This is a genomic window from Micromonospora sp. L5, assembly GCF_000177655.2.
In the GTDB taxonomy this organism is placed as follows: Bacteria; Actinomycetota; Actinomycetes; order Mycobacteriales; family Micromonosporaceae; genus Micromonospora; species Micromonospora aurantiaca.
In genome coordinates this window covers 4,434,771-4,491,326 of sequence record NC_014815.1, presented here as the reverse complement: position 1 = coordinate 4,491,326, position 56,556 = coordinate 4,434,771, and the positions used below count along the sequence as shown (strand labels likewise).

55 protein-coding genes and 1 pseudogene are annotated in these 56,556 nt (G+C 70.9%); 20 read left to right on the top strand and 36 right to left on the bottom strand.

Annotated features, from left to right (window positions below):
• Positions 1-165 precede the first annotated feature (165 nt).
• From ML5_RS21120 to ML5_RS21115, 3 genes are all read right to left on the bottom strand, one after another.
• Positions 166-822, bottom strand: a complete 657-nt coding sequence (locus ML5_RS21120) for a DUF305 domain-containing protein (protein WP_013476076.1) — start codon at positions 820-822, stop codon at positions 166-168.
• 71 nt (positions 823-893) lie between these two features.
• On the bottom strand, positions 894-1,319 hold the full coding sequence (locus ML5_RS31610; protein WP_083816952.1) for a hypothetical protein: 426 nt from the start codon (positions 1,317-1,319) through the stop codon (positions 894-896).
• 61 nt (positions 1,320-1,380) lie between these two features.
• Entirely contained in the window at positions 1,381-1,833 is a 453-nt protein-coding gene (locus ML5_RS21115; RefSeq protein ID WP_013476075.1) for a DUF2752 domain-containing protein, read from the bottom strand.
• Between the two features lie 382 nt (positions 1,834-2,215).
• Between ML5_RS21115 and ML5_RS21110 the strand changes: the two genes are divergently transcribed.
• From ML5_RS21110 to ML5_RS32570, 3 genes are read left to right on the top strand one after another with little or no spacing between them, the layout of a single operon-like run.
• A complete protein-coding gene (locus ML5_RS21110) occupies positions 2,216-2,884 on the top strand; it encodes an ATP-binding cassette domain-containing protein (protein ID WP_013476074.1) in 669 nt (222 codons plus the stop codon).
• Positions 2,881-3,516, top strand: coding sequence for an ABC transporter permease (locus ML5_RS32575; RefSeq protein ID WP_201766706.1), 636 nt, complete (start codon positions 2,881-2,883; stop codon positions 3,514-3,516). Before ML5_RS21110 ends, ML5_RS32575 begins: the two co-directional genes overlap by 4 nt.
• 6 nt (positions 3,517-3,522) lie before the next feature.
• Positions 3,523-4,449 carry a hypothetical protein gene (locus ML5_RS32570; protein ID WP_201766705.1) on the top strand — a complete coding sequence of 309 codons (927 nt, stop codon included), beginning with the start codon at positions 3,523-3,525 and terminating at the stop codon, positions 4,447-4,449.
• Here ML5_RS32570 and ML5_RS21100 read toward each other — a convergent pair.
• On the bottom strand, positions 4,430-6,598 hold the full coding sequence (locus tag ML5_RS21100) for a heavy metal translocating P-type ATPase (protein ID WP_085983677.1): 2,169 nt from the start codon (positions 6,596-6,598) through the stop codon (positions 4,430-4,432). The two genes, ML5_RS32570 and ML5_RS21100, sit on opposite strands and share 20 nt — an antisense overlap.
• 198 nt (positions 6,599-6,796) lie before the next feature.
• On the opposite strand from ML5_RS21100, the gene ML5_RS21095 reads away from it, so the two are divergent.
• Both ML5_RS21095 and ML5_RS21090 read left to right on the top strand, forming a co-directional pair.
• A complete protein-coding gene (locus ML5_RS21095; RefSeq protein WP_013476072.1) occupies positions 6,797-7,015 on the top strand; it encodes a DUF2933 domain-containing protein in 219 nt (72 codons plus the stop codon).
• Between the two features lie 84 nt (positions 7,016-7,099).
• Positions 7,100-7,318 (top strand): SHOCT domain-containing protein, encoded by a 219-nt coding sequence (locus ML5_RS21090; protein WP_013476071.1) that lies wholly within the window; start codon positions 7,100-7,102, stop codon positions 7,316-7,318.
• Positions 7,319-7,340: 22 nt separating this feature from the next.
• On the opposite strand, the gene ML5_RS21085 is transcribed toward ML5_RS21090, so the two are convergent.
• Together ML5_RS21085 and ML5_RS21080 are read right to left on the bottom strand one after the other, a co-directional pair.
• Positions 7,341-8,456 carry a cell wall metabolism sensor histidine kinase WalK gene (locus ML5_RS21085; protein ID WP_013476070.1) on the bottom strand — a complete coding sequence of 372 codons (1,116 nt, stop codon included), beginning with the start codon at positions 8,454-8,456 and terminating at the stop codon, positions 7,341-7,343.
• Positions 8,453-9,145, bottom strand: coding sequence for a response regulator transcription factor (locus ML5_RS21080; RefSeq protein WP_013476069.1), 693 nt, complete (start codon positions 9,143-9,145; stop codon positions 8,453-8,455). Before ML5_RS21080 ends, ML5_RS21085 begins: the two co-directional genes overlap by 4 nt.
• Positions 9,146-9,297: 152 nt before the next feature.
• On the opposite strand from ML5_RS21080, the gene ML5_RS21075 reads away from it, so the two are divergent.
• Entirely contained in the window at positions 9,298-10,830 is a 1,533-nt protein-coding gene (locus tag ML5_RS21075) for a multicopper oxidase family protein (protein WP_013476068.1), read from the top strand.
• Between the two features lie 79 nt (positions 10,831-10,909).
• On the opposite strand, the gene ML5_RS21070 is transcribed toward ML5_RS21075, so the two are convergent.
• The 10 genes from ML5_RS21070 to ML5_RS21020 form a co-directional block, all read right to left on the bottom strand.
• The gene (locus ML5_RS21070; protein ID WP_013476067.1) at positions 10,910-11,911 is read right to left on the bottom strand and encodes a C40 family peptidase; all 1,002 of its coding nucleotides are present in this window, start codon (positions 11,909-11,911) and stop codon (positions 10,910-10,912) included.
• Between the two features lie 144 nt (positions 11,912-12,055).
• Positions 12,056-13,465 carry an NADH-quinone oxidoreductase subunit N gene (locus ML5_RS21065; protein ID WP_030271518.1) on the bottom strand — a complete coding sequence of 470 codons (1,410 nt, stop codon included), beginning with the start codon at positions 13,463-13,465 and terminating at the stop codon, positions 12,056-12,058.
• 3 nt (positions 13,466-13,468) lie between these two features.
• Positions 13,469-14,959, bottom strand: a complete 1,491-nt coding sequence (locus tag ML5_RS21060; protein WP_013476065.1) for a NuoM family protein — start codon at positions 14,957-14,959, stop codon at positions 13,469-13,471.
• A 4-nt stretch (positions 14,960-14,963) separates the two neighbouring features.
• Positions 14,964-16,904: a proton-conducting transporter membrane subunit gene (locus tag ML5_RS21055; protein WP_013476064.1), complete on the bottom strand. Its 1,941-nt coding sequence runs from the start codon at positions 16,902-16,904 to the stop codon at positions 14,964-14,966.
• The gene (locus ML5_RS21050) at positions 16,901-17,203 is read right to left on the bottom strand and encodes an NADH-quinone oxidoreductase subunit K (RefSeq protein ID WP_013476063.1); all 303 of its coding nucleotides are present in this window, start codon (positions 17,201-17,203) and stop codon (positions 16,901-16,903) included. The genes ML5_RS21055 and ML5_RS21050 overlap by 4 nt, the downstream gene beginning before the upstream one ends.
• Complete coding sequence (locus ML5_RS21045) at positions 17,200-17,763, bottom strand: NADH-quinone oxidoreductase subunit J (RefSeq protein WP_013476062.1); 564 nt, start codon at positions 17,761-17,763, stop codon at positions 17,200-17,202. Before ML5_RS21045 ends, ML5_RS21050 begins: the two co-directional genes overlap by 4 nt.
• Before the next feature lies 1 nt (position 17,764).
• Positions 17,765-18,697 carry a complex I subunit 1 family protein gene (locus ML5_RS21040; protein WP_013476061.1) on the bottom strand — a complete coding sequence of 311 codons (933 nt, stop codon included), beginning with the start codon at positions 18,695-18,697 and terminating at the stop codon, positions 17,765-17,767.
• On the bottom strand, positions 18,690-20,288 hold the full coding sequence (locus tag ML5_RS33295; RefSeq protein ID WP_013476060.1) for a hypothetical protein: 1,599 nt from the start codon (positions 20,286-20,288) through the stop codon (positions 18,690-18,692). The genes ML5_RS21040 and ML5_RS33295 overlap by 8 nt, the downstream gene beginning before the upstream one ends.
• Positions 20,279-20,602, bottom strand: coding sequence for an NADH-quinone oxidoreductase subunit A (locus ML5_RS21025; RefSeq protein ID WP_176739798.1), 324 nt, complete (start codon positions 20,600-20,602; stop codon positions 20,279-20,281). The genes ML5_RS33295 and ML5_RS21025 overlap by 10 nt, the downstream gene beginning before the upstream one ends.
• A 325-nt stretch (positions 20,603-20,927) precedes the next feature.
• The gene (locus ML5_RS21020; RefSeq protein ID WP_236619250.1) at positions 20,928-22,124 is read right to left on the bottom strand and encodes a glycoside hydrolase family 3 N-terminal domain-containing protein; all 1,197 of its coding nucleotides are present in this window, start codon (positions 22,122-22,124) and stop codon (positions 20,928-20,930) included.
• 171 nt (positions 22,125-22,295) lie between these two features.
• On the opposite strand from ML5_RS21020, the gene ML5_RS21015 reads away from it, so the two are divergent.
• Positions 22,296-22,742, top strand: coding sequence for a DUF305 domain-containing protein (locus ML5_RS21015; RefSeq protein WP_013476057.1), 447 nt, complete (start codon positions 22,296-22,298; stop codon positions 22,740-22,742).
• Positions 22,743-22,874: 132 nt separating this feature from the next.
• Here ML5_RS21015 and ML5_RS21010 read toward each other — a convergent pair whose 3' ends face one another.
• From ML5_RS21010 to ML5_RS21000, 3 genes are all read right to left on the bottom strand, one after another.
• Positions 22,875-24,932 carry a heavy metal translocating P-type ATPase gene (locus ML5_RS21010; protein WP_013476056.1) on the bottom strand — a complete coding sequence of 686 codons (2,058 nt, stop codon included), beginning with the start codon at positions 24,930-24,932 and terminating at the stop codon, positions 22,875-22,877.
• 728 nt (positions 24,933-25,660) lie between these two features.
• Positions 25,661-25,936 carry a hypothetical protein gene (locus ML5_RS21005; protein ID WP_047891324.1) on the bottom strand — a complete coding sequence of 92 codons (276 nt, stop codon included), beginning with the start codon at positions 25,934-25,936 and terminating at the stop codon, positions 25,661-25,663.
• Positions 25,933-26,325: a helix-turn-helix transcriptional regulator gene (locus ML5_RS21000; RefSeq protein ID WP_013476054.1), complete on the bottom strand. Its 393-nt coding sequence runs from the start codon at positions 26,323-26,325 to the stop codon at positions 25,933-25,935. The genes ML5_RS21005 and ML5_RS21000 overlap by 4 nt, the downstream gene beginning before the upstream one ends.
• A gap of 98 nt (positions 26,326-26,423) precedes the next feature.
• Between ML5_RS21000 and merA the strand changes: the two genes are divergently transcribed.
• Both merA and ML5_RS20990 read left to right on the top strand, forming a co-directional pair.
• Positions 26,424-27,833: a mercury(II) reductase gene (merA, locus tag ML5_RS20995; protein WP_013476053.1), complete on the top strand. Its 1,410-nt coding sequence runs from the start codon at positions 26,424-26,426 to the stop codon at positions 27,831-27,833.
• Positions 27,834-27,873: 40 nt separating this feature from the next.
• Positions 27,874-28,302 (top strand): hypothetical protein, encoded by a 429-nt coding sequence (locus ML5_RS20990; protein WP_013476052.1) that lies wholly within the window; start codon positions 27,874-27,876, stop codon positions 28,300-28,302.
• 82 nt (positions 28,303-28,384) lie between these two features.
• On the opposite strand, the gene ML5_RS20985 is transcribed toward ML5_RS20990, so the two are convergent.
• The 5 genes from ML5_RS20985 to ML5_RS20965 all read right to left on the bottom strand — a co-directional run bounded on the left by ML5_RS20985 (position 28,385) and on the right by ML5_RS20965 (position 33,136).
• On the bottom strand, positions 28,385-28,999 hold the full coding sequence (locus ML5_RS20985; RefSeq protein WP_013476051.1) for a cation transporter: 615 nt from the start codon (positions 28,997-28,999) through the stop codon (positions 28,385-28,387).
• Positions 28,996-30,966: a cation-translocating P-type ATPase gene (locus tag ML5_RS20980; RefSeq protein WP_013476050.1), complete on the bottom strand. Its 1,971-nt coding sequence runs from the start codon at positions 30,964-30,966 to the stop codon at positions 28,996-28,998. Before ML5_RS20980 ends, ML5_RS20985 begins: the two co-directional genes overlap by 4 nt.
• Positions 30,967-31,054: 88 nt before the next feature.
• The gene (locus ML5_RS20975) at positions 31,055-32,266 is read right to left on the bottom strand and encodes a sodium/hydrogen exchanger (RefSeq protein ID WP_013476049.1); all 1,212 of its coding nucleotides are present in this window, start codon (positions 32,264-32,266) and stop codon (positions 31,055-31,057) included.
• Positions 32,256-32,792, bottom strand: coding sequence for a signal peptidase II (locus ML5_RS20970; RefSeq protein ID WP_013476048.1), 537 nt, complete (start codon positions 32,790-32,792; stop codon positions 32,256-32,258). Before ML5_RS20970 ends, ML5_RS20975 begins: the two co-directional genes overlap by 11 nt.
• On the bottom strand, positions 32,789-33,136 hold the full coding sequence (locus ML5_RS20965; RefSeq protein ID WP_013476047.1) for a helix-turn-helix transcriptional regulator: 348 nt from the start codon (positions 33,134-33,136) through the stop codon (positions 32,789-32,791). The genes ML5_RS20970 and ML5_RS20965 overlap by 4 nt, the downstream gene beginning before the upstream one ends.
• A 304-nt stretch (positions 33,137-33,440) precedes the next feature.
• On the opposite strand from ML5_RS20965, the gene ML5_RS20960 reads away from it, so the two are divergent.
• Entirely contained in the window at positions 33,441-34,802 is a 1,362-nt protein-coding gene (locus ML5_RS20960; protein ID WP_013476046.1) for a hypothetical protein, read from the top strand.
• Positions 34,803-34,865: 63 nt separating this feature from the next.
• On the opposite strand, the gene ML5_RS20955 is transcribed toward ML5_RS20960, so the two are convergent.
• The gene (locus ML5_RS20955) at positions 34,866-35,723 is read right to left on the bottom strand and encodes a hypothetical protein (RefSeq protein WP_013476045.1); all 858 of its coding nucleotides are present in this window, start codon (positions 35,721-35,723) and stop codon (positions 34,866-34,868) included.
• A gap of 365 nt (positions 35,724-36,088) precedes the next feature.
• Between ML5_RS20955 and ML5_RS20950 the strand changes: the two genes are divergently transcribed.
• The 7 genes from ML5_RS20950 to ccsB are packed head-to-tail and all read left to right on the top strand — an operon-like array spanning position 36,089 to position 42,592.
• The gene (locus tag ML5_RS20950) at positions 36,089-37,675 is read left to right on the top strand and encodes a cytochrome c biogenesis protein ResB (RefSeq protein ID WP_143766998.1); all 1,587 of its coding nucleotides are present in this window, start codon (positions 36,089-36,091) and stop codon (positions 37,673-37,675) included.
• Positions 37,672-38,022, top strand: coding sequence for a helix-turn-helix transcriptional regulator (locus ML5_RS20945; protein ID WP_013476043.1), 351 nt, complete (start codon positions 37,672-37,674; stop codon positions 38,020-38,022). Before ML5_RS20950 ends, ML5_RS20945 begins: the two co-directional genes overlap by 4 nt.
• Positions 38,023-38,027: 5 nt before the next feature.
• Complete coding sequence (locus ML5_RS20940) at positions 38,028-38,636, top strand: TlpA disulfide reductase family protein (protein ID WP_030500445.1); 609 nt, start codon at positions 38,028-38,030, stop codon at positions 38,634-38,636.
• Positions 38,629-39,414, top strand: a complete 786-nt coding sequence (locus ML5_RS20935) for a cytochrome c biogenesis CcdA family protein (RefSeq protein ID WP_013476041.1) — start codon at positions 38,629-38,631, stop codon at positions 39,412-39,414. Before ML5_RS20940 ends, ML5_RS20935 begins: the two co-directional genes overlap by 8 nt.
• On the top strand, positions 39,411-41,078 hold the full coding sequence (lnt, locus tag ML5_RS20930) for an apolipoprotein N-acyltransferase (protein ID WP_013476040.1): 1,668 nt from the start codon (positions 39,411-39,413) through the stop codon (positions 41,076-41,078). Before ML5_RS20935 ends, lnt begins: the two co-directional genes overlap by 4 nt.
• Entirely contained in the window at positions 41,075-41,536 is a 462-nt protein-coding gene (locus ML5_RS20925; RefSeq protein WP_013476039.1) for a DUF2752 domain-containing protein, read from the top strand. Before lnt ends, ML5_RS20925 begins: the two co-directional genes overlap by 4 nt.
• Positions 41,537-41,593: 57 nt before the next feature.
• Entirely contained in the window at positions 41,594-42,592 is a 999-nt protein-coding gene (gene ccsB, locus ML5_RS20920; protein WP_013476038.1) for a c-type cytochrome biogenesis protein CcsB, read from the top strand.
• 196 nt (positions 42,593-42,788) lie between these two features.
• Here ccsB and ML5_RS20915 read toward each other — a convergent pair whose 3' ends face one another.
• Together ML5_RS20915 and ML5_RS20910 are read right to left on the bottom strand one after the other, a co-directional pair.
• Complete coding sequence (locus ML5_RS20915) at positions 42,789-43,472, bottom strand: helix-turn-helix transcriptional regulator (protein WP_013476036.1); 684 nt, start codon at positions 43,470-43,472, stop codon at positions 42,789-42,791.
• A gap of 140 nt (positions 43,473-43,612) precedes the next feature.
• Complete coding sequence (locus ML5_RS20910; protein WP_013476035.1) at positions 43,613-45,133, bottom strand: MFS transporter; 1,521 nt, start codon at positions 45,131-45,133, stop codon at positions 43,613-43,615.
• 134 nt (positions 45,134-45,267) lie between these two features.
• Between ML5_RS20910 and ML5_RS20905 the strand changes: the two genes are divergently transcribed.
• The gene (locus tag ML5_RS20905; RefSeq protein WP_114920892.1) at positions 45,268-47,655 is read left to right on the top strand and encodes an MMPL family transporter; all 2,388 of its coding nucleotides are present in this window, start codon (positions 45,268-45,270) and stop codon (positions 47,653-47,655) included.
• Positions 47,656-47,937: 282 nt separating this feature from the next.
• Here ML5_RS20905 and ML5_RS20900 read toward each other — a convergent pair whose 3' ends face one another.
• From ML5_RS20900 to ML5_RS20880, 5 genes are all read right to left on the bottom strand, one after another.
• Positions 47,938-48,159: a hypothetical protein gene (locus tag ML5_RS20900; protein ID WP_049800110.1), complete on the bottom strand. Its 222-nt coding sequence runs from the start codon at positions 48,157-48,159 to the stop codon at positions 47,938-47,940.
• 86 nt (positions 48,160-48,245) lie between these two features.
• Positions 48,246-48,695 (bottom strand): DUF2752 domain-containing protein, encoded by a 450-nt coding sequence (locus ML5_RS20895; RefSeq protein WP_013476032.1) that lies wholly within the window; start codon positions 48,693-48,695, stop codon positions 48,246-48,248.
• Positions 48,692-48,910: a heavy-metal-associated domain-containing protein gene (locus tag ML5_RS20890; RefSeq protein WP_013476031.1), complete on the bottom strand. Its 219-nt coding sequence runs from the start codon at positions 48,908-48,910 to the stop codon at positions 48,692-48,694. The genes ML5_RS20895 and ML5_RS20890 overlap by 4 nt, the downstream gene beginning before the upstream one ends.
• A complete protein-coding gene (locus ML5_RS20885; RefSeq protein WP_013476030.1) occupies positions 48,907-50,025 on the bottom strand; it encodes a sulfite exporter TauE/SafE family protein in 1,119 nt (372 codons plus the stop codon). The genes ML5_RS20890 and ML5_RS20885 overlap by 4 nt, the downstream gene beginning before the upstream one ends.
• A 96-nt stretch (positions 50,026-50,121) precedes the next feature.
• On the bottom strand, positions 50,122-50,535 hold the full coding sequence (locus ML5_RS20880; RefSeq protein WP_041784245.1) for a hypothetical protein: 414 nt from the start codon (positions 50,533-50,535) through the stop codon (positions 50,122-50,124).
• Positions 50,536-50,760: 225 nt separating this feature from the next.
• Between ML5_RS20880 and ML5_RS20875 the strand changes: the two genes are divergently transcribed.
• The gene (locus tag ML5_RS20875) at positions 50,761-50,952 is read left to right on the top strand and encodes a hypothetical protein (RefSeq protein WP_030500441.1); all 192 of its coding nucleotides are present in this window, start codon (positions 50,761-50,763) and stop codon (positions 50,950-50,952) included.
• Positions 50,953-51,976: 1,024 nt separating this feature from the next.
• Complete coding sequence (locus ML5_RS33105; protein WP_255348684.1) at positions 51,977-52,099, top strand: hypothetical protein; 123 nt, start codon at positions 51,977-51,979, stop codon at positions 52,097-52,099.
• A 117-nt stretch (positions 52,100-52,216) separates the two neighbouring features.
• On the opposite strand, the gene ML5_RS20865 is transcribed toward ML5_RS33105, so the two are convergent.
• The 4 genes and pseudogenes from ML5_RS20865 to ML5_RS33290 form a co-directional block, all read right to left on the bottom strand.
• Positions 52,217-52,666: a hypothetical protein gene (locus tag ML5_RS20865; protein WP_030500440.1), complete on the bottom strand. Its 450-nt coding sequence runs from the start codon at positions 52,664-52,666 to the stop codon at positions 52,217-52,219.
• A gap of 451 nt (positions 52,667-53,117) precedes the next feature.
• Positions 53,118-54,221 carry a site-specific integrase gene (locus ML5_RS31605; RefSeq protein WP_013476028.1) on the bottom strand — a complete coding sequence of 368 codons (1,104 nt, stop codon included), beginning with the start codon at positions 54,219-54,221 and terminating at the stop codon, positions 53,118-53,120.
• 687 nt (positions 54,222-54,908) lie between these two features.
• A complete protein-coding gene (locus ML5_RS20860; protein WP_013476027.1) occupies positions 54,909-55,373 on the bottom strand; it encodes a hypothetical protein in 465 nt (154 codons plus the stop codon).
• A gap of 262 nt (positions 55,374-55,635) precedes the next feature.
• Positions 55,636-56,556 (bottom strand): annotated as a pseudogene (locus ML5_RS33290) (nitric oxide synthase oxygenase); the annotation flags it as partial.

Here is a 56,556-nt window from a genome sequence, read left to right as displayed (position 1 = left end):
GCATGCCGGAGCGTCCGGCTCCGGCATGCGGTGAGCACAACTTGGCGGCACGGGGCCCACATTCCACCCGTGAGTCCTCGGCCACAGGGACACAGCACTCAACGGCCCAGCAAGGGTCCGGCCGGGCTCGAAGCAGAGTTCGGGCCCGGCCGGACGGGTACGTGCCTACAGGCGGTCGAGGATCTTCTGGAGGGTCTGCACCTCCGCCGCCTGGTCCGCGGCGATCTTGGCGGCGAGAGCCTTGGCGTCTGGGTTGCTGCCGTTGGCCTGTTCGGTCTTGGCCATCTCGATGGCGCCGTTGTGGTGGGCGATCATCATTTCGGCGAACTTCTTGTCGAAGTCGGTGCCCATGGCGGCGGTGAGGTCAGCCATCTCCTGGTCAGACATCATGCCCGGCATGTCGGAGTTCATCCCCGGCATGTCATGACCGGGCGAGGCCGACATCCCCGGCATGTTGTGGCCGCTGGGCGCAGACGTGGGCTTGCCCCACGCCGTCAGCCAACCCTTCATGGTGGTGATCTCGGGATCCTGGGCGGCCTTGATCTTGGCGGCCAGATCCTTCAGCTCCGGGTCCTTCGCGCGGCTCGGGGCGAGGCCGGCCATCTCGACGGCCTGCTGGTGGTGCGGAATCATCATCTGGGCGAACATGACGTCCGCGTCGTTGAACGTACCGTTCGCCGCGGACGAGGCGCCGGTCGACGGGCTGCTGCTGGCGTGGTCCATGCCGGCCATGTCGTCGCCCCCGCCGCAGGCGGCGGTGACGAGCAGAGCAGACAGGGCGACACCGGCAAGGGCGGTCCGGCGCAGGATGTTTCGCTTCATCGAGTGAATGGTCCTTGTCGCTAGTGGTTGGCAGAGGGTCCTGTGCTGGGGAGCCCGGCGGCCCCGAGGGTCTATGTCCGCAGGACCGACACCGCGGTCATCTGCAGTCCGAGGCGAGGTCGGGATGGAGGGTCGTATCCCCGACCTCTCGTCCAGTGCCGGGCGCGTGCGGATAAAGGCAGATCCCGTCGGCATCGCCGGAGCATCGACAGGGAGGCGAGGACGACCGCCGCGCCGAGCACCGCCAGACATACGGCGAATGCGTCGACGCCGTGACCGTGGCCGTCCGAGCCGCTGGGGCTGCGCTCCCCTGCCGGCGCTACGGGTGCGTGGTGCAGGTCCGCCATCGTGCTTTCGACGCCGGAGCCTCCGAGATAGGGATGGTGTCCGACGGTGTGCATACCGAGAACGCCGAAGGCCAGGGCGACGAGCAGCATCAGCCGCAGGGGCGCGTGCTGCTCCGGCCCGCTCGACGCGCCCACCTTCGCGCTTTTCATGCTGTACCAGGATAGTCGGTGCAAATCCGCCTGCCGGAGATCGAGGTCCGCGGACGCCGCGTCAAGGGGTCAGGTTCGGGATGTCGAACCAGCTGAACGGTGGCCACGGCAGGTTGCGCAGCACGGTGCTGTAGAGCAGGAAGGCGGCACCGTAGACCCAGTAGACGCGGGGCGAGAACCGCAGCGCGGGCAGCTCCCGCCCGAACCAGGCGACGCCGGCCCAGCGAATGCCCGCGTAGAGAAGGAAGGGAACGGCGATCAGGGCGGCCAGGTGGTGGCGGGCCGCTTCGAGGAGGTCGCCGTGCAGCAGGTAGTAGAACATCCGGGTGCCGCCGCAACCCGGACCGTTGATGCCGGTCATCGCGTGCCAGAGGCAGGGGCCGGTGGGGTCGGCGACCCGGTCGGTCGGATCGAAGCGAAGAACGAACGCCGCCGCCGCGCCGACGGCACCGGCCAGTGCGAGAGTCGCCGCGCGCTGCGTCGCGCGATGGGGGGAACCCGCCACCTGTCGCATCGCCACCTCCTCGTGTGCCAGGAGAGGACACGTGCCGAGAGGGGCAGGAGCGAGTGATCCCGACACGCGTCTACTAACCGCGCATAGTAGTTGGCACGCCTGGGCACCCTGCCGAGGGGACCCGCACCAAGGAGATCAGCGGTGGCATCTGGTCGCCCAGCGGCGGAGCCACCCGGGACACTCCCGTGGCCCTCACCGTGGGCGGGGATCGGCTGTTCGTCGCGAGGCCAACGGGTGACGTAGGGCTCCGCGCCGACTCGGGAGCCGGTGGCAGCCGCAGCAGACGGGCCTGACGTAACGGCGGTACCCCTCCCCCACCGCCCCCTAAGCTGAAGCAGTACGGACCCCTCACACCCCCACCCCGTGCGTACGGAGGTGACGTGTGACCGGCGGTGAGGACCCCATAGCCGACCAGGCGCCGGGGACGGCCGTGCTGACGGCGCGGGGCCTGCGCAAGTCCTACCGTCGGGGACCGTTCCGGCGGCGTCAGCCCGTGCTGCGTGGGGTGGATCTCGACCTGGGGCCAGGTCAGGTGGTCGGGGTGATCGGTGAGAACGGCTCGGGCAAGAGCACCCTGATGAAGATCCTGGTCGGCGCGCTGCGCGCGGACGCGGGGACGGTGACGCACCGCGGGCGGATCGGCTACTGCCCGCAGAGCCCGCAGCTGTATCCCCGGCTGACCTGCGACGAGCACTTCGATCTGTTCGGCCACGCCTACGGCATGGCCGAGGAGGAGGCGGAGCGGTCCCGGCAGTCGCTGTACGACCAGCTGGGCTTCCCCCGGTACGCCCGCACCCGCGCCGAACGGCTCTCCGGCGGAACTCTGGCCAAGCTCAACCTCGCGCTGGCCCTGCTGCCGGACCCGGAACTGATGCTGCTCGACGAGCCCTACGCGAGCTTCGACTGGGACACGTACCAGAAGTTCTGGGACCTGGTCGGCGAACGCCGGCGGGCCGGCCGCAGCGCACTGGTCATCAGCCACTTCGTCGTGGACGAGGAACGGTTCGACCGGATCGTGGCCATCACCGACGGCCGGGTGGCATCCCGGTGACCGTCCTGGCGTTCGTGCGGCGGTTCCTGGCCGACTACGCCCGCAACCGGGTGAACCTGCTGCTGCTGGTCGTCGTACCCGTCGTCTTCGTGGCGGTGGTGGCGGGCACCCTGGCCGACGCAGCGCGGATTCTCGGCGGTCGCGGCGGCGCGGCGGTCGAGAACGCCACCGCCGCGTGGTCGGCGGCGTTCCTCTCCGGCATCGGCATGTACTTCCAGAGCGCCGCCACCCGCGACACCGACCAACGGGTGGTGCTGGCCGGCCTGCGGCCGGCACGCATGGTCGCGGCCCGGCTGCTCACCGGGCTGGCGCTGGCCGTCCTGGTCAGCGCGATCGCGTTGGTCACACTCGCGCTCCGGACCGGTATCGACCGCCCGGGGCACGTGGTGGTCGGCACACTCATGGCGGCGGTCATCTACGTCGCCATCGGCACGGCCGTGGGAACGCTAGTGAGCAACCCGGTCAACGGCTCGGTGGTGGTGCTGTTGATCTGGATCCTGGACGTCTTCCTCGGCCCGGCGATGGGGGCCCAGGAGCGGGTGGGCACCCGGATACTGCCGACGCACTTCGTCACCTCGTGGATGGTGGATCTCCCGTCCGGGCACGCCGGCCGGCTCGGCGACATCGGCTAGGCCCTTGTGTGGACCGTCGCGGCGGTCGCGGTCGCCTGGACCCTCGCGGTGCGGCGTACCCGCCGCGCCGGGCAGCCCCGTCGCCGGCAGCGGCCGGGCGGGTGGCGGGCCCAGCTTGCGGGCGCCGGCCGGGCGGCGTGGCGCGACGCCCACCGCAATCCGGCCCTGTGGGCGCTCTACGTCGCGGTGCCGGTGATCTTCATCCTGCTGGCGGACGCGATCACTCCCGACCAGCCCATCACGGTGACGGTGCGGGAGCACGGCCGGCGGCTGGCCGGGAGTTACCCGATGCCCGAGGTGCACGGGGCGACGATGGCGCCCATCGCGGTCGCCTCGCTGGCGGCGCTGGCCGGCCTGTTCACGCTGTTGGACAGCCGCGCCGGCGACCGCCGCGCGGCCCTGGCGGGGTTGCGTCCGGCGGCGTTGCTGGCCGGCCGGCTCGGGGTGCTCGCCGCCGCGGCGTTGCTGGCCACGGTGGTGTCGCTGGCCACCACGGCGTCGGTGTTCGACGCGGTCCGCTGGCCGGTGTACGCCTCCGGGAACATCCTGGTCGCCGGCACGTACGCGCTCGTCGGTGCGCTGCTCGCGCCGGTCTTCGGCCGGGTCGGTGGGGTGTTCATGGCGTTCCTGCTGCCCTTCCTCGACCTCGGCATCAGCCAGAGCCCGATGCTGCGCTCCCAGCCCCCGTCCTGGGCGAAGGCGCTGCCCGGCTACGGCAGCGTCAGGGTTCTCCTCGACGGCGCGCTGACCCGGGGGTTCGACGAACTCGGCGCGCTGGTGCTGGCCTCCGGGTGGATCGTGGTGCTGTCCCTGGCCGTCGCGGTCGCCTACCGGCGGTCCGTGTCGCCGCCCGGATCCCTCGTGCCGGCTCTGGCCCGGCCGACGGCAAGCCGGCCGGGCCAGAGCGGGACGTTCAACGGCGTCCGGGGGTGAGACGGACCCGTCGGAGCAGTTGTGCGTTGAGCGCCACCACGATGGTGGAGGCGGACATCAGCACCGCGCCGACCGCCGGGCTGAGCGCCACGCCCGCCCACGCCAGCGCGCCGGCCGCGACGGGGATCGCGACCACGTTGTAGCCGGCCGCCCAGGCCAGGTTCTGCACCATCTTCCGGTAGGACGCGCGGGACAGCCGGATCACGCCGGTGACGCCACGCGGGTCGGAGGAGGCCAGGACGACACCGGCGGACTCGATCGCCACGTCGGTGCCGGCGCCGATCGCGATGCCGACGTCGGCGCGGGCGAGTGCCGGGGCGTCGTTGACCCCGTCGCCGACCATCGCCACCGTCAGGCCACGCCCTTGCAGGTCGGCGACCGCGCGGTCCTTGTCCGCCGGGAGCACCTCGGCGAACACCTCGTCCACACCGGGACGGAAGCCCAGGTCGGCGGCGACCGCCTCGGCGACCGGGCGGGCATCTCCGGTGATCATCACGATCTTCTTGACGCCCTGGTCCCGAAGCTCGGTGATCGCCTCCCGGGCTTCCGGCCGGACCTCGTCCTCCAGTGCGAACGCGCCGATCGTTTCGGGTCGGCCGTCCGTCGGCAGCCGCAGAAGATGCAGGACGGCCGCGCCGCGGGCCGACCAGCGTGCGCTGGCGTCCGCCAGGTCCGCGGGCACAGTGGCGCCGAGCTCCCGCAACAGCGCCGGACCGCCGACCGCGTAGGACGTGCCGTCGACGACGGCCTGGACGCCGCGTCCGGTCAGGGAGCGGAAGTCCCGCGCCGTGGCAACCAGATCGCGCCCCTGGGCTGCCCGCACCAGGGCCCGGGCGAGCGGGTGCTCGCTGTCGGCCTCCACCGCGCCGGCGACCCGCAGCACCTCGTCCTCGGTGAGCCCGGCGGTGGCGGCGGTGGCGGTGACGGTGTGGGCGCCCTTGGTCAGGGTGCCGGTCTTGTCGAACAGCACCGCGTCCACCCCGCGCATGCGTTCGAGCGCCATGCGGTCCTTGACCAGGATGCCCGCCTTCGCCGACACCGCGGTCGACAGAGCGATCACCAGCGGGATGGCCAGCCCGAGGGCGTGCGGGCAGGCGATCACCAGAACCGTCACCGTACGGACCACGGCTTCGTTGACGTCGCCCAGTGCCCACCAGGTGCCGAAGGTGATCAGCGCGGCGGCGGTGGCGAGGTAGAACAGCCAGGCGGCGAACCGGTCGGCGAGCACCTGCGCGCGGCCGGCGGACGCCTGCGCCTGGGCGACGAGCCGGCTGATGCCGGCCAGGGCGGTGTCCTCGCCGACGGCGTCGACGCGGACCCGCAGGGTGGAGTCGGTGGCGACGGTGCCGGCGACCACCTTGTCGCCGACCGTACGGGGCACGGGCCGGGACTCGCCGGTGACCATGGACTCGTCGAGTTCGGCGGCCCCGTCGACGATCCGTCCGTCGGCGGGAACCCGGCCGCCGGAGCGGACCAGGACCAGGTCGCCGACGCGCAGGTCGCCGGCGGGCACCCGGTGCGGCTGCCCGGCGTCGTCGAGGCGTTCGGCGTCGTCGGGCAGCAGGGCGGCGAGGGCCGCCAGGGCGCCCTGGGCCTGCCCGATCGCCTTCATCTCCTGCCAGTGCCCGAGCAACATGATGGTGACCAGCGCGGCGAGTTCCCACCAGAAGTCGAGGCTGAACGCACCCAGGCTCGTGGCCAGCGAGGCGGCGTACGCGACGGTGATCGCCATCGCGATCAGCAGCATCATGCCGGGAGCCCGGTCGCGGACCTCCCGAACGGCGCCGGCCAGGAACGGCCAGCCGCCGTAGGCGAAGACCAGGGACCCCAGGACGGGCCCGACCCAGGTCATGCCGGGGAAGTCGAGGGTGTAGCCGAACCAGTCCATGATCATGTGGCTGGTGGCGACGATCGGCACGGTCAGCGCCAGGCTCAGCCAGAACTTGCGCCGGAACTGCTCCGGGTCGTGCCCGGCGTGCTTGTCGTGTCCGCCGCCGTGTCCCCCGTGGTGGTCGTGGTGCTGGGGCTGATCCGGCGGGCGACGCTCTGGCGTGTGATCTGCGTGCCGCTCGGCGACGTGGCCGTGAGCGGGGTGCGGGTGCTCGGGTGCCGTCGCGAGCGGGGCATGGTGGGTGTCGTGGCGTGTCATGAGGTCCACCTCCGCCTCGAACATATACCCCTAGGGGGTATAGGGCAAGGCTGCTGGTACGTGGTCTTGAGCGCTTCCTGTTACCGCTACCCGGAGGGGGTAGGACCTTCGACCGTACGGCCGGGGCCGGTAGGCGCTGCCGCCCGGCGGAACCCGGGAGCAGGCTCGGTTTGGGAGCTACGAGAAAGGAGACCGGTGATGAGGCGACATCTGCCGTTGTACGTGACCGCCTTGGTGATCCTCATCGCGGGGGCGCTGGCGATCGGCGTGCCGGCACGTTCGGTGGCGTACGGGCTGCTCGCGCTCGCCTGCCCGCTGATGATGCTGTTCATGCACGGCGGCCACGGTGACCACAGCGGTCACTCCGGTGGCAGCGAGCGCCGCGGCCCGTCGGAGACGAATTCGTCGGTCAGGTGAGCCGGCAGCGGCGACGGGTATGCCGGCGACGCCGTCAGGTCCAGGAGAACAGCAGGGTCCGACAGCGGAAAGGACGTGACCCACATGCATGATGGCAACGGTTGGTTCTGGCCGATGGGTCTGATGATGGTCGGCTGGCTGGTCCTGGCCGTGATCATCGTCGCGGCGGTCTGGCTCACGGTCGGCACCGGCCGACGCGCGACGGACCACGGCGACTCCGCCCGGCGGATCCTGGCCGAGCGCTACGCCCGTGGCGAGCTGGACGACGAGGAGTACCGCCGCAGGCTGGACGGGTTGCGCTGACGGGCCTCCCCCACGCGCTTCGTCAGCTGCCTGCGGCGGGCCCTGCGCCGGGCAGGGCGACGGTGAACATCGCGCCCCGGCCGGGGCCCTCACTGGCGGCGGTGATCCTGCCGCCGTGTTGGGTCACGATAGCGCGGGCGACGGCCAACCCGATGCCCGATCCCCCGTGCTCGCGGTCCCGGGCGGCGTCCGCCCGGTAGAAGCGTTCAAAGACGTGCGGCAGGTGCCGCGCGTCGATGCCGTCTCCCGTGTCGGTGACGCTGACGCGCACCTCGTCGGCAGCCCGGGTGGCGTGCACGCTGACGCGCCCGGTCGGTGGGGTGTGGCGCAGGGCGTTGTCGAGGAGGTTGCCCAGCACCTGCCCCATCCGTACCGGGTCGGCGTCGACCACTCCGACGTCCGGTGCCACCTGCTCGTGCAGGGTGAGGCCCTTCGCCGCGTACCGGGGCCGGGCGGCGGCCACGGCAGCGCTGACCAGCTCACCGACGGCGACCGGTCGGGGGCGCAGGTCGAGTTGGTGCTCCTCTGCGCGGGACACCGCGACGACGTCCTCGGCCAGACGGCGCAGCCGGGTGGTCTGCGCCCGCAGCACCGTCCAGGTGTCCTCGCCCTCGACCGCGATCCCGTCCTCGGCCGCGTCCACGTACGCCTCGATGGTGGCCAACGGAGTACGCAGCTCGTGGCCGAGGTCGGCCAGCAGACGGCGGCGGGTCGCCTCCGCGTCGGCCAGCCGGGCGGCCATCGTGTTGAAGGCGGCGGCGACCGTGTCGAACTCCGGACCGAGGCCGGGACCGTTGACCCGTGCCGCGTAGTCGCCCCGGCTGACGTCCGCGGCGGCGGTCGCCAACTGGGTGACCGGTCGGGCAAGGCGGCGAGCCAGGTAGGCGCTGACGGCGAGGGCGGCGAGCAGCGATACGGCGATCGCGACCCCCAGGGCGAGGGCGCTGGCCGAGGCGTACGCCTGCTCGACGTGATGAGCGGTCCCGGGGTCGACCGGACCGGTCACCCGCCTCAGATGGCTCCGGAAGATCGCCGGCCCGACCACGGCCGCCACCAGGCCGAGGGTTCCCGCGCCGACCAGCACCACGAGGGCCTGGGCGGCGAGAAGCCGGCCCGGCAGTCCCAGTTGTCGTCTCATCCCCGCCCCATCCGGTAGCCGATGCCGCGGACGGTGCGGATGAACCGGGGCCCGGCGGGATCGTCGCCGAGCTTGCGGCGCAGGTGGGCGATGTGCACATCGACGAGGTGCTCGTCGCCGACCCAGTCGGCACCCCACACCGCGTCGATGAGCTGCCGGCGGCGCAGCGCCGTGTCCGGCTGCGCGGACAACGCGGCAAGCAGGTCGAACTCCGTCCGGGTGAGTTCCACGGGCTGCTCGTCGACGTACACCTCACGGCCGGCCAGGTCGACCCGCAGCCCGCCGACCGTCCGGGTCGACTGCTCCGCGGCCGGGGCCACGGCGGCGCGGGGACGGCGCAGCATGGCGCGGATCCGGGCGACGAGTTCGCGCGGGCTGAACGGCTTGGTCAGGTAGTCGTCCGCGCCGACGCCGAGGCCGATGAGCTTGTCGACCTCCTCGCTGCGGGCGGTGAGCATGACCACGTAGCAGTCGGTGAACGTGCGGATCTGGCGGCAGACCTCGATGCCGTCCAGGCCCGGCAGGGCGAGGTCCAGCACCACCACGTCGGGCCGGTCCCGCCGGGCGGCCGCGACCGCCGACCGGCCGTCGAAGACGCAGCTCACCTCGTGACCGTCGCGCTCCAGATAGCTGGCGACGACCTTGGCCAGGCTGCGCTCGTCGTCGACCACCAGCACACGTACACCCATGGGCCAATCCTGCCCTGCCGGTCAGGCCGGGCGGACCCAGGTCACCGGCGATCGCTCATGAAGATTCACTGAAGAAAGCCGTGCGACGTGGCCGTCGGCCCGCGGCGAAGGTCAGGCTGCAGACAGGGTTCCTCGCAGCCGAAGGAGCAGCCATGTCCCCCACCCTCACCCGCCGACGACTGCTGGCCGGAATCGCCGGCACGGTCGGTATCGCCGGCACGGCCGGCGCCGCCGCCTGGGCCGGCGGGCTGTTCGACCCCCGTCTCGTGGCTCCGGGCGGGGACCTGGTGGCCCGGACCGAGGCAGCGCGACGGCGGGCCGGCGCCCGCACCGTGTCCGCGAGGCTCAACCCGCGCCCGGTCACCCTCGACCTCGGCGGCCGGCAGGTGCAGACCTGGGGCTACCAGGATTCCGCGCCGGGTCCGCTGCTGCGCGCGCGGGCCGGCGACGTGCTCCGCGTCGAGGTGGCCAACGGTCTGGCCACCGAGACGAGCGTGCACTGGCACGGCGTCGCGCTGCGCAACGACATGGACGGCGTGCCCGGAGTGACCCAGCGGTCGATCGCTGCGGGCGGAACGCACACCTACGAGTTCACCGCCCCTGACCCGGGCACCTACTTCTACCACCCGCACTCGGGAGTCCAGCTCGACCGCGCTCTCTACGGTGTGCTCGTGGTCGACGACCCGCACGAGGCCGGCCGGTACGACCAGGAGTGGATCGTGGTGCTCGACGACTGGGTCGACGGCACCGGCCGCACACCCGACGACGTGTTGGCGTCGCTGCAGTCGATGGGCGGCCACGACGACATGGCCGGCATGAACGGCATGGCCGGCATGGAGCACGGCGGCATGAGCGGCATGTCGATGGGCGGCATGGAGAGCATGACCTCGCCCCTGCTAGGTGGGGCAGGAGACGTGGTCTACCCGCACTATCTGATCAACGGCAGGGCACCGGACGCCCCGGTGACGTTGACCGGTCGACCGCGCCAGCGGGTGCGGATCCGCCTCGTCAACGCCGCCTCCGACACCGCGTTCCGGATCGCCCTCGGCGGCCACCGTCTCACCGTCACCCACACCGACGGCTTCCCCGTCACCCCCACCACCTGCGACGCCCTGGTGCTCGGCATGGGGGAACGGGCGGACGTCACCGTGGACCTCGGCGACGGCGTCTTTCCCCTGGTCGCGGTCGCCGAAGGCAAGAGCGGCCAAGGCGTGGCCGTGGTCCGCACCGGCGCCGGCAGCCCGCCGGCCGCGACTGTCCACCCTGCGGAGCTGGACCTCCGAGTGCTGCTCACCGGCGGCCTGAGCCCTGCCGACGCCGTCAAACTGGAGCGCCGCAAGGCCGATCGGGTGCACCGCCTGGAACTGGGCGGCTCGATGATGCCCTACCGGTGGACCATCAACGGCACCACCACCGACAAGCTCGACCCGCTGCTGGTCGGCCAGGGCGAGCGGGTGCGGCTGGAGTTCGTCAACCAAAGCACGATGTTCCACCCCATGCACGTGCACGGCCACACGTTCGCCGTCACCGACACCGGCGTCCGCAAGGACACGGTGATCGTGGTGCCGAAGCAGACCGTCGCGGTCGAGTTCGACGCGACCAACCCGGGCCAGTGGATGACCCACTGCCACAACATCTACCACGCCGAGACCGGCATGATGATCAACCTGGCGTACCAGGAGTAACAGCCTGACCTATCCCCCGGGGTGACAGGAGGCTCCCGCGGCCTTCGGCCATGGGAGCCTCCTGTCATCGACCGACGGTTCAGGTGACGCGGCGGAAGCCGGCGACCGGCATGTAGGTGATGCTCAGGACGTTGACCGGCTTACCGGCCCGCGGCGCGTGCACCATCAGGCCGTTACCCAGGTACAGCCCCATGTGGTGCAGGTCGCTGAAGAAGAAGATCAGGTCGCCGGGGCGGGCGTCGGCCCGGGACACCGGCCGACCCTCGTTCCACTGCGCGCCGGTGAAGTGAGTGAGCGAGATACCCGCGGCCTTGTAGGCGTACTGGGTGAGCCCAGAACAGTCGAAAGCGTCCGGGCCGTCGGCCCCCCAGACGTACGGGTCGCCGACCTGCTGGCAGGCGACGCGGATCGCCGTCTGCGCGGCGCTGCTGACCACGCCGCTGATAGTGGGGCAGCCCGTTACCTTCACCGTCGTCTTCGGCAGCGACGCGGTCAGGCGTTTGATCTCGGCGTCGATCTGCTTCTTCTTCGCCGCCAACTCGTCCTGCTGCTTGACCTCCGCGGCGATCAGCTCGTCCAGCTTCTTCTTCTGCGCCTGGTACCGGTCGCGGACAGCCAGCACACCGGCGATTTCCTGGTGCTGCTGGGCCGCAAGCCGGTCGAGGATCACCAACTGTTCGGCGAGGGTCCCAGGCTTGGTGCTCACCAGAAGGGCACCCAGTTCCTGCGAGGGGCCCCGCACATAGTACCGGGCGGCGATAGCGCCGACCCGGTTCATCGCCAGCGCGGACTCCAGTTCCAGCGGGGCCATCTTCTTCTCGAGGTCCGCCGCCTTCTTCTGGTTGACCTTCAGCTGGGCCCGCACCTTGTTGAAGCCTTCGATGGTGGGCTCGAGTTGTTCCCACTGCTTGTCGATCTGCGCTTCGATCTCGTCCGCCGAGGGCGCGGCGTGGACCGGTGCCGCCAGGAGCCCGGCGCCGAGCGCAGCGGCCGCGAGCAGGACGAGTGCACGGCGGGCCAGCCCGCCGCGACGGACGGGCGGGTGGCTCGCGGGGGGACGGCGAAGGGGCAGGGATGCCACCAGCACGGACTCCTTCTGGCCTTGGGAAGCGGGCGGGGCTGCGCGGTAGCGGCCCCACCCGCGGCGGGTTCGCCCACATCCTTACCTACTATTGGCCGATAGTTGAAGAGGGGACGGCCCGAGCAGCCAAAGTGTCACCGAGGGCTAGCGGCTGACCACGTACCAGAGCGGTCCGGCCACCAGCCCCAGCGCCAGGCTGACGGCCGACGCGAGGATGGCCGTCCGCGCCGTGACGCGCCGCAGGACGGCCTCGGAGGTCACCGCCGAGTCGCCGGGCTCTCGGTACACGGGAACGATCCAGCGCAGGTAGTAGAAGAGGCTGAGCACACTGTTGACGAACACGACGACGGCGAGCCAGGCGTACTCGCCGTCCCAGGCGGCGGTCGCGGTGGTGAGCTTGCCGACGAACACCGCCGTCGGCGGGGTGCCCACCAGGCCGAGGAGGGCGACCAGCAGGGCCGCGGCGAGCCCCGGCCGCCGGTAGGCCAGGCCCCGGAAGTCGGTGAGGTCGCGGTGCTCCGGAAGGGCGGCGGTGACCGCGAACGCGGCGATGTTCGTCACCGTGTAGCCGGCCAGGTACAGCAGCAGCGACGGCAGTGCCAGGTCGCTTCGTCCAATGGCCACGATGGGCACGAGCAGGAACCCGACCTGGCTGACGGTGGACCAGCCGAGCAGCCGGCGTGGGTCCGATTGCCAGTAGGCGGCCAGGTTTCCCAGGGTCATGCTGACGGCTGCCACGACAGCCACCGCGACCGCCCAGGACACGGAGGTGGGAAGGACGCCGGCGAGTCGGAAGACGGCGATCAGCGCGCCGATCTTCGGAACGGTGGTCAGGAACGTCGCCGCGGTGGCGGAGGTGCCCTGCGCGGCGTCGGGCACCCAGAAATGCGCGGGTACGCCGCCGGCCTTGAACATCAGCCCTGCGAGGAGAGCCACCGCAGCGACCGCGACCGCCCCGCGGGGCATGTCCGGCAGGCGCTGCGAAAGTTCGGGATAGGTGGTGGTGCCGGACAGGCCGGTCAGCACGGTGACGCCCAGCAGGAGCAGGATCCCGAACAAGGCTCCCAACAGGTACGTCTTCAGCGCGGCTTCGGCGCCGGCAGCGGTGTGGGCAAGACCGATCAGCGCGTAGAGCGGGATGCTGGCGAGCAGGAACCCGACGGCGAGGGCGAGCAGGTCGTTCGCCCCGGCCAGCAGCACCGCGCCGGCGGTGGAGAACAGGAGCAGGCTGTAGGTTTCGCTCTCCCGCGCGGTACCGGAGATCTCGTCGGCCGCGATCGCCAGGATGAGCAGGGTGCCGGACGCCGCGAGGATGCGGGCGATCCCGGTGGCCGTGTCGACGGCGAACGAGTTGTCAAAGGCGCTCGTCGCCGGCTCGCCCAACTGGATCGCGGCGACGACGATCGTGGCGACGAGCACGACGGCGGTGAAGATCCGGATGATCCACTGCCGGTGGCGGGGGACGAAGGAACCGCCGATCAGAGCGGCGAGGGCGCCGCCGGCGAGCAGCATCTCGGGGACCAGCAGCAGCGGTCGCATCATCTCCGTTTCCACCGGTCACCGCCCGAGCAGGCCGACGACGGCGTGGGCTGCCGGTTCGATGACGTCGAGCAGCGGGCGCGGCAGCACCCCAATCAGCAGGGACAGCAGCAGCAGCGGCCCGACCGACCAGAGTTCGCGGGCGCGCAGGTCGGTGAACCCGATGGACCTGCCGGTGGTGTCGCCGGTGAAGACGCGTTGCAGCGCGCGGAGGAACAGCGCCGCGGTGATCAGGATGCCGAGCACGGCGACGGCGGTGACCGGTGCCGCGGCGACGCTGCCGGTGAAGATCTGGAACTCGGCGATGAAGCCGGAGAAGGCGGGCAGGCCGAGGGAGGCGAACGCACCCACGGCGAACAGCGCGGCGAAGGTCGGCGCGGGCGCGCCGAGCCCGCCGAAGTCACGCATGTCGTAGGTGCCGGCGCGGTCCCGCAGGACGCCGGCGAGCAGGAACAGCGCCGCGGTGATCAGGCCGTGGCTGACCATCTGGGTGACCGCCCCGACGACCGCCACGCCGCGAGCCTGGGCGGTGTCGGCGGCGACCAGGCCGGCCACGCCGACGGCGAGGACGATGTAGCCCATGTGGTTGACCGACGTGTACGCGATCATGCGTTTGACGTTGGACTGGGCCAGCGCGACGAGCGCCCCGTAGAGCACCGACACGACGCCGACGACGACGACCACCCAGGCCCACGCCCTCCACGCCTGCGGGAGCATCGGCATGGCGATGCGGACGAAGCCGTAGGTGCCCATCTTCAGCAGCACCCCGGCGAGGACCGCCGAGCCGACGGCCGGTGCGTCGGTGTGTGCCGGCGGCAGCCAGGTGTGGAAGGGCACGGTCGGCGTCTTCACCGCCAGACCGAGCAGGATCGCCGCCAGCACCAGCCCACCCGCGACCGGCCGGCCCTGCAACGGCGGCGTGGCGACGAGTTCCGGCATGTCGAACGTGTGCGGGGCGGCAGCGACGTACAGGCCGATGAACCCAACCAGCAACGCGAGGGAGCCGAGGAAGGTGTAGAGGAAGAACTTCAGCGCCGAGTGTGCCCGGTTGCCATGGCCCCAGCCGGCGATGACAAAGTACATGCCGACGATGGACAGATCGAAGAAGACGAAGAACAGGACCAGGTCGGCGGCGACGAACAGACCGAGGCTGACGCTCTGCAGGAACAGAAACAGCGCCGCCTGCCCTCGGGGCCGGTGTCGCTCGTGCAGTGCGTACACCGCGCAGGCCAGGAAGATCACGGCGGTCATCACCACCAGCGGCAGCGAGAGCCCGTCCACACCGATGTGGTAGCTGCTGTTCACGCCGGGAATCCACGCCGCCCGCTCGGCGAAGGCGAGCTCACCGGTCGGCGGGGTGTGGTAACGCCACCAGACGACGGCGATCAACGCGAGATCGACGGCGGTCACGGCGATCCAGGTCCAGCGCGCCGCGGTGTCTCCCAGCCGCGGCAGCGCGACCAGTGCCACCGCTGCGAACAGGGGAAGGAAGACAATCACGCTGAGCACGGGTTCACCCCAACACCACGAGGACGACGACACCGACGAGGAGCACCACGACGGCCTGTAGGTAGTACTGGTAGAGCTGTCCGGTCTGCGGCCGGCGCGCGAACTGCCCGAGCCGGCGCATCCCGGCGGCGAACGCCTCCACCGCCCCGTCGAGCCACCGGTCGTCGGCCCGGCCGGCCCGAGCGGCCATCCGTAGCGTCCGGGCCGAGGCGAATTCGACGCCCCGGTCGAGGACCCGGTCGTCGAACGAGCCGGCCCGGCGGGACAGGCTCAGCACCGTGCGCGCCAGGGCTACCGCGGCCCGGTCCAAGACCCGGTCGTCGAAACGGGCCAACGCCTCGGCGCAGCGCAGCGTCGGTCGGACGACCAGGACTCGTGCTGCGGGCTCCAGCCCGAGCCAGTGCAGCGCCCAGCGCGGCTCGGGGATCGGGCGGCGGGCGACCGCCAGGACGACGACCAGTGCGATCACCGCCGACACCCCAAGCTCCGGCAGCGACACGTGGAACTTCTCCGGCTGCCCGACGGTCCGCGCGACCGTGGCGCCGACCGGTGGCAGAGCCAGCAGGCCAGCGAACCCCGCACCGATCGCGAGCGCGACCAGCGGCGCCTGCTGTAGGACGCCGACCCGCCTGGTGGCCGTCTCCTCCTCGTCCCGGTGGGCGTCGACGTCGGCCTGCTGGTCGGGGGGGACCCGCCGCCAGATGACCACCAGCACCTTCCCCGCGTAGGCGGCGGAGAGCGCCGACGCGGCCAACCCCACCGCGTAGAGCCACGGCGACTGCTCGAGGGCCGCCGCGAGGACCTCGTCCTTGGTCGCCCACAGCGACAGCGGCGCCATCCCCGCGAGCGCGAGCGCACCGACGGTTGCCGTCCACCCGACCCACGGCCACCGAGCGACGACCCCGCGCAGCCCGGCGAGCTGCTTGGTGCCCAGCGCCGTCAGCCAAGCTCCGGCCGCGAGGAAGAGCAAGGCCTTGGTGGCGGCGTGCGCGATCAGGTGCGTCGCGCCGCCCGCGATCCCGCCGGCCCCGGCGGCTAGCACCACGAAACCAAGCTGGGCGGAGGTGGAGGCGGCGAGGAGTTGCTTGAGGTCCCGCTGGGCGACCGCCACCGCCCCCAGCAGGAGCGCCGTCACCGCTCCGGCCCACATGGTGGCCGGGCCCGCCCACCCGGTCGTGGCCAGCAGCGGCTCGACGCGCAGCAGCAGGTAACCGCCCATGGCGACCATGGCCGCGGAGTGCAGCAGCGCGCTGACCGGGCTCGGGCCGGCCATCGCCCGAGAAAGCCAGAACGAGAAGGGCAGTTGCGCGGCCTTGCCCAGCGCGGCGATGAGCATCCCGGCGGCGATGAGGTGCCGCCAGCCGGGGCTGCTGTCGGGCAAATCGCGCAACGCCAGACCGGCGCCGCCCGCGAGGGCCGCGCCGGCGGCGAGGTAGAGGCCCAGGTCGGCGGCGCGCGTGGTGACGAACGCGGTCAGGCCTGCGGACACCCGGTCGGAGTCGCGCCACCAGAACCCAATCAGGGCGTACGAGGCGGCGCCCATGATCTCCCAGGCGAACAGCAGGGTGGGCAGCGTCGCCGCGGTGGCGGTGAGCGCGACGGAGGCGGCGAAGAGCAGCATCAGGCCGTGGAAGCGGGCCCGGGAGCGGCGGATCTCCCCTGCTGCGGCGAGTAGCACGAGCAGGGTGACCACCGTCAACATCGGCAGCACCAGGGCGGCGAGCCCGTCGACGGCGAGCGCGAACTCGGTGCCGGCGAGGAACGGCGCCGCCACCCGCGGCCGGGCCACCCCGACCACCGCCGACAGGGCCACCGACCCGGTGGCAACGGTGAGCGCGACGGGTGCCGCGAGCCGGTCAGCCCGCCGGTCGAACGCGAGCAACGCGCCGACGCCAGCCGGTAGGGCCACCAGTGACCAGAGCGCCGCCTGCGCAAGCCCGTTCATCGGGACAGGTCCGCGGCCATGTCGGTCATGTCGGTGCGGCGTACCCGGTGCAGGTGGGTGGCCACGGCGAAGCCCATCGCCATCTCGACGGTCATCGCCGTGATGATGACCAGCAGCAGGACCTGCCCGGACGGGTGCGGGGCGAGGAACCACCAGAATCCGGCGCCGGCCAGGATGAGACCGTTGAGCATCAGCTCCAGCCCCATCATCACCATGACGACGACCTGCTGGGACAGGGCGCCGTAGAGGCCGACGCTGAACAGCGCGGCCGCGACGAGCAGCACGGTCTGCAGGGTCATCGGCCGACCCCTCCGGGCTGCGGGTCGTCGGCCGGTCGCCGGCGCAGGTCGTCGCCGAACCGGTCGTAGCGGGTCCGGTGGGCGGCGAGGACCACGCCGGCGACGATGGTCACCGCCATGACCGCCCCAACGCCGGTCATGACCAGCATCTTCGGACCCATCAATTCCTCCCCCAACGCCTCGGTGACGTCGACGGGCGGGGCACCGCGCCGCGTGGGCCACGGCACGAGCAGCACCCCGGCGGCCAGCAGGACGAACACGCCGATGGACACCGCCAGGGCGTGCCGGTTGTCGTGGACCATGCTCATCGGCATCAGCGCCGGGTTCATGCCCATGAACATGACCATGTAGACCGCCATGACGGCCATCTCCATGACCATCATCAGGATCGTCACCACCCCGACGTAGTTCTGCTGCATCAGCAGCACCTGCAGACCGACGGCGATGAACGACACGGCGAGCGCGTAGCTGGCGCGGGCCATCGAGTCGACGACGAACACCGCAGCGCCGGCGAGCACGGCGACAACCGCCAGGGCCCAGAACACGACGTGGGTGACCACCTCAGCCCCTCCCTACGGCGACGACCGCGACGACCAGGTCCTGCAGCAGCACCGCGGGCAGCAGCACGATCCACCCGACCTCCATGAACACGTCCGGTCGTACCGCGGGCAGGCGGCGGCGCAGCCACACCAATGCGGCCAGCAGGGCAAGGGTCTTGATCAGCACCCAGGCCCAGTCGGGCAGCAGCGGGCCGGCGCCGCCGCCGAGGAACATCGGCACCGCGAACGCGGCCCCGGCGGCGAGCAGCGCGTACCGGCCACCCTGAAACAGCAGCCGGTCGACGCCGGACAGTTCGGCGGTCACACCGCCGGCCACGTCGGCGCCGAGGGCCGGGGAGAAGGGTCCCCAGACGGCGATCGCGAGGACGCCCAGGCAGAAGACGAGGAAGGCCACCGGCATCCAGACGACGAACCAGAGGCCCTGCTGGGCGGCGGCGATCGTCCCGACGTTCAGGCTCGACGCACCTACTGCGGGTGCCACGAGCGCGAACATCAGCGGCAGTTCGTAGGCCAGGCCGTGGGCGAGGAACCGGTAACCGCCGATCAGGGAGTGGGCCGAGTTGGCACCCCAGCCGGTCAGCCACACGAACGCCCACGCCAGAACGTCCATGGCGTTGAACCAGATCACCCCCACATCGAGGTTGAACAGCGTCCACCGCCCCAGCGGCACCACCGTGATGATCATCAACGCCATGAACAGCAGTCCCGCCCCGCCGATACGCCACAGCAGGCTGTCCCCCGCTACCGTGGTCCGCCGCCGCTGGCGCATCAGCCGGGCCACCTCACCGAACGGCTGACTCAGCCCTGAGGAGCTTGCGCCGGATGCCCATGAGGCCAGGAACCCGTCAAAGGCGGCGGCCGCGGCCGCCAACAGTCCGAGCAGTGCTGCGGCGGCCAGCGCCCAGCCGGCGGGGAGCACGGTGACGTCAGGCATGACTCACCTCGCGGTCCGTGACGAGGGGGTCGAGGTCGAGGCTGGCGACGATGAGGCGGGCGGTGGCGAGGTCCCACCCGCGTACGAGATCAGGGATCGCGTCGACGGGTACGCCGAGCGACGAGCCAGCGGGCCGCTGGCCGCCGATACTGTTCGCCGCGTGATTGAGCATGGCCAGCAGCCGGTCACGCACGTCGCCTGCCATGGTGGCCGGCAGACCCCGGCGGGCGAGGTCGTCCGCATCCAGTGGCCCGATGCGGTGCAGTGAGCGCCGCAGCCACCACGACCGGCCGACCACGCGGCGCAGCCGTTCGAGTTCCCCTGCTGGCCCGTCACGGTCATCGGTGAACAGCAGGGCGTCACGGATACGCCGAGCGCGGGAGGCGGCATCACCCCAGCCGGCGAGGCCCAGGAGGCTGGCGGCGTTGTCGCAGCGTCTGGCGGCGAACCGGCGCAGGTCCTCCGGCGCGTACCGGCGCTCCGGCTCGGCGGCGGGATCGGTCGCGGTGACGAGGCTGGTCTCCGCATCGACGATGACATCACCCTGAAGGGTGCACCGCAGGACGAGGCCCGCCGGCCAGTACGCCAGGACCGGGCCAAGTCGCAGGTGCAGGAAGTCCATCTCCAAGCCGTCGCGGTCCTCACCGCCGGAGGCGAGCGGGATACCGCCGGGGGCCATGTCCATACCCCCGTGCTCCATGCCGCCGTGGGCCATGCCGCCATGCTCCATTCCGCCGTGGCCCTCGTGCGTCATTGCGCCGTGGGAAGACTGCCCCATCCCCTTGTGATGGACGTCTTCAGAATCGGCGTGGGCGGCGTGCCCGGCATGGCTCATGTCGCCGTGGCCCTCAGAGGGCAGGTCCTCGTGCCCGGGGTGCGCCGCACCACCACCATGACCCGCCTGCCCACGGGCCGCCTTCTGGTCGTGGTCGCCATGCTCGGTGTGGCCGTGATCGCCATGCCCCTGGCCGCCGTCGTCGTCGGCGTGCTCACCGCCGCCGCGTGGCGGTTCCTCGTGGCCGACGTGGCCGTGCCCCTCATGCGCCGGCGCTGCGCGGTGTGGACGTTCCTGGCTTCCCGCGGAGTCGGCGCCGTTGCCGTGGTCGGCGTGCGGCTCATGGGCCGCCTCGTCCTGCTGTCCGCCGCCATGGCGGCGCTCCGGGGTGTGGTCGGCGTGCTCCTGTGGCGCGTGCCGTTCGTGGGGCAGCTGGTCGCCGGTGTGGGCATGGCCGATCGCGGTGTGGCCGGATGACCGGTCCTGGCTGTCGGTCCGCTGCCGGTTGAGGTCGAGCAGATCTTCCTGCGCTAGGACGAGGGCGGGCGGGACGGCATGCGGGGATTCGACATCGATGCGAGCCCGCGGGCCGGGCATCTGCTCCCACAGCCGGTGCAGCGGCTCCGCCAGCTGCGAGGGCGGTGGGCCGCAGACGGCCAGGATGTCGGCCTCTGCCGGGGACAAAGCCAGCCGCCAGCCGCGCGCCAGGACGTGGCGCTCGACCGCGGCCCGGGTCACCCAGTGCCCCGGCGCCTCTGCTACAAGCACGTGCGCGTGCCGGACGGCGAGCCGACTCACCGCGTCGCTCAGACCCATCGCAGCGCGCCTTCCCGCCAGGCCCACAGCACCGCAAGGAAGACTCCCCCGAGGAAGACGAACATCTCGACGATCGCTGTGGCCCCGAGCCGGGCGACGACCACCGACCACGGGTACATGAACAGCATCTCCACGTCGAACGCGAGAAAGAGCAGCGTGGCCAGGTACCACCGAACGTGGTAGCGCGACAACGCGTGCTCCTCAGGCTGCCACCCGGACTGGAAGGGCACGCTCCCCAGCGGTGAGGCAGCGATCGCCAAAGCCCGGTGGGCCAGGTACAGACCGCCGACAATGAGCGCGGCCACCAAGGCCATGCTCGCTGCCCCTGCGTACATTCCGCTTCCCTCCGCGCTGCTGACTCCCAAGCTGCTCACCGAGCGCTCGGCCATCCGGGGCCCCGCCGGCCGGTGCTGTCTCCCTTCGCCGCTCGCCGTCAGGCACTGTGCGAGATCTTGGGCCGAAATCAGAGGGTGCCCTGCCTTACCGGACCCTCACCCGGCACGTGACAAGCCCATCGTCGGGTCCGGCGTCTGCCGATCCAGCCGTCTCCTCACCCACTTCTACTATCATGAGGTAGTAGCCGACGCATGTTGTGCCGCGAGCACGCACACGGGTTGGAGCGTGCCCGGAGCACCTCGGTCAGCGTTTCGGGCGGAGGGAATCCACTCGCGCGACGGACTGGTCGATGCGGTCCTCGGTGATGCGCCCGGCCCGGACGAGATTGGTGATCGTGTCGACTGTTTCCTCGACGACTCTCTCGTTGTGTACCTGCTGGTTGGCGAAGACGAGCAGGTCGAGGCCGGCCTGCAACGCCAGGGCGACCGCCTCGGCGGCACCGTACCGGTCGGTGATGGCGACCGCCTGCATGTCGTCGCTGACCACCGGCCCGCGCCAGCCGAGCCGGCCGCGCAGCAGATCGGTCACGGTCGCGGCTGACAGCGACGCCGGGTACGCCGGGTCGAGCTGCTTGTTCAGCACGTGGGCGGCCATGACGGAGTCGGCGAGGCCGGCCTGGATCAGCCGTTGGAACGGTTCGAGTTCCTTTACCTGCCAGGTGTCGCTGACGTCGACGACCTCGAAATCGGTGTTTCCGGCGGCGCTACCCGATCCGGGAAAATGCTTCAGGCAGGTTTTCACACCAGCCGCCCGGTGCGCCTGGATCTCCTCCGTGGCGTTGCTGACGACCACGTCCGGGTCGGCCGAGAAGCTGCGACCCAGCTTGCCGATAGCCCTGCTGTCGGGGTTGATGTTCAGGTCGACGACCGGGGCGTAGTTCAGGTCGACGACCGGGGCGTAGTTCAGGTTGACCCCGATCCGCGTCAGCCCCGCCACCAGTCCTCGCGCCCAGTCGCCGGTCGCCGACGTGGAGTTCTCCGCGCCGATCTCGGCCTCCGACCTGGTCGCCGGGAAGCCGTTGCTCGGGTTGAGGCGGGCGGTACGGCCACCTTCCTGGTCGATGGAGACGATGAGCCGGCCGGGCGAGGCGCTTTTCAGGGTATTCACCAGGCCCGTAACCTGCTCGGGCGAGCGGATGTTACGCACCGACTTGCTCTCCAGGTCCTGGTCGAAGAGGATCACACCGCCCAGACCGTCCCGCACCGCCTTGATGATCCAGTTCGGGGCTTGGGCGCCGCGAAAGCCGACCACGAGCAGGCTGGCGATCTTTCGCCGCAGCGCCGCCCCGGCTCCGCGCGATGCGCCGGTCGGCCGTGGGCTGCTCGTTGGCCGGGGCGTCGAGGATGTGGCGCGGTGCGACTCGCAGCCGGCAACGGCTGCCACTGCAGCTGAGCCGAGTCCGGCGAGCAGCAGCCGGCGGGGCAGGTGAACGCTGTCCACCCCCGCACGTTAGGACCCATGCCCGCCCGATGCGTCCTCACCCAGAAGATGTCATCCGCTGGTGGGACGCCTCGACGAAGCGTGGTGAGAGTTGCGTCGGTTGGATCTGGTCTACCCGGGTACTGAGGGCCCTTGCCCGATGCTCACCACGCTGTCCACTCCGGAGGAGCGATGAAGCAGAACTATGTTCGGTTCGGTGTCGTCCTGGCGGTGAGTCTGGTCGTCATGTTCGTCCTGACCCTGTCGCAGATCCGCCGCTTCGGCGACTTCTACCTCAACCTGAGCAACTTCTACATGTCACTGATCATGGTGTCGATCATGGGCGTGATCATGATGGGCGTCATGAGCAGCATGTTCACCAACAAGCGTCTCAACATCATGCTGTACATCGCGTTCGCTGCTGTCTTCATCGGCGGATTCGCTGCCGTGCGCACCGAGCCGTTCGTGGGTAACGAGGGCTTCTTGAAGTCGATGATCCCGCACCACTCCCGGGCCGTGCTGGTCTGCCAGGAATCAGATATCACCGACCCCGAGATCATCGAGCTCTGCGACCAGATCGTGAAGTCACAGGAGGAAGAGATCACACAGATGAAGAAGATCCTCAAGGACCGCTACTGACTGGGTCGGCACTGAGGACGACCGAGGTCCGGTTGGGCCCTCAACCTCCCCCGGACGCGTCCCTACCGCGCCGTGACGGTCAGCGGGGCGACCGTTGCCAGCGCCAGCGACTGACAGGACTGACATGCGTCTTCAGTGGTCCTGTGGTGTGAGGTGCACCCAGCGCAGCGTCTGGGCGTTGAGGGCGACGACGATGGTCGAGGCGGACATGAGCACGGCGGCGGCGGCCGGGCTGAGTGCCACACCGGCCCAAGCGAAGACGCCCGCGGCGACGGGGATGGCCACCACGTTGTAGCCGGCGGCCCAGACGAGGTTCTGGACCATTTTGCGGTAGGACGCCTTGGACAGGCGGGCGGTGGCGGAGATGCCACGCGGGTCGGAGGAGGCGAGGACGACGCCGACGGATTCGATGGCCACGTCGGTGCCGGCGCCGATGGCCAGTCCGACGTCCGCGCGGGCGAGGGCGGGGGCGTCGTTGACGCCGTCGCCGACCATCGCCACCCGGTGGCCGCGCTGTTGCAGGCCGGCGACGATCTCGTCCTTGTCGGCGGGTAGCACCTCGGCGAAGACCTCGTCCTCGCCGGGACGGAAACCGAGATCGGCGGCGACCGCGTCGGCGACCGGGCGGGCGTCACCGGTGATCATCGCGATCTTCCGAATTCCGAGTTGGCGCAGCTCGGCGATGGCCTGTCGGGCCTCCGGGCGTACCTCGTCCTCGAGCGCCAGCGCGCCGAGCAGCTGGGGCGGGCCGTCGAGGCGGGCCAGGTAGAGCACGGCGGCGCCGCGCGCCGACCACGCCTGCTCGGCCTGGCGCAGTTCGGCAGGGACGTCGGCGTGCAGTTCCCGCAGCAGGGCCGGGCCGCCCACCGCGTATGCCGCCCCGGCCACGGTGGCCTGCACCCCGCGGCCGGGCAGCGACCGGAACTCCGAGCCGCTTGCCGGTCCGACTCGTTGGGCGGCGGCGACGATGGCCCGGGCGAGGGGATGCTCGCTGTCGGCCTCAACTCCGGCGGCCAGGCGCAGCACCTCGTCCTCGTTGGTGCCGTCGGCGGCGGCGACGCCGGTGACGGTGTGCTGGCCTTTGGTCAGGGTGCCGGTCTTGTCGATCAGGACCGCGTCGACGGTGCGCATCCGTTCCAGGGCGAGACGGTCCTTGACCAGGATCCCGGAGTTGGCCGCCACGCTGGTCGACAGGGCGATGACCAGTGGGATCGCCAGGCCGAGGGCGTGTGGGCAGGAGATCACCAGCACGGTGATGGTACGGACGACGGCCTGGTCGACCCGGCCGAGCGCGGACCAGACGATCAGGCTGAGCAGCGCGGTGGCGGTGGCGATGTAGAACAGCCACGCGGCGAACCGGTCGGCCAGCGCCTGCGCCCGCCCACCGGCTGCCTGCGCCTGCGCGACCAGCCGTTGGATGCCGGCCAGGGCGGTGTCCTCCCCCACCGCGTCGACCTGGACGCGGATCGCCGAGTCGGTGGCCACGGTGCCGGCGACCACCCGGTCCCCCACCCGACGTGGGACCGGCCGCGACTCGCCGGTGATCATCGATTCGTCCAGCTCGGCGCCGCCCTCGACGACGTGCCCGTCAGCGGGCACGCGTCCACCGGGGCGGACCAGCGCCCTGTCGCCGACCCGCAACTCGGCCGCCGCCACCCGCTCGACGGCTCCGCCCGGGCCGACCCGCTCGGCCTCATCGGGCAGCAGGGCGGCCAGCGCGGCCAGGGCCCCCCGGGCTTGGCCGATGGCTTTCATCTCCTGCCAGTGGCCGAACAGCATGATCGTGACCAGGGCGGCGAGCTCCCACCAGAAGTCCAGGCGGAACAGGCCGACACTCGTCGCCGCGGAGGCGACGTACGCCACGGTGATGGCCATCCCGATCAGCAGCATCATGCCGGGGGCGCGGTCGCGGACCTCGCGGACCGCGCCGACGAGGAACGGCCAACCGCCGTAGAAGAACACCACCGACCCGAGCACCGGACCAACCCACAAAACACCGGGGAAGTCCAGCGAGTAACCCAGCCAGTCCATGATTAGACGGCTGGTGAGGACGACCGGGATGGTCAGCGCCAGACACACCCAGAACCGGCTGCGGAACATCTCGGGGGTGTGGCCGGCGTGCTTGTCGTGCTGCGGGTGCGTCCCGGCGCCGCCGCAGGCATGGCCGGGCTGCCCGCCGCCGTGGTGCACCTGCCTCGCCTCCCGAAACCTGTCTGCGGCCGCCGGGTGCCACGCTCACCGCCCCGGCACATCAGCGGCTGGGGCGGCGCTGCGCCGACGCCCCAGGTCTTCACCATCGCGGGTGCGACGGCGCGCCGGTGGGATCTCAGCGATTCCGCCGCTGGCTGGCCTGGCCACGGATAGGGTCTCGCTGGAAGGTCTGCGGCTCCTGCCGGGCGGGCCTCCTCACCCGAAGGCTCGTGGAGGCGGGTGGTGACTACTTGCGGCGACAGTGGCATCGACGCGCGAGACAGCTGCGGTGCTGACAGGTTTCGCCTGCCCCTCGAACGTCTCGACGCGGTCCTGTTCGACCTGGCAGCGGTGTCGGAGCACAACCCACCGGCCACCTGGGGGCCGCCGACTGCGGTGATGGTCGCGGAGGCGCAGAGCCTGCTCGGGTCGCTGCGCCGGTCGGGGCTGACGTCCGGAGTCATCGGCCGGCCTGGCAACGGATTCGGCATCGACCAGCTGACCGACCTCGTGCTAGACGGCCAGGAGGTTACGGCGCGGCTGCCGGACCCGGCGGTCCTGCTGCAGGCGGCAAGGCTGCTCGGGGTGCATCCGGCGCGAACCGCGGTGGTGCATTGCGCGCCGGCGGGGGTGCAGGCCGCCAGCCCGAAGACAACGCTAACGGTTGATCCTCATCCGTTGCCTCAGACCCGGCCCAACGTCGCGCGGCCTGCTCGACGCCCAGGCATTCACCGGGGTGGGCAGCACACCGCTGCGGTGGTCGTCTTGCGCCGGCGCAGCAGGACCGCGATCACCCACACGGTGGCGGCCGTGGCCAGCCCAACGGCGAGGGCGATGCCGCCGATCGCGGTGCCGCCGAGCCCGGCGAGGACACCGGCGACGATGAGTAGGTGCACGGTGCAGCAGGCGACCATCGCGCCGATCCCGCCAGCGATGGCGGCCGGGCCGCCGACGGTGGATGGGTGCTGGGCCGGGGTGCTGCCGGTGGGAGGCACGGCGCTCACCCCTCCGTCCTGCGCGTCGGGGCGATGCGAATACAGGCGGCCAGGGCTGTGGCGTTGTCCGTGGCCAGAGATCGGGCCAGCATGATCAGGTCGGCCACCCGAGGGTCGGTGACCTGGTAGAAGGTGCGCCGCCCGTCGCGGCGGGCCGCAACGTAGCCGCAGTCGGCCAAACAGGCCAGGTGGCTGGAAACCCGGCCCTGGGCCAGGCCGACGTGCGTCACGCACTCGCCGACCGTGTGCGGCTCGTGCAGCAGGAACTCCAGCAGCCGCAGCCTGGTCGGATCGGCGAGGGCGCGGAAGAACTTGGCCACCATCCCCACCCCCTCGTCCTCGGCCGGCAGCAGCGCCACGGCCGGCGTTGTCAAGGCCGGCGTCGCACGCTCGGTCACCTCACCACCCCAATCCTGGAATCATCCGGATAAGCAGATGCTAGCGTGGCATCCGAGGATCCGGTACCCGGATGGTTTCCGCTTGAGGACGGTGCGTGATGCGGTACGACCTGGCAATCGTCGGCTCCGGTGGCGGTGCCTTCGCGGCGGCGATCGCCGCGCGGCGTAAGGGCAAGCACGTGGTGATGGTGGAGCACGGCGACGTGGGCGGCACGTGTGTGAACACCGGGTGCGTACCGTCCAAGGCGTTGCTGGCCGCCGCGCACGCCCGCCACGTCGCGCTGGACGCGGCCCGCTTCCCGGGAATTCGCGCGAGCGCCGAGCAGGTGGATTTCCAGGAGCTGATCGCCGGCAAGCGGCGACTGGTGGCAGACATGCGGGCGGACAAGTACGTCGACCTCGCCGCCGAGTACGGCTGGGAGATCCTCACCGGCCACGGCCGGTTCACCGAGGGCCCGCTGCTGTGCGTCGATCTGCCCGACGGCGGCAGTCAACGCATCGAGGCGGAGAACTACCTGATCGCCACCGGCTCGGCCCCGTGGATACCACCCATCGACGGCCTCGCCCAGGTCGGCTACCTAACCTCCACCACGGCGATGGAATCCGACCACCTGCCGCAGTCCCTGCTGGTGGTCGGCGGCAACTACATCGGCCTCGAACAGGGGCAACTGTTCGCCCGACTCGGCACCCAGGTCACCGTGGTCGAGACCCTCGACCGACTCGCGCCCAAGGAAGAACCGGAGGTGTCCGCTGCCATCGAGCAGGTCTTCGCCGACGACGGCATCGCCGTCCACACCACCGCGACCGTACGGTCGGTACGCCGCGAGAACGGACACGTCGTCGCCGTGCTCGACGGACAACCCGGCCGACAGATCCACGCCGAGCAGATCCTGATCGCCACCGGACGCCGCCCAGTTGTCGACGGCCTGAACCTGGAGACGGTCGGAGTCAAGACCGGCCAGCACGGCGAGATCCTGGTCGACGAGCACCTGCGCACCACCAACCCGCGTATCTGGGCCGCCGGAGACGTCACCGGCCACCCCCAGTTCGTGTACGTCGCCGGCGCACACGGGTCGATCGTGGCCGACAACGCCTTCGACAACGCGGGTCGCACCGTCGACTACCACCACCTGCCGCAAGTCACCTTCACCACCCCGGCGATCGCGTCGGCCGGGATGACCGAGGCCCAGGCGATCAGCGCTGGTCACCGCTGCGACTGCCGGGTACTGCCGCTGGAGTACGTGCCACGCGCGATCGTCAACCGCGACACCCGCGGCCTCATCAAGCTGGTCGCCGACGCCGACACCGGCCGACTCCTCGGCGCCCACGTGGTCGCCGACGCCGCCGGAGAGGTCATCGCCACCGCCGTGTACGCCCTCGCCAACGACATGACCGTGCAGCAGATGGCCGACCTGTGGTGCCCATACCTGACCATGGCCGAAGGCCTCAAACTCGCCGCCCAGACCTACACCCGCGACGTGTCGAAACTGTCCTGCTGCGCCTCCTGATTAACCCGCGCCCACCAGTCCCAACGACAGGAGATGCCTGGTGAATAGGACAGCCGCCACCGGCGAAGACCTGGGCGTCGGCGCTCTGGCCGGCTACCTGGGCACGAAGATCATGGAGCCGGTGTCGCAGAAACTCTACGAACTCGAACCCGCACAGGCCCGCGCCCACGAAGACGCGGCCCGTCCCGGGGGTTCACCGTACCGAATCGCAGCCGCCCAAACCGCCAAGCTATTCGGCCTCGACCTCAGCCAGAAGCAGCTGGACTGGGCGGGACTGCTGTTCCACTACGGGCTCGCTGTCTCGTGGGCACCCCTGTACGCCCTGCTGCGCCGCACCACGCCGATGCGGCCGGTAACCGCAGGGCTGACACTGGGCACCGCGATGAGCCTGATCGTCGACGAAGCGATCACCCCACCGGTGGTCAGCACGGACTGCGACGCCCGCGACCACTGCGCCAGCAGCGGCTAGTCCAGGCATAGCCGTGACGATGTCAGACAACCGCCGATGGTGGGCCTTGGCAGCCCCGGTGCCGCAAGCGTCCCCCAGACGGTCAGCGCCTCTGCTCCTGCTGCGGGTACTCGTGAGCTTCGCGCCACGCGTCGATGCCCGCCTTGGCGGCTACGCCGGCGACCACCAGGGCGGCGCTCGGGTCGGCCCACCACCAGTCGAGTGTGGCGTTGAGGCCGAGCCCGACGAGCAGGCTGACGGACAGGTAGTTGGAGACCCAGGTTTCCTGGGACTGGGCGGTGACGGCCGGGTTGTCCAGTGCGCGGCCGGTGCGGCGCTGGGCGACCGCGACGGGGATCATGACGGCGAGGGCGACGACGTTGAGTCCGATGCCGACTAACGACGTGTCGGGGCGTTCGGCTCCGATCAGGTCCGAGGCGGACTTGTAGGTGACGTATCCGGCCAGGGCGAGGAAGCTGACGGCGATCAGCTGCAGCGCCGGTCGTTGTCGGGCGCGGGGTCCGGCGCGTAGCTGCCAGATGACGACGGCGGCGGCGAAGACCTCGATGACCGAGTCGATGCCGAAGCCGAGGAGTGCGATGGAGCCGGCGGCCAGGCCGGCGGTGACGGCGATGGCTCCTTCGATGATGTCCCAGACGACGATGAGCCAGGCGAGGCGCTGCCCCCGTCGGCGCAGCGCCTCCTCCCGGCCGGTCATCCGACGCTCACCGTCTCAGGGGCTGGTGCGGTGTCGGCGTCGGTGGTGGTGGTCAGCGGCTGTAGGGCGCGAGCCCGGCCGGCGCGGACACCGTTGGCGATGATGATCACCTCGGCGATCTCGTGCACGAGGACGACGGCGGCCAAGCCGAGCACCCCGAGCAGGGCCAAGGGCATCAGGCCGACGACGACGGCGAGGGACAGGCCGACGTTCTGCAGCATGATCGACCGTGCCCGGCGGGCGTGGTCGAGGGCCTGGGGCAGGTGGCGCAGGTCCTCGCCCATGAGCGCGACATCGGCCGTTTCGATGGCCACGTCGGTGCCCATGGCGCCCATCGCGACGCCGAGGTCGGCGGTGGCCAGGGCGGGCGCGTCATTGACACCGTCACCGACCATCGCCGTGGGCCGCTGATCGCGGAGTTGCGCCACGATGCGGGCCTTGTCTTCTGGGCGCAGGTCGGCGTGCACCTCGGTGATGCCGGCCTGTTCCGCGAGGGCGGTGGCGGTGGCGTGGTTGTCGCCGGTGAGCATGGAGACGTGGTAGCCGCTGCGGCGTAGCCGGTCAATCACCTCGACGGCTTCCGGTCGAAGCTCGTCGCGCACGGCGATCGCGCCGATCAGTCGGCCGCCGTCCTCGACGAGGACGGCGGTGGCGCCGGCCTGCTGCATGCCGGTGATGGTGTCGGCGAGCTCTCCCGGGTTTAGCCAGCCGGGTCGGCCGAGCCGGACGGTCCGGCCGTCGACGACGCCGGTGAGGCCGGCGCCGGTGATGGCTTCGACGTCGGTGGCCGGTCGGGGGGTGTCGACGGCGGCGAGGATCGCCCGGGCGAGGGGATGTTCGCTGCGGGCCTCCAACGCGGCGGCCAGGTCGAGGACCTGCTCGCGGGTGGCGGCACCGGTGGCGGCGACGTCGATGACCGTCGGCCGGTTGCGGGTCAGCGTGCCGGTCTTGTCCAACGCCACACCCCGCACGGCGCCGAGCGCTTCGAGGGCGGCGCCGCCCTTGACCAGTACGCCGAGTTTGCTGGCCGCGCCGACGGCGGCGACCACGGTGACCGGCACGGAGATCGCCAGCGCGCACGGCGACGCGGCGACGAGCACGACGAGGGCCCGTTCGATCCAGGTGGCGGGGTCACCGAGCAGGCTTCCGACGACCGCGATGAGCGCGGCGGCGATCATCACCCCGGGAACGAGGGGTTTGGCGATGCGGTCAGCGAGGCGCTGGCTGGCGCCCTTGCGGGCCTGTTCGGCCTCGACGATCCGCACGATCTTGGCGAGGGAGTTGTCCTCGGCGGTGGTGGTGACCTCGACCTCGAGCACGCCGGTGCCGTTGATGGACCCGGCGTACACGTCGCTGCCGGTGGTGGCTTCGACCGGTACGGATTCGCCGGTGATGGCGGAGACGTCGAGGGCGCTGCGGCCGGTGCGGATGATGCCGTCGGTGGCGATGCGCTCGCCGGGCCGCACGATCATCAGGTCGCCGACGCGCAGCTCGGCCGGGGAGATGGCCTGTTCGATGCTGTCGCGACGGACGGTGGCCTGGGCGGGCACGAGGGCGAGCAGGGCGCGCAGACCGCGGCGGGTGCGGGCCAGCGAGTACTCCTCCAGCCCTTCGCTGATGGAGTACAGGAACGCCAGCATGGCGGCTTCGCCGACCTCACCGAGGATGACGGCGCCGACGGCGGCGATGGTCATCAGCGTGCCGACGCCGATCTTGCCCTTGGCCAGGCGGCGCAGCGTGGACGGCACGAACGTCCACGCGCCGACGGCGAGAGCCAGGGCCTGCAGGCCGATCTCCACCGGCCGCGGCGCGCCGGTCCACCCGGCGCCGTAGCCGGCCAGCAGCAGGACCCCGGCTACGGCGGCCGCGCGGATCTCGGAGACGTCCCACAGCCGTTCCGGTTCCCGCTCCTCGGCTTCGCCTGCGCCGGTGGGCTTGTCGTCGCCGCAGCCGCACGCGTCGCTCATCGGGCACCTGCTCGTCGTGCGACGGCGGCAGGGGCGCTGCCGGGTCGAGGGGTGGCAGTCATGGTCACGGGTCCTCTCTGAACTGGGGTTACAGGGATTTGATGAGGGCGGGGACGTGCCGGCGCTGCCGGATCAGCAGCGCGACGGCCAGCACGGTGTAGACGGCGGCGATCACGTAGCGGATGTTGGGTGCGGGCAGCACGAACTGCACGGCGAACAGGCCGAACAACAGCAGCGCCTCACCGCGGGTCAGCCGCAGGTCGGCCAGCACGGCCACGCCGAGCAGGGTCTGGGCGGTGGTGAGCACCAGCTCCTCGGTCTGCCGGGCGTCCAGCGGAAGCCCGGCGAACTCGCCGCCACCCAGGTAATACGCGATGGGAAGGCAGGCGATCAGGAGGGTCCACTGGTTGAGCTTGGCGGCCAGCAGGGCGCCCATGCCGTCGTCGGCCCGGCCGCGCAGCGCGAACGTGATCGCGACGATGACCTCCGGCGCTTCGGAGGCGATCGGGGCCAGCCACTGCACCAGCAGGAACTCGTCGATGCCCAAATCGGCGCCGGCGGCGACCAGCGAGTCACCGAACGGCTCCGCCGCGGCGAGGATGATCGCGCCGGCGGCGACGAACAGCGCGGCGACCAGGCCACGGCGGCGGGCGGCAGGCTGCGCCGCGACGGTGGCCGCGACACCGGCGAGTTCCTCCACGCCTTCCTCGTTGCCGCGGATGCGCCACAGGTAGGCGGCGAACAGGCCACCGAGCACCAGGGTGTCGTACCAGGCCAGCCGGCCGGTCAGCGGAATGACCAGGGCGTAGACGGTGGCGGCGGCGAGGAACACGATCTCGGTGCGCCGATGCGGCGCCAAGGTGACCCTGTCGCGCTCGCCGCGCACCCGGCGGCGGCGCACCGCGAAGATCGCGAAGGCGACCAGCAGCGGCCACGCCACCCCGATCAGCAGCCGGTTCGCCCCGGTCATGTTCGCCGTGGCGTAGGCGGCGTAGGCGGGGTCGTGGCCGGCGGTGTAGGCGAAGAAGATGTCCACCGCGTACTCGGGCAGGATCGCCACCAGCGCCAGGATGGCCAGCGCGAGGCTGCCGGAGATGTCCACCCGGGCGGCCTCCGACGCCCACATCAGCAGCGCCACCGAGGCCAACACCGCAGCCCCGAACACCACCATCGCCGCCACCGGTGCCAGCTCCACCCCGGCCAGCCGCACGATCACCGCCGGGGCGGCGACGGCCAGGGCGAGGACGATGCGGCCCGCGGCGCCGCGCCCGCTGACGGTCGTTTCGATCTCAGCGCTCACCGGTTGCCCCCGCGCTGGTGGAAACCGCGCTGTCATCGGCCGCTGGCACACTGAGAGGCACGTTGCGCAGGCTCAGCCACATCGCGACCGCCACCCCACAGATCAGGGCGCTGTCGGCCAGGTTGAACGTCGGCCACCAGTCCAGGTGCAGGAAGTCGACCACATGCCCCCGGCCCAGACCCGGGGACCGGAACAGCCGGTCCACCAGATTCCCGGCCGCCCCGCCCGCGATCAGGCCGAGCGCCACCGCCCACCCGCGATGGGTGACCTTGCGCCCGTACCAGGAGATGCCCGCGATGACGGCCACCGCCACGACCGTGAAGACCGGGGTGATGCCGGTGCCGATCGAGAACGCCGCGCCCGGGTTGCGGGTCAGCCGAAGCGCCAGCCCGGCGAACAGATCGACGCTGCGGCCCGGCAGCCACGCCACAGCGGCGCTCTTGGACGCGACGTCCACCGCCAGCGCCGTCACCGCCGCGCCTGCCAGCCACGCCACACGTTGCGGCGGGGTCTGCACGGCGGTCACCGGGGGCCGTCGCCGTAGGTTGGGCACAGCGCCACTGTCTCCCCGGTCGCGGCCAGCAGCGACTCGGCGGCCGCCAGCAGGTCCATCAGCTCCATGTGGGTCAGGAAGTAGAAGGACTGGCGCCCGACCGCGCGGTAGTCCACCAGTCCGCAGTCCCGCAAGCAGGCCAGATGCGCCGACACCGTCGACTGCGCCCACCCCAACTCCCGAACGAGGTCCACCACCCGCGCCTCACCGCCGGCCAGCCGGCGCACGATCGCCAGCCGGGTCGGGTCTGCGAGCCCGCGGAACAGCGCCGCGGCGGGCGCGAGGGCCTCCCGCTCCACTTCCTGTGTCATCGCCATGTGGCGATGCTACCGCACCAGGCCGGCGAAGATCGCGAGATGGCGATCACATCGCCGCTTCATGATGTAGAGGTGGTGTCATGGATAAGTCTTGTGCTTCCTCGCAGCGGCTTCAGCCAAACGCCGCGAATCGGCGCAATCACGTCGAGACGGCCGGGGCGGGGCCAATCGGCGCAACGGCCGGTTGCGGCACCGGCCGGCCACGACGTCCCTGTGGGTGGCTCGGCCGGCCAGCCCCCGCGAACCGTCAACCCAGCGCCGCGGGAGGACGACAGTTCGGCGCAGCACATGGTAGGCACGCCTGATGGACGATTCCGTGTGGTGGCTGCTGCGCGACACCCGGCGGGTGATGCGACGAGGCGCCGCCAGCATCGAGCAGCGCCAGCGTGCCCGCCTGCGAGACATGGTGGCCTTCGCTCGCGCCTACTCACCGTTCTACCGCGAGTTGTACCGGCAGGTTCCGCCCGGCGTCGATGACCCGACGCTGCTGCCGGCCACCACCAAAGGGCAGCTGATGGCCGAGTTCGACGCGTGGGGCACCGACCGCGCCGTAACCCGGGAGGCCGTCGACGCCTTCGTCGACAACCCGGCTCTGATCGGCGAACGATTCCTCGACCGCTACACGGTGGCGACCACGTCCGGGACCACCGGCACCCGGGGTGTGTTTCTCATCGACGACGCCGCCCTTCGAGTGACCAACGTGCTGGCCGCTCGCGTGGTGGGCGCCTGGCTGCGTCCACGGGACCTGCCGAGAATCCTCGCCCGCCGCGCAAGGATGACCATGGTGAACGCGGCCGGTGGACACTTCGCCTCGACCGTGGCCGCCGTCCGGCTGCAGCGGCGCCGCGGCAACCGCGTCCAGGTGCTGCCGGTGACCACGCCACTGCCCGACCTGGTCGACGCGCTCAACCGGTTCCAGCCCGCACTGCTCGCCTCCTACGCCAGCACCGCCGCGCTGCTGGCCAGCGAGCAGGCAGCCGGCCGCCTGCACATCAACCCGGTGCTCACGATGCTGTCCGCCGAGGGTCTGCCCCTATCCGAGTACGACCGCATCGCCCGGACGCTGCGGACCACGGTAGCCAACAGCTACGCCGCCACCGAGTGCCCGTTCCTCAGCTACAGCTGCCAGCACGGATGGCTGCACGTCAACGCCGACTGGGTCGTGGTGGAACCCGTCGACGTCAACCATCGACCCACCCCGCCGGGCCAACCCTCGCACACTGTGCTGATCAGCAACCTCGCCAACCGCATCCAGCCGATCCTGCGCTACGACCTCGGCGACAGCGTCCTGCAACGCCCCGACCCGTGCCCCTGCGGCAATCCCCTGCCCGCACTCCGCGTCCAGGGCCGCGCCGCGGACCTGCTCACCTTCCCCACCGCACACGGCGGGACCGTCGCGATCGCGCCGCTGGCCTTCGCCACGACCCTCGAACCCATACCCGGCATCGACCTGTACCAGATCGCGCAGACCACGCCGACGACCCTGCGGGTACGCCTGCGACCAGCCGCCGACGCCGACCCGGACCAGCTGTGGCGAACCGTGCACGCCGCGATCACCCGCCTGCTCGCCACGCACGACCTCTCCCACGTGAGCACCGAACGCGGCGGGGAACCGCCACAGGCGTCGCCGGGAGGCAAGTACCCCACCATCATTCCGCTGCACTAGCTGTCGATGCAGGCCCCGACGGTCCCTACACCGGTGCGCGGCGCGTCGACATGCCCGGAGCGGTTATGGGCAACCGGTAACGGCGGTGGCCGCAAGCCGGTCACTGTCGCGCCGGACCGTCACGGTGCCCGTGGCGGTCCGGTAGGCGAAGCGGGCAGCATCGTCCACCAGCACAACGGTCCCCTCGGAGATCGCACGCAGGGCCGGCGCCCATCGCTGCTGCACCGGCACCCCGGCGACAGTGGCGGTCACCGCGCGGGCCGTGCCGCCGCCCGGGCACGGCACCTGCACCGCGGAAAACTGATCCGCCGACCCGCCGAGTGCGGCGGCGACCGGCGCGAGCACGGCGCGGTCGCGTTCGTCCACCGACGGTGCGGGGGCCAGCCGCGCCGGCGGCCGGCAACCGCTGTCGACGGTCACCGTGATCGTGTCCGGCGCGCTGGCGATCCCGCGCACGCTGACGAAACCGCCCGCGTCGGCTTGCAGCGTCGGCGCCGCGCCGGGCGATGCCGCCACGCTGGCCCGGTACCCTGCGGGCAGGCGCTGCGCCAACAGGGTCAAGGCGTCGGTGGTGTGGTGTTCGGGCAGGGCAAGCAGCAGGCGGCGGCTGAGGCTGGCGCCGTCACGGAACGGGGTGATGCGGCACCCTGGTGAGACCAGGTCGGACGTGATCTCGAGGACCGGCCACGGGTGAGCGGCAGCCAACACTGCGCCCAGCGCGGTGTCGACCACCGTGTCGGCGGCGGCGAGGTCTCGCTGCTCCCGCACCGTCGGCGCATCGTGGCGCGCCGAGAACCCGGCTGCAGCCATCAACAGCACGGCCCACACCGCTGCGCTGGCCACGAGCCAGCGCCGTCCCGCCCCCTTCCTGCGGAAGCCGGCGTGGTTCTCCGTTGGCAGATCGGACCGGTGGTTCGTCACGCGGCCATGTTGGCAGACATCCGCCGCCGGGGACCATCCCAGGCCGGGAGGGCGCCTACGAGCCGTGTCAACACCGCAACCTCTGATTGATCGCCCCGCCACGAACCGGCGGTGTCAGACGCGGCGGGTCGACGGTGATCCAGACACATCGACCGTGCGCTGAACGCGGCGGCCGGCGGCACCGGACGGGCGGGCACTTCTGTAGGCGGAGGTTGGCCACCGGCGGGTGGCATCAGGTGAGACTGTTATCGTCGGCCGCCAGCGATGAATCGCTGGCGGTTCGGGGTGAGAGGAACCTGGTGGAGCGACGCGGCGTGACGGTCGGGCTGGGGTTGGCGCGCCGTTGGTGGCGGCAGTTGACCAGCATGCGTACGGCGCTGGTGCTGCTGTTCCTTCTGGCTGTGGCCGCGGTGCCGGGTTCGGTGCTGCCGCAGCGCAACCTGGGCGTGGAGAAGGTCGACGCGTACCGAGCAGCCAATCCCGAGCTGAGCAGGTGGCTGGACCGCCTCGGATTCTTCGACGTGTACTCCTCGCCCTGGTTCGGGGCGATCTACCTGCTCTTGTTCACCTCATTGGTGGGTGTGCTGCCACCACGGCTGCGCGAGCACGTGGCCGCGCTGCGGCGTCGTCCGCCGCCGGCGCCGCGGCACTTCCGCCGGCTGCCGGCCCACACTGGGGTGGGCCAGTCGGCCCTGGCGCCGGCCGAGGCCGCGGTACGGGTGCGGGGGCTGCTGCGGTCGCGGCGTTTCCGCGTGGCGGTCCGCGCCGACGGCGACGAGGTGACCGTCGCGGCGGAGAAGGGGTACCTCAAGGAGACCGGGAACCTGGCGTTCCACCTCGCGCTGCTGGCGTTGCTGGCCGGGGTGGCGTACGGGTACGGGTGGGGCTGGTACGGCAACCGGATCGTGGTAGCCGGACCGGACACCGGGTTCTGCACCAATCTGCAGCAGTTCGACGAGTACGGGCTCGGGCCGCAGCTGCAGCCACGCGACCTGCCGGGCTTCTGCGTCGAGCTGAACCGGTTCCACGCCGAGTTCCTCGACAACGGCCAGCCAACCGTGTTCCGCGCCGACGTGACCTGGTCCACGCCGCAGCAGAACGGCGGCCGGCACGTGCTGGAGGTCAACACGCCGCTGCGGCTCGACGGGGCGAACCTGTATCTGCTCGGGCACGGCTACGCCCCGGTGCTGCGCTACACCGACCGGCAGGGGCGGGCCCAAACCTCCGTGTCGCCGTTCCTGCCGATCGACGCCGCAGTCACCAGCGAAGGCGCGGCGCTGTTCCCGGACGCCAACGCCGACCCGCGTACCGGCACCCGGTCCACCGACGCGCAGGCGGCGTTCTCCGGCGTGTACGTGCCCACGGTCCCGGCAACGGGGCCGCCGGCGCTGTCCGCGCACCCGGCCGAGAACGCGCCCGGCCTGCTGCTGACCGCCTACCGGGGCAACCTGGGCCTGGAAACCGGGATACCCCAGTCGGTGTACGAGGTGCCGCGCCGCGCCCTGGCCGACGGCCGGCTCACGCAGTTACCCGGGCCGGCGAAGATGCTACGGCCGGGCGAGCGGTGGACCCTCGACGACGGCACGACCCTGGAGTTCCTCGGCACCCGGCGGTGGATCGCCATGACCGTTCGCCATGATCCGGGCGAGCCAATCGTGCTGGCCGCCGCCGTTCTCATGATGGCCGGCCTCGTCGGCACGCTGACCGTCCGGCGGCGGCGCCTGTGGTTCCGGATCACCCCGGCACCCGACGGTTGCGCCATCACCGCCGGCGGCCTGCCCCGCAGCGACTACCCCGGCTTCAACGCCGAGTTCGCCGCTCTGACGGCGGCCGCCCGCGCGGCGGTCCCCACCCAACTCGACGAGCAGGCTACCGACCGGATGACGACCGAGGACAGCATGCCGGTCCCGGACGAGGCAGTATCAGCTTCGGCTGATAACGTCGCCCGGTGACGATACCGCAGGTGGCGTCGCGGGACGACGTGCAGGTCGCCGCGCGACTGTTTCGGGGCTTGGCCGAACCAACTCGGCTGGCGCTGCTGACCGCGCTACGCGACGGCGAGCGGACCGTCTCCGAGCTGATGTCGGCGGTGGGGGCCAGCCAGTCCGGTGTGTCCGGGCATCTGGCCTGCCTGCGCGACTGCGGCCTGGTCACCAGCCGGCCGGGACCGGGCCGGTCGGTGTGGTATCGGCTGGCCTCCCCGCGCCTGCAGGCACTGTTGCGGGCCGCGGAGGAACTGTTGGCCGACGGCGGGCATCCGGTCACGCTGTGCGCCGAACAGGGCAGGAGGCCGCGGTGACCGGAATGTCCTGGCGGCTGGCCGCGGCGACCCTGTCGGCGGCGGTGATCCTGGCGGCGACCGGTTGCGCGGGTGGACCGACCCGCGACGGCGGGCAGGCGAGCACCGCGGTGGTGCAGGGCGCCGACACCGGCCGCGTCGACCCCGGGGCCAGCGTGGTGTATCCGCCCGCCGAGCGGGCGCGGGCCCCACGGCTGGGCGGTGAACTGCTCGACGGCAGCCGGTTCGACGCCGCCACCCTTGACGGCCAGGTGACCGTGGTGAACTTCTGGGCGTCGTGGTGCGCACCGTGCCGGGCCGAGGCCGGCGAACTCAACGCCACGTTCACGGCGACCAAGAACCTCGGGGTGCGGTTCGTGGGGGTCAACCTGCGCGACGGCCGCGACCAAGCGAAAGCGTTCGTCGAGGGCCGGGAGTTGTACCCGAGCCTGTTCGACCCGGCCGGGCGGGTCGCGCTCGGGTTCACCGACGTGTCACCCAACACGATCCCCGCGACGGTGATCGTCGACCGTAAGGGCATGGTCGCGGTGGTGCTGCGCAAGGTGGTCAGCCAGCGGGAGCTGGAACCGCTGGTCCGCCAGATCGCGGGCGAGGCCGGTGGCGGCGATGGGTGAGATGTTCGCCGGGGTGGCGACGTCAGGTCCGCTGCTGCTCGCCCTCGGCGTGGCCGCGCTCGCCGGGCTGGCCAGTTTCCTGTCGCCGTGCGTGCTGCCCCTCGTCCCCGGCTACGTCTCCTACGTCACCGGGATGGCCGGCGAGGACGTGAGCACCTCAGCCGCGGCGGGGACGGTGAACACGATGACGCGGCGCCCGGCTCGGGGACGGCTGCTGGCCGGCACGCTGCTGTTCGTCGCCGGATTCACCGTCGTGTTCATCCTCACCGCGGTCACCGTCGCCAGCGCAGGGCGTCTGCTGCTAGTCCACGCCCGCACGGTGGAGATCATCGCCGGCGCGCTGACCGTCGTGCTGGGCCTCAGCTTCCTAGGCCTGGTGCCAGCGGCCCAGTACGAACGGCGGCTACGACGGCTGCCGGCGCCCGGGCTCGCCGGGGCGCCGCTGCTCGGTGTCGTGTTCGGCGTCGGCTGGGTGCCGTGCGTGAGCCCCACCCTCGGTGCGGTGCTGGCTTTGGCCGCGGTGGATGGGACCACCGGGCGGGCCGTGGCCCTGGCCGTCGCCTACTGCGTCGGGCTGGGCGCACCGTTCGTGCTGTTCGGCCTGGGCCTGCGCCGGGTGCTGGCCGCCTTGGCGGTGGCCCGGCGGCACAGCCGCACCATCACCCGCGTGGGCGGGGTGCTGCTCGTCGTGGTGGGGGTGGCGTTGATGACCGGCTGGTGGTCGACGTTCACCATCTGGCTGCGCGCCACCGTCGGACCCGGCCAGGTCGGCATATGACCACCCCCGTCGTATCCCCGCCGGCCGTCGTCGCCGTGGCGGATCAGAACGGTGGGGTGCGGGGGGTGTCCACGGCGTGGGCGCTCACCGCGTCGGCCACGGCGGGGTTGGCGCTGCTGGTGGCGTTCCCACCGTACGGCTGGTGGTGGGCCGCCCCGGTCGGGGTGGCGCTGCTGGCCCTGGCCGTCCACGGCCGGCCGGCGCGTGCCGGTGCCGCACTGGGCATGGTGTGCGGTCTGGTGTTCTTCGTTCCGCTGCTGAGCTTCACCGGCCTGCAGGTCGGTTGGTGGCCGTGGCTGCTACTGGCCACACTGCAGTCGCTGTACCTGGCGCTGCTCGGCGCCGCGACCGCCTATGCCAGCGCCCTCGTGGACCGGGCCAGGTGGGCGTGGCCACTGGTAACGGGGCTGCTGTGGGTGGCGCAGGAGGCCGCGCGCTCACGGACCCCGTTCGGGGGGTTCCCGTGGGGACGGCTGGCATTCAGCCAGGCCGACGCGCCCACCGTGCGGCTGGCCTCGCTCGGCGGCGCACCGCTGGTGACCTTCACGGTCGCCGTGGCCGGTGGACTGCTCGCGATGGCAGTGTGGCGGCTGTCGGTACGGACCGGTGCCGGCCTGTCGCGGCGGGCGGTCCACGCCGGTCTGCTCGGTGGCCTCGCCGCCGCGGTGATGGCCTTCGCCGCGCTGGTGCCGTTGCCGACGGCGGCCGACCGCACGGTGGTGGTCGCGGTCGTGCAGGGCAACGTGCCGCGCATGGGCCTGGACTTCAACGCCCAACGCCGGGCAGTGCTGGACAACCACGTCACCGCCACGCTGCAGCTCGCCGACGCGGTACGCGAGCACCGCCAGCCGCGCCCGGAACTGGTGATCTGGCCGGAGAACTCCTCCGACATCGACCCTTTGCTCAACCCCGACGCCGCCGCCCGCATCGACGCCGCCGCCCACGCGATCGGCGCCCCGATCCTGGTCGGCGCCGTGCTGCAGGGCCCCGGCCAGGGCAAGGTCCGCAACGCCGGGCTGGTATGGACCCCCACCGCCGGGCCGACCGACACCTATGTCAAACGTCACCCGGTGCCGTTCGCCGAGTACGTGCCGATGCGACCACTCGTGCGGCGCGTCACCACGCTCGTTGATCGGGTCCGCGCCGACTTCGTCGCCGGCACCACCCCCGGCGTGCTACCCATCGGCGGTGTCCGGGTCGGTGACGTGATCTGCTTCGAGGTCGCCTACGACGGCCTGGTTCGCGACACCGTCACCGGCGGCGCGCAACTGCTGGCGGTACAGACCAACAACGCCACCTTCAACTACGCCGAGGCCAGCCAACAGCTGGCCATGGTGCGACTGCGGGCGGTCGAGCACGGCCGCCCCGCCCTCATGGCCTCCACCGTCGGGATTTCGGCGTTCGTCGACCCGGACGCCACCACGCACGACGCCACCACCATGAACACCCAGGCGGTACTCGTGCGCCAGGTGCGCCTCGCCACAGCCATCACCATGGCGACCCGGGTGGGCTCCGCCCCGGAGTGGGCCATGGTGGCTGCCGCCGTCGCCGCGCTGCTCGCCTCCGCCCGGGTACGCCACACCACCATCACGCCCGCTGGCGGTGGCGGAGTCACCGAGCGTGGTGGTCGCCAGATCACCGAACCCACGCGGGAGGCCGTATGAGCAGCGTTTCACCCTATGGCGGCGGCCCGTCGGCGCCGCCGCGCTGGTGGGGACTAGCCGGGCCGTTCGGCGCGGCGGCGCTGTTCGCCGCCGCGGTCGCCTGGGTCCTCACCCACAATCCGACCGACGCGATCCCCGACATCAGTGGCGGCTGCCTGTGGACCGCGATGACCGGCACCCAGGGACCGACGTGCGGCGGGACCCGGATGATGTGGCACCTGCTGCACGGCAACCTGCCCGAGGCCGCCCGCCACCACCTGCCTGCCCTGATCGCTGTGCCCGTTGTCGGCTACGCCTGGGCACGGTGGACGGCCTCCACCATGGGGCGGTGGCTGCCTGCACTGCCGCTGCCACGCTGGCTGCTGATTGCCTACGCCGCGTCCTGGGCGGTGTTCGCCATCGCGCGGAACCTACCCTGGCCGCCGTTCACCGGGCTGCACCTAACCGACATCCAGTAACCCAGCGTCGGCGAAGTCACGCGACCAGCGCCGGCCGAGTCACGAAAGGTTGCCCCCATGGCAGCACTGTCTGACCAGTTGCTCATCGTCACCCTGCTGGCCTACCTGGTCGCGATGGTCGGCTACGCCACCGAACACGCCTTCCGCCGATCCCACGCTGTCCCAGCCGTCGACACACGCCTACCGGCCATGGCCACCACCACAACCGCTGGCCCACCCACCGGCCCGCCACCGACCTCTACTCGCGCCGCTGCCTCCACTTCGGCCACCGCGCCCGGAAGCCGGTCGAGGCTGGCCGGCTGGCTGGCAGTAGCCGCCACCGGCGCTGGCGCCGTAGCCCACGCGTCGTGTCTGGTCACCCGCGGCCTTGCCGCCGACCGGGTGCCGTGGGGCAACATGTACGAGTTCGTTCTCGCGGTCACCCTGGTCGGTGTGCTGGCCTGGCTCGGGCTGCTCACACGCCGTCCCGCGGTGCGTCCCGTCGGGCTCTACATCGCCCTAGCCGCCGTCACCCTGCTCGGGTTGGCCGCCATGCGGCTGCACACACCCGCCGGGCCGCTCGTCCCAGCGCTCGACTCCTACTGGCTGAAGATCCACGTCAGCGCCGCCGCGATCGCGTCCGGGATCTTCCTGATCGGCTTCATCGCCGCCACCGGCTACCTGATCCGACTGCGCCACGACCGCGACACCGCCACGAACAAGCCGTACGGGTTCGTCTCCGCGCTCGGCCGCTACCTCCCCGCCACCGAGACACTGGAGCGGCTGACGTTCCAGATGCACGCGCTCGCCTTCCCGATCTGGACCTTCGCCGTCGTCGCCGGCGCCATCTGGGCCGAGGCCGCCTGGGGCCGGTACTGGGGCTGGGACCCCAAGGAGACCTGGTCCTTCATCTCCTGGGTGATCTACGCCGGCTACCTTCACGCCCGCGCCACCCCCAGCGTCAAACGTCCCGTCGTCGCGTGGCTCGCTATTCTCGGATGGGCGACCATGATGTTCAACCTGTTCGCCGTGAACCTCGTCATCGCCGGCTTGCACTCCTACGCCGGAACCAACTGATAGAGAGAATGAACGAGAGGGCTCCTGGCCCAGTCCGATGCACTGAGCTGGACGATCGGCCTGCGTTGCGGACCGTCAGTCGAGCGAATGCAGCGCGCACCTCAGGCTCGCCAAACCCTCGGCGCGAACGCCAGTCCGACCCGGCCGTGGATACCCACGCGGAGCAGGCGCACCACCTGCTGACCGAGGGCCTGCGTCATGGTCTTGGCTGGTTGTCCCAACCGATGGCCTGTAGTGCTTCGGTGGGTGTGAGGCCGAACATGGCGCGGCAGGTGCGGGTCAGGTGGGCGCTGTCGGCGAATCCCGCGGCGTGCGCCGCCACGGTCAGGGATGCTCCAGCCGACACCTGTCGTAGGGCGTGTTGCAGGCGGGTCCAACGGCGCCAGGTGGGGAATGACAGGCCCAGCTGCCCGGCGAACAGGTGCCCGAGGCGGCTGGGCGAGATGCCGACCCGGCCGGCCAGGTCCGTCAGCGTCATCGGACCGCCGATCAGGTTCGGTGCGGCTGTCAGGGCCTGCACCAGCGCCGGATGCTGGTGACGTTGCGTGGGCGTGTGCCCGTCTGTCGAAGTGGCGGCGCCTGTAGGGTCCGCGGCGGCTAGCCACGTGTCGACATCAGACAGCTCGCCGCCGGTGCGCTGTAGGGCGGTAGCGGCGGCATGTCCGGCGGCGCTCGTCGGGTCGAGGAAGGTCATGACGCCGGTCGCGGCTGTGGTGGTCACGATTTCGTGACGCGCCCCGGCGGGGATGATCGCGCGGGTGGCGGCGCGGGTGGCGCCGGTGGCGTCGCGCAGGATGACGTGGCCGTCGTGGAGGTGAAGAACCTGCACGGCGGCGTGGGCGTGTGCGTGGGCCGCTCCGATGACGCCGGTGTAGGCCATGACCCCTGGTTCGGTGGTGAGAGTGCCGGCCCAGCCACCGCCTGCGGGTGTCCGGGCGTCGCGGGCTGTCTGAGGAGCGGCGGGCGTAGGGGCAGTGGGCTGTCGCGGTCCGCCGGTCGGCGCGGCGGTGCTGATGCTGTTCACGCCGGCACCTTGCGCTCCGGCGAAGGGGTGAGCCCGGCGGACGGGCGGCGGCCCGGCATGAGCACGGCGATGGCCACGGCGCTGAGCAGGGCGATCACGGCGCAGACCACCAGAACGAGGGTCATGCCGTGGAGGTAGGCGGCCTTCGCGTCGGCAGCCAGTGCCGGGTTGTCGAGGCGGGCGGCGACGGCCAGGGCTGCGGCGAGGGACTCACCCGCGGCTTTGGCCGCTGCGGTCGGCAGGCCGGTGGTGTCCAGGCGGGCGGTGTAGCCCTGGGACAAAACGCTGCCGAGCAGAGCGATGCCCAGCGCGCCGCCGACCTGGCGCAGCGTCATGGTGACCGCGGTGCCGGAGCCGGACCGCTGCGGTGGCAGGGCGGCGAGGATGGCGTCCATCGCCGGAGACAACGCCATGCCGATGCCCAGCCCGACGGCGGCCAGCCAGGCCGCGACGAACCCGTACCCGCTGTCCAGATCGGTGGTCGCTCCTGCGGCCAGCCCTGCGGCGAGGATCAGCAGGCCCGCGGTGATCGGGATCCGGTAGCCGGCACGAGCGGCGATCCGTTCGCCGGCCGACGCCCCGATCACCAACCCGGCGATCATCGGCAACAGGCGCAGCCCGGTGCCGAACGGATCAAACCCCTTGACCAGCTGCAGATACTGGGGCACCACGAACAGCATCCCGAGCAGGCCGAAGGTCACCAGCATGCCGGCGACGCTGCCCCAGAGAAACTGCCGCAGGCCGAACAGCCGCAGGTCGATCATCGGCTGATCGGTGCGTAGCTGCCACCACACGAACCCCGCCAACAGCACCACCGCCGCAGTGAGGGCGACCACGACAACGGGGGCGCTCCAGCCACGGCCGGGAGCCTCGATGAACCCGTACACCAGCGCGACCAGCCCGGCGGTGGACAGCACCGCGCCGAGCGCGTCGGGTCGCGGCGGGTGGGGGTCACGCGTCTCGGGCAGCAGCACCACGATGGCCAGCATCGCCACCGCGGCCATCGGAATGTTGATCAGGAAGATCGAACCCCACCAGAAGTGGTCTAGCAGCCAGCCGCCGATCAGCGGGCCGAGCGGGATGCCCACGCCGGTGGCCGCCACGGTCACCGCGACAGCCTTGCCCCGCTCGTGCGGCGGGAACAGCGCCGGCAGCACCGCGAACGCGACCGGCAGGATGATCGCGCCGCCGACACCCATCACCGCGCGGGCGGCGATCACGATCGCGGCGGTGTCGGCCCAGGTCGCCGCCACCGAGGCGGCACCGAACAGACCCAATCCGACCAGCAGCAGCTTTCTGCGTCCCCACCGGTCACCCAGCGCACCGCAGGTCAACATCAGCCCGGCCAGCACCAGCACGTAGGCGTTGACCATCCACTGCAGCCCGGACGTCCCCACGTCCAAAGCGGACGCAATCGTCGGCAACGCCACATTCATGATCGTGATATCGAAGCCGAGCGTGACGGCAGTCAGCACGATCGCCGCCAGCGCCCACCACCGCCGCGGGTCCACCGGCACCGCAGATCCGACCGCGGCACCACCCCTTGTCGTCACGCCCGACCATCCCCTTCATCGTTCAACTATGTTGTCATCGCCCGCTCGCGGTTATTCGGCTCAGCACGTTATCATCGCCGCCAGCCGATAATCCAGGGATGGCAGGCACCTCTCGTCCGCAGTCACGCGGCACCCGCTGGGCAGCCCCCAACGCGCACACCTTCGCTGCCCACGGGCAGGTTAGGGCGGTAGCGGATCTGTTCAAGCCGGCCGCTGGCAACCTGGCGATGCTGAGCGACATGAACGTCAACATCGCCGCCACGCCGTCACCACCGTCACCGCCCGCCAACCGGCGTCCGGCTGGGATGCTCGCGAGGCTGGCGCGCCTGTCCATCCGCCACCCGGTCGTCGTACTCGTGGTGGCGCTGGCGGCGGCGCTGCTGAGCGGGGTGATCGGCGCTTCCGCCGGTGACCGGATGGGCTCCGGGGGGCTGACCGACCCGCACGCGCCATCCGAGCGGGCGCAACAGATCCTCGCCGACCGGTTCGACGCCGGCGAGCCACAACTGGTCCTGCTCGCAGAGGCCGACAGCACGGTCGACGATCCCGAGGCGGTCGCCGCCGGCACCGCCCTGACCGACCAGATCGCCACCGTGGAGGGTGTGGCGGGCGTGGACTCCTACTGGTCCCCGGGCCGACCGTCTGCGCTACGGTCCTCCGACGGGCGGATCGGTCTGCTCCTGCTGCGCATGGCCGGCGACGACGAGGCCGCCGAAGCAACGGCCGCCCGGGTCCTTCGCCACCTCGGCGCCGACAACGGCCCGCTGGCCGTCCAGGTGACCGGATCGGCGCAGCTGGACCGGGAGGTCGATGCCCAAGCCGAAACCGACCTCACCCGCGCCGAACTGCTCACCGCGCCGCTGACCCTGCTCGTCCTGGTGCTGGTGTTCGGCAGCGCCGTCGCCGCCACCCTGCCACTGCTGATCGGGGTGCTGTCCATCCTCGGCACCCTCGCCGCGCTGTGGGCCATCACCACCGTCACCGACGTGTCGGTGTTCTCCCTGAACCTCGCCACCGCCCTCGGTCTCGGCCTGGCCATCGACTACAGCCTGTTCCTCATCACCCGCTACCGCGAGGAACTCGCCGCCGGCCAGGCCGTCGCCGACGCGATCGAGGCGGCGATGCGCACCGCCGGGCGCACGATCCTGTTCTCCGCGATCACCGTTGCCCTGGCCCTGTCGGCGCTACTGGTCTTCCCCGGCTACTTCCTGCGCTCCTTCGCCTACGCCGGCATCGCCGTCTCCACCCTCACCGCCGCCGCGACGCTACTGGTCCTGCCCGCCCTGCTCGCGCTGGCCGGACCACGCATCAACGCCCTCAATCTGCGCCCACGGCTACGACGCCGCCGCACACCTCAACGTCCGGCCGATGACCGGTGGCACCGCCTCGCCACCGCGGTGATGCGCCGGCCCGTCGTGGTCACCCTCACCACCGTCACCGTGCTCGCCGCCCTCGCCGCCCCGTTCACCCAGGTCGAATTCGGCATCAACGACCACCGGGTCCTGCCGAAAGACGCACCCGGCTACCAAGCCTCCGAAAAACTACGCACCCGCTTCGACACGCAGGAGACGACCGCCACCGCGATCGTCCTCGACAACCCCGTCGACGATCCGCAACTAGACGCCTACGCCACAACCGTGTCCGCACTGCCCCACGTCACCCGGGTCGACACCGCCCTCGGCAGCTACAGCAACGGACAGATCCTCGCCCCACCAACGCCCGCATCGGCACGGTTCCGCGCCGCCGACGGCTCCACCTGGCTGTCCGCCGTCACCGACGTCGAACCGACCTCCGGCAGCGGGACCCGCCTCGTCCGACAGATCCGCGACCTGCCCGCACCCGCACCCGCCCTGGTCACCGGCCCCGCCGCCACCCTGGTCGACACCCGCGACGCCATCGCGGACCGACTACCATGGGCGCTCGGGATCGTCATCATCACCACCGCGGTGCTGCTGTTCGCCCTCACCGGGTCCCTGCTGATCCCCGTCCAGGCCATCGTCTTGTCGACCATCAGCCTCACCGCCACGTTCGGCGCGCTGGTCTACGTCTTCCAGGACGGCAACCTCCGCAACCTGCTCGGCGACTTCACCCCCACCGGCTGGATCGACGTCACCGCACCCGTCCTGATGTTCTGCGTCGCCTACGGCCTCGCCATGGACTACGAGGTCTTCCTCATCTCCCGCATCAAAGAGGAATACGACCACAGCGGCGACACCACCACCGCCATCGCCACCGGCCTACAACGCACCGGCCGGCTCGTCACCGCCGCCGCACTGCTCATCGCCATCGTCCTCGCCGCCCTCGCCACCTCCGGCATCACCTACCTCAAGGTCCTCGGCGGCGGACTCACCCTCGCCGTCCTCGTCGACGCCTTCATCATCCGCGCCCTCCTCGTCCCCGCCCTCATGAGGCTCCTCGGCTCCGCCAACTGGTGGGCGCCGAAACGGCTACACCGCCTACACACCCGGCTCCGAATCCGGCACTGACCTGGCCTCCAACCCGGCTAAGCCAAGGGCCTGCATCGACATTGAACCTCACGGGCGCCCTGCCCGGGCACGTCCCGGGCAGGGCGGGAGGCTGTCCGGAACCTTGTGTGGGATGCGGTGATCGCCTTCTCATCCTCTGGTGGGGGCGCGCTCGCCGTAGTACATGGCGAGGGTGTTCAGTGCTTGCTGCCAGCCCTCGGTTGTGCCGGTCCCACAGTCTCCTCGGTCGCGGCGCGGGAGGGGAGGAGTCCAGGCGGCGCCTCACCGCTCAGCCGCCGACTCTTACGGACGGCGCAGTTCCTCCTGGCGGCGGCGAAACTCTTCGGCATCGATTTGGCCGGCCGCGTACCTGCGGCGCAGCTCCTGCTCAGCCGCATCCGCCCGGGTACCTGACATTGACCGGACCAGCCAGACCACGCCCACCACGACCAGTGCTATCAGGGCGAGTCCGAGCACACCCCAGATCAGCATGTATATGACCATGCCGGCCATGCCGTCCATCACCTGGCCTCACCTCCCGCCACGGGCCTGACCGGTACTACCCGGCGCGCGTCTGTCGACACCGTCGGGCGGACCGGTCAGGCCGTCGCCTACACGAGGTCGGGTACATAGAACCAGGTGAAGGGGGCCCAGGGCAGGTTGCGCAGAACCACCGAATACAGGAGGAAGAAGGCGAGGTAGGTGACGTAGGCCGAGCGTGGTATCCGTAGCTGAGGTAGCCGCCGGCCGAATGTCCAGCTGGCGGTCCAGGCGACGAGGGCGTACAGCACGAACGGCGTGGCGGCCCAGGCGGCCAGGTGGTGCCGGGCGGCTTGGATCAGGTTGCCGTGGACCAGATACCAGTACATGCGGGTGCCGCCGCAGCCGGGTCCGTCGATGCCGAACAAGGCGTGCCACACGCACGGCCCGGTCGGATCGGCGAGCCGGTCGGTGGGGTTGAAGGCCAGCACGTATGCGGTGGCGCCGGCCAGCATCACCCACACCGCCAGCGGCGTGTACCGGACCGCCCCGGCCGGGCGGGGCACCGTGATGGTGTTCATGACACCTCCGGCTGGGCGGGGTAGCCGACAGCGGTGATGGCGGCGGCGACCTGCGCCGGGGCACACAACGCTTCGTCGAGGTCGACCACCGTCCGGCCGGCCCGCACGCTGGTTTGCGAACGGGTGACCCCGGGCAGGTCTTCGAGAGTTTCGTCGATGAGCAGCCCGCAGCTGGTGCAGTGCATGCCGGTCACGGAGAACGTGTACCTGCTCATGACTGCTCGCTGATGGTCAGCTTGCCGGTGTACATGCCCATCCCGCACGTGTAGCGCAACGTGCCGGCCCCGGGGGTACCCAGGTCGATGCTGGTATCTCCATTGACCGGCAGGATCCACTGCTCACCCATGGACGGGATGACGAACGCGCGGACGCAACCCTCGGCGTTGTGTGCCCGTACCACCAGGGTGGTGGGTACACCGGCCCGCACGGCGATGTTGCCCGGCGCGTACGCGCCGGTCGTCGCGGTGATCACCACGACCTGCCTGCCGTCGACCATTGACACCGGCGGTGCGTCGGCGGCAACTGCGGCGGCGGTGACGGGCGCCGGCCCGAACCCCGCCGCGGCGGCGAGCTGGCTGGCCGCCACCGGCGAACCGGACATCTCCAGCCCGCCGTTGAACGTGTACAGGCCCATGGCGAGCACGACCAGTCCGGTGGCGAGGGCGAGGCGGCGCCGCCACGCCCCGGCCGCCCGCCGGGCCGCCGCCGCCGCGTAGCCGAGTACCGCGAACAGCGGGCCGGTGCCGGCCACGAACACCGCCATCGTCGCCGCCCCAGCCAAAGCGGAACCGGACGTGATCGCCAACGCCATCACCGAGAGGGTGACCCCGCACGGAATCAGCACCGATGCCACGCCGAGCAGGGCCGGCGCGAAGATCGAGCCGGAGCGGGCCCGGCCGCGCACGAACCGGGTCCACGCCGTCGGCGGCTCGATGACCAGGCCCTTGAAACCGGGCACGCCGAGTTGGGCCAGCCCGAAAGCGATCACCAGGACGCCCGCGGCGAGCTGCGCCATCGTGCGCACGTGCAGGGACAGCTGCGCCGCACCGCCCAGCGCGCCGAGAACCGCGCCGAGCAGCGCATGGGAGGTCAGCTTGCCGGCCAGGAACCCGCCGACCGGGGCGAGGTCATCGGCCAGCAACACCCGGGCCGGTCGGGTGGGCGCGGAAGCGGGGCTGCCTGGGCGGGGGCGGACCTGCGGCGACGCCGGGCCGGCAGGAACCGTGGCGCGTTGCCGGGCGACCAGGCCCGCGAGCAGGCCGCCCTGGACGGCGGCGCAGGACACCCCGCCCGCCAACAGTCCGGTGAGCAGAACAGGGACAAGATTCATTGATAGTGGGCCTTTCTGAGCGAACGAGAGAAGCGAGCACGCCAGAACATCGCCCTGGGCGCGCAGCGGCGACCAGGTGCGATGGGCAGACTTCTCCTACGTGCGCAGAAGGCAGAGTTGTGCCAGCGTGGGCGCCCGCACCCGAATCCGGGCGCGATGCTGTGAGCGGGCGGCGGCCAGCACTAGCGCGATGAGAGGGCGGGCCGGGTGTCGGTCGAGCAGCATCGCGCCGACCACGCCGACCAGCAGCGCCAGACACGCGCCCAGCAACTCGCCGCCCAGCCCGGACGGCGGGTTCTCATCGCTGGTGGTGATCGTCGGGCCATCGTGGCCCATCGACGAGTCCATGGTGAGGTGCACGCCGCCGGCGGGCATGGCGGTGACCATGGCCATGCCGTCGCTGCACTGCAGGCCGTGCATCCACCCCACAGCCACCAGGACCGCGGCGACCAGCCACAACCGCGCCAGCCGGACCGGCCGGCCGGGCTGGGTCTGGATCACCGCAGGCACCCGACAAGCATAAACGGGGCTTCGCGGCGGCCTCCGGCAGCACGGCGGATCCCAGCAGGCGTAGGTGAGTCCGGTGTGAGCAGGAATGGTGAGGGTGACATGGGAGGTGACAGCTGTGAGCACCCCGAATGTCCGAGTCGTGACTTGGTCTGGACGGTCTACCTCAACAGCCGACCCAAGCCCGACTTCTGAGGCACCCGTCGCCTGCGGTCGTACGCTGCGGAAATGGACAGCGCCTACGGCTGGGGCATCGACGAGCCCCCAAACCCGGCCGCCGACACGGACGCGGACGGGTTGGAGCCAGAGCAGCTGTCGGAGGTGCGCGAGCTGACGGCGCAGGGCTGGCAGCTGGCCCCGGACGCCCATGCGCCGCGACCGACGCGATGGCCAGCCCAGCGGCGAGCAGTGTTCTGGTGATCCCTCCCCTGTCCCGATCCGTCAGCACACGTCGGCACCATTCGGGCAGCCGTGCGATCCGATATCTCGCTCCATGCCCGGCTGGGCTCAAGCCGGCGATACCTAGTAGTGCCGGCTGCATGCCACCGAGAATGCCAAGATCGACGAATAGCGCAGAAGTCGAATAGGTGCCCTCCACCGGCCATCGGCGACGGCTGCGACACGCCACGCCGCGCCTGACCGACGAGTACGAGATGCAGGACCTCGCCAACCCCCGAATAACGAGTCCACCCCCATCTCGTCGACGATCGGGCCGGTGTCCTCGGGGCTGCCCAAAGTCGGCAACTGGGTCGGCTTCGCCGAACTCATCTCGACCCGCACCCCGTGCCGGTCTTCGGCATCTGCTACGGCTTCCAGGTCCTCGGCCGGTCCGCCCGTGGCACTCGACCGCCCAGGCGAACTTCCTGGTAGTTCGGCGACCTCTTCACCAGCCTCGTCGCCTGCCCGCCGCCCCATTTCCAGGACCGGTGAAACGGCTACGCGTTGTAGGAGAGCTGCACGTTCCAGCTCTTAGCGGGTGGCGAAACTGTGAAATCCTTGCCGCCACCCAGCACCCCTGGCAGCCTCGATCCCGTTGCGGCACAGGCCGTCCACCCCGTTCTCAGCACTCCCGCCGCACAGGCGTACGAACAGGTGGTCCGACACGGGGAATGTCCCGTCGGCGCACTAGAGTGCCTAGGAGTCCGGTACTTCGATGACCCCCAGGTAAAGCTCATCGCGTGGAGCCACTTGAAGGACCCGGACGCGTGCCGTGGTCGACCGATCCCGGCGCAAACGAAGGACGGGCACCCGGCTGGACCCCGGGCGCCCGTCGAAGCGCAACACCAACGCCGTGCGGGCGGAAGGAGTCAACGCAATGCCCAGACTACGGGCTTATGCAGCAGAAGTGCAGCACGGGGTACCCCAGGTAATCCACAAGGGTTCACCCCAGGTAATACCGCAGGGTGCGCTCGGCGAGCCGGGGATCCCGTACAGCACGCTGCTGATGGGGCTGTTCGCAGCCGCCGTCGGCGTCGGCACGCACCTGGTGCCCGAGTCGGCCACACCGGTCGGGTTGGCCCTGGCCACGTTCGTCATGCTGCAACGCGAGCGCCGGCAGTACCGCTGAACCCTTACGGCCCCCGCACCGGATCATCCGGTGCGGGGGCCGTCCCCGTTGCTGCCGGCTCGGCGGCCGGCTGGTCCGCTGAGCGGCCTAGCTCGCGCCGCTGGTCCCCTCAGCGGATTAGCTGGTTGAGGCGCCGACGATCCGGCCGTTCCCGTTGATCTGCACACCGGGGCCGGCGACATCGCCGCCCGCCGCGTATGCCGCTGCGATCCGCTCGAACACTTGCTTGCCGAACCCCAGCCGCTCCACCGACGGCACCACCACCAGGTCGGCCACGCCGTCCTCGATGTCGGCGACGGCCTCCCGCCAGCCGCGGGTGCCGGCGTGCTCGCCGACCACCTCGTAGCCCTGCTCGGCGCGCCAGCGCTGCGCCGCCTTCGTCAGCTCCTCCAGGGTGGCCCGGCCGCCGCGCACCGCCCGCGAGAACAGCACCGCCCGGCGCCGCACCCAGCGCCGCGCCGCCTGGTCCCACCGCGCGTGCTCGTACAGCCGCGACAGGTCCGGCCCGGAGCCCTCCACGTCGGGGGCGCAGCGCACGAACTTCCGCCCCTCCAAGTCCCACCGCACGTGCCAGCCGAACTCGCGGGCCTCCGCGTGCGCTGGCCACCGGCCGGTCCAGTCCGCGTGCGGATGCGATCGAAGCAGGGCTTTGGGGAGAGCAGCCGCTGTCATCGGTCTGGCCGGAGAGGGATTGGATGGCGCCCTGGAGCATCACCTGCCTCGCCGGTTAGGCCAGCCGCCCACCAGGGCAAGCCTGCGAGGTCGGCATCCACGCCGGCGTACGGCATGTGGCTCCAAACGCACGATGGTCAGGTAGGCAGGAGGCTCGCTGACAACAGGCGCGGGTGCGGTACGCCGAGGAACAGTCCTGGCTGGCGGATCTTGAACAGGCTGAGCAGGAGCTGAAAGAGCGGTGGCGGAGTCAGTGCCAGCCTCCCTGCCGGGAGGACGGGCTCCTCATCCGCCAGACCTGCGGCTGGGGACAGCTCGGCTTCGAAGTCGTCCGGCTCTAACTCAGCTACGGCGCCATGACCTCATCCTCGCCCTCGGGCACGGCTAGCATGCGCTCCGGCCAAGGTATCGCCTGTTCCTCGGCAACAAGCGGATGCGGCTCGCCTGAAAGTGAAGATAGCGCCCGTGCCACATCATAAATGTCTGCCTTGACGTAGGTGCTTGTCACACCGGCGTCCGACCTGCCGCTATGCCCGGCATATGCTCTTGCGATGGCATATCCGAAATTCCGTTCAACCCAGGTCAACGTGGTATGGCGTAGCCAATGTGTCGATACCTGCTGGGCTTGGACCCAAGGGAGGCGACGCCCCAATCGCTGCCAGAGATGATCGTAGCGACGGCTCGTCAACGGAGCGCCCGACCGGTAGCTGAGCAGGTGCGTATCGCCGCCGTTGTTCCGGCGCTCTTCGTAGTGCCGGACAAGCATACGCAGCATAGAAGGCGAGACGGGCTGCCAGCGAACTGTCCCGCCCTTCTCGGTGAGCCGAATGCAGCAGTTGTCGAGGTCCAGGTCCGCTCGGTCCAGACCGAGCGCTCCACCCCGCCGGCAGGCTGTTTCGATGTGAAGTCGCAGAATGAGGGAGTCTAGGTGCGGATCATTTCCCGTACTCACTGCGTGTTCCACAATCTGCGCAAGCTGACGTTCCGTTAGGGCATGCCGATTACTCGGCAGCCTTCGGGGCTTCGCCACCCGTCGAGCTGGATCTTCGGCCTCGGCAATCAAGCCGTCGGCGACCGCGAATGCATAGAGGCAGCGAAGGGCAGAGACCGTGTGTTCAGCCGCAGATCGACCCCCGCGTGAGTTACTCCGCACGACTGCACTCGCGCGGATCTGCTCTACAAGCGCCGAGATTTCGGATGGTGTCGGGTCGTTCAGTTGGCGCTCGCCCCAGCACTGGTCGATTCGCTTCCAGTAGCTCTCGTAAAGTCGGCGGGAGCCTGGAGCAACGGCCACCGATACACGCTGGATGTAGTCGCGAAAGGTCGGGACTCCCGTCGCTTCGCCGATTGCCGACGGCCCAGGCGACCTTTCATTGGGAATCCGCGCAAGAATCGACCGCAGGGCGGCTACCTCTTGATTGGTTAGTCCATTCGGCAACGGGCCGGTCATGTAACACCACCTGAGTCACTGCGCATGAAAGCTGCGAGCGCAGACTCCACAAGATCCATGGTGCAAAGGATGACCGCTCCTTCCTTCCTCCGCGCTATCACCAAGAATCGTTCACCGGCGGACAGCTCGGCCGAATGCCTGATCGCAGAGAGTACGCGGAGGTGTCCCTGTGCTGTAACCAGACAAGTCCCGTCCTCGCCGCGCTCGATTATGATGAAGCCATCCCCCACTTTGCCGTTCAGCCAGTCGCCCGGGGTCCACCCCATGGCGCGAACCGGGGCTCGATCGGCAAGCCGCCCTCGCGCGTCCATGACACTGAGACGGTATTGCCAATGGCCACCATTCGCGGATCTACGTCTCCGAGGGGCCGGGAGACCGATGGCTGCCAGCAATGATGTTGGCGCCTTGGCCGATAGCCTCGCGCCCTCGTCAACTCCGGATGCTGCATTCGCAAAAGCCACTGCTCCGGCTCCCCGCACATCTAGTTCATAGAATCTGGTTCTCGGCGACCTCGGCCCCAAATTTGCCGCTTCCGAGAAGATCACATCCGCTAGGCGTCCTAGGATGTAGGTGACCTGCTCGGGAGCCGAGCTCTCAGGTCTCATCGCATCGATGCAACGCGTTCCAATTGGCGACTACTAGCGGTGCGGAGCTTGGGGCCCGCGCAACCGCGGGCCCCAGGCTCGATCACCAGTCGCCGACGGCTCTGAATCCGTAGTACCTGCCCATGTCGATGCGGACCCAGACGTAGAACTTGGTGCCGTCCTTGACGTTGGTCGCGAGATTGCGCCATTGGCCGACGGGCACGTAGGTCCAGTTGTTGCAGGTGGCACGTCCGTAGAAGTTGACGCAGGCGTAGAAGGGGCCGAAGTCCACGCCGTCGCCGGTGTTGCGGACCTGGATATCGCGGCACTGGCTGGTGGTGCGGTAGTAGCTGGGGTACCTGGGGTAGCTGATGACTTCGACGCCGTCGTACTGCATGAAGTAGTCGGCGGCCCCGAATTTCGCGCTGTACGGTGCGGCGCGGCAGCCGGAAGCCTGGGCGGGCCCGGAGACACCGACGAGGCCGGCGGTGACGGCCATCAGGGTGACGGCTGCCGCGGCCAGGCGCGTCAGTCGCCGGTGGGGTCTGGCGGGTGTGCGTGTGGACATGTGTCCTCCCTTGAGTGGTTGGGTGTGGCGGCAGCGGCCGGGGGGACGTCGGCGCGCTGACGCGGTGAGGGTTCGTGGCCGGGCCTGGGGCGGCCGGCGGTGAGGGCGAGGCAGTACGGGTCCGCGACAAGGGCCGGGGTGGGTTGGCCGGGGTGGTAGTAGCGGCTCCAGGAGGGGCCTGAGGAGTCCTCGGGTAGGAGTTGAGCCAGCTCCAGTCACCGACCACGACGCGGCCGGCTGCTTCCTCGCGCTGCACGAAGCGGGCAAAGGCCCGGCTTTCGCGGTGGTGGTCGGTGATGGACACGCCCGCCGTTTCGAAGCTGTGCAGCACGGCTTCGTGGAGGGTGAGCAGAGCCTTGTCGGCGCGCAGCCGGTCACGGTCGTCGAGGCCCAGGCCTGCGATGATGGCGGGGAGTTGGTGGTAGCGGTGGGCGTCGGCGAGGTTGCGGGTGGCGATCTCTGAGGCCATGAAGGTGCCGCTGAACGGAGCAGGGAACTGCAGGCCACCGAAGTGGAGCGCCATCTTGCTGATGACGGGTACGGCGGGCCAGCGCAGTCCGAGGTCAGCGATCCACGGATGATCGGGGTGGTGGATCGGCACTTCGAGGATGTGCGCCGGCTCGGCCGGTAGCAGGTGCAGTCTCCCGTCGTTGGTGGCGGCGATCCAGGGCAGGATGTCGAACAGGCCACGCCGAGTGGGTCCTGACCAGCCGAGGTAGGTGGCCAGGTGGGTCAAGGCCACGTTGGTGGGGTCACCGAGGACGCCGTCTCTGCTCTGCCAGGCCGCGTAGCGGGCCAACTGCGGGCTGATGATGCGCACCGGGGGCGGGCCGGTGTGTGTGGCGGGTGCGAGGACGGTGATGACGGAGCGGATCCGTCCGCCGTTGGTGGCCTCGTCGAGGTGAGCGGCCAGTTCTCGCCGCACCTCTTGCAGGGTGGTGATGTGGCGGCGGTCGCGAACGATGAGGCTGGGCCAACGCAGCCGGCCGATGCAGCGGCCGGAGTTGCGCCAGGCCACCCGCGCCGCGTAGGCCAGCTCGTCGTAGGTCGGCCGCCACGTCCCGTTCGCGCGAATCTCGACGCGCACCTCTCGCCAGCGGCGCGCGAGGCCGGGCACCCCTAACTCGTTGTGCCGTTGGCGGAGGAAGGCATGGGCTTGGGCTGGCAGCTGATCCTGGGGCAT

Coding starts and splice junctions, on each gene's coding strand:
- ML5_RS31610 (WP_083816952.1), bottom strand. CDS start 1,319: ATGAAAAGCGCGAAGGTGGGCGCGTCGAGCGGGCCGGAGCAGCACGCG.
- ML5_RS21090 (WP_013476071.1), top strand. CDS start 7,100: ATGCATGATGGCAACGGTTGGTTCTGGCCGATGGGTCTGATGATGGTC.
- ML5_RS21085 (WP_013476070.1), bottom strand. CDS start 8,456: ATGAGACGACAACTGGGACTGCCGGGCCGGCTTCTCGCCGCCCAGGCC.
- ML5_RS21040 (WP_013476061.1), bottom strand. CDS start 18,697: ATGCCTGACGTCACCGTGCTCCCCGCCGGCTGGGCGCTGGCCGCCGCA.
- ML5_RS21120 (WP_013476076.1), bottom strand. CDS start 822: ATGAAGCGAAACATCCTGCGCCGGACCGCCCTTGCCGGTGTCGCCCTG.
- ML5_RS20950 (WP_143766998.1), top strand. CDS start 36,089: ATGCGTACGGCGCTGGTGCTGCTGTTCCTTCTGGCTGTGGCCGCGGTG.
- ML5_RS21015 (WP_013476057.1), top strand. CDS start 22,296: ATGAAGCAGAACTATGTTCGGTTCGGTGTCGTCCTGGCGGTGAGTCTG.
- ML5_RS21050 (WP_013476063.1), bottom strand. CDS start 17,203: ATGACCCTGCAGACCGTGCTGCTCGTCGCGGCCGCGCTGTTCAGCGTC.
- ML5_RS20890 (WP_013476031.1), bottom strand. CDS start 48,910: ATGAGCAGGTACACGTTCTCCGTGACCGGCATGCACTGCACCAGCTGC.
- ML5_RS21055 (WP_013476064.1), bottom strand. CDS start 16,904: ATGAACGGGCTTGCGCAGGCGGCGCTCTGGTCACTGGTGGCCCTACCG.
- ML5_RS20935 (WP_013476041.1), top strand. CDS start 38,629: ATGGGTGAGATGTTCGCCGGGGTGGCGACGTCAGGTCCGCTGCTGCTC.
- ML5_RS20875 (WP_030500441.1), top strand. CDS start 50,761: ATGGACAGCGCCTACGGCTGGGGCATCGACGAGCCCCCAAACCCGGCC.
- ML5_RS20960 (WP_013476046.1), top strand. CDS start 33,441: ATGGACGATTCCGTGTGGTGGCTGCTGCGCGACACCCGGCGGGTGATG.
- lnt (WP_013476040.1), top strand. CDS start 39,411: ATGACCACCCCCGTCGTATCCCCGCCGGCCGTCGTCGCCGTGGCGGAT.
- ML5_RS20915 (WP_013476036.1), bottom strand. CDS start 43,472: ATGGCCTACACCGGCGTCATCGGAGCGGCCCACGCACACGCCCACGCC.
- ML5_RS21115 (WP_013476075.1), bottom strand. CDS start 1,833: ATGCGACAGGTGGCGGGTTCCCCCCATCGCGCGACGCAGCGCGCGGCG.
- ML5_RS20860 (WP_013476027.1), bottom strand. CDS start 55,373: ATGTCCACACGCACACCCGCCAGACCCCACCGGCGACTGACGCGCCTG.
- ML5_RS21025 (WP_176739798.1), bottom strand. CDS start 20,602: ATGGCCTTGGTGGCCGCGCTCATTGTCGGCGGTCTGTACCTGGCCCAC.
- ML5_RS33105 (WP_255348684.1), top strand. CDS start 51,977: ATGGGGCTGTTCGCAGCCGCCGTCGGCGTCGGCACGCACCTGGTGCCC.
- ML5_RS20925 (WP_013476039.1), top strand. CDS start 41,075: ATGAGCAGCGTTTCACCCTATGGCGGCGGCCCGTCGGCGCCGCCGCGC.
- ML5_RS21095 (WP_013476072.1), top strand. CDS start 6,797: ATGAGGCGACATCTGCCGTTGTACGTGACCGCCTTGGTGATCCTCATC.
- ML5_RS21075 (WP_013476068.1), top strand. CDS start 9,298: ATGTCCCCCACCCTCACCCGCCGACGACTGCTGGCCGGAATCGCCGGC.
- ML5_RS21100 (WP_085983677.1), bottom strand. CDS start 6,598: ATGACACGCCACGACACCCACCATGCCCCGCTCGCGACGGCACCCGAG.
- ML5_RS31605 (WP_013476028.1), bottom strand. CDS start 54,221: ATGACCGGCCCGTTGCCGAATGGACTAACCAATCAAGAGGTAGCCGCC.
- ML5_RS21080 (WP_013476069.1), bottom strand. CDS start 9,145: ATGGGTGTACGTGTGCTGGTGGTCGACGACGAGCGCAGCCTGGCCAAG.
- ML5_RS20965 (WP_013476047.1), bottom strand. CDS start 33,136: ATGGCGATGACACAGGAAGTGGAGCGGGAGGCCCTCGCGCCCGCCGCG.
- ccsB (WP_013476038.1), top strand. CDS start 41,594: ATGGCAGCACTGTCTGACCAGTTGCTCATCGTCACCCTGCTGGCCTAC.
- ML5_RS20895 (WP_013476032.1), bottom strand. CDS start 48,695: ATGAACACCATCACGGTGCCCCGCCCGGCCGGGGCGGTCCGGTACACG.
- ML5_RS20885 (WP_013476030.1), bottom strand. CDS start 50,025: ATGAATCTTGTCCCTGTTCTGCTCACCGGACTGTTGGCGGGCGGGGTG.
- merA (WP_013476053.1), top strand. CDS start 26,424: ATGCGGTACGACCTGGCAATCGTCGGCTCCGGTGGCGGTGCCTTCGCG.
- ML5_RS20985 (WP_013476051.1), bottom strand. CDS start 28,999: ATGACCGGCCGGGAGGAGGCGCTGCGCCGACGGGGGCAGCGCCTCGCC.
- ML5_RS20940 (WP_030500445.1), top strand. CDS start 38,028: ATGTCCTGGCGGCTGGCCGCGGCGACCCTGTCGGCGGCGGTGATCCTG.
- ML5_RS20905 (WP_114920892.1), top strand. CDS start 45,268: ATGGCAGGCACCTCTCGTCCGCAGTCACGCGGCACCCGCTGGGCAGCC.
- ML5_RS20980 (WP_013476050.1), bottom strand. CDS start 30,966: ATGAGCGACGCGTGCGGCTGCGGCGACGACAAGCCCACCGGCGCAGGC.
- ML5_RS33295 (WP_013476060.1), bottom strand. CDS start 20,288: ATGGGTCTGAGCGACGCGGTGAGTCGGCTCGCCGTCCGGCACGCGCAC.